A 56,700-nucleotide genomic window follows, 5' to 3' on the forward strand; every position below is an offset into this window, starting at 1 on the left:
GCCTATGACAGCGACGCCCTGCGCGCCACAATCGCGGCAAGGAACGCGCAGGCGGTCATCCCGTCCAATCCATCCCGCGCCAGGAAGCATAGCCTCGACAGGCACCTCTACGCTCAGCGCCACCTGATCGAATGCTGCTTCTCCAAGCTCAAGCAGTTCAGGCGTGTCGCGACCCGCTTCGAGAAGACCGCGCGAAACTACCTCGCCATCGTCACAATCGCTGCCATCGTCCTGTGGATCAGGTAACTGTCCACACCACCTAGCCGCGCTCGGACGCGGGGGCGGCCCAGCGGGTGCGGGCGCGGCCCTCCGGCGTCAGCAGGCCGCAGAAGAACAGGTCGAGCGCCTTCTCGAACGCTTCGCGGGGAGTGGTGCCGGTGCGGGTGAGCAGCGCCGGCTCGTGCACCGCCTTGACCATCTGGAGCCAGTATTCGGTGAGGAAGGCCACGTCGATGTCGGCGCGCACCATGCCTTCCTCCACCCCCATGGCCAGCAGCCGGCCGAACACCAGCGGGATGTTGCGCTCCTTGATGGCGTTGATCTCGGCGAAGACGTGCGGCGCGTGGCGCTCGACGTCGTGCACGAAGGCCGGCGACATGGTGGCGAAATAGGAGGCGATGACGCGGAACACCGCCTCCAGCTTGTCCGCATAGGGCGTCGGCGCGGCCAGCAGCTCCATCACCCGGCGGCGGACGGTGTCGCCGGTGGCGGCCATGATGGCGGAGACGATGGCCTGCTTGGAGGGGAAATGCTGGTAGATGGTCTTCTTGCTCATGCCGAGCGCGAAGGCGAGGCCGTCCATGGTGAGGCCACTGTAGGTCTCCCGCAGCATGATCTCGCGGGCGGTCGCCAGGATGCGCCCGGCCGGGCCGTCGTCGAGGTCGATGGGCGGCAGCGGGTCCGGCACGATGGCGATGGCCTCCTTGCTTGGCGGCCCGGGGCTGGGAAGAACCCCGGCCGGCACGCGCTGGCGCGTGCCGGCCGGAGGACGCGCTCAGGCCGCCGACGCGCCAGGCGCGGGCCGTACCACACGATCCAGGTAGTTGGCGAGCGGGGCGAGGTCGCCGGCGGGGCCGCGCGCGGCGATCACCTGGTCCGGCCGTACCAGCACCCAGCCCGGCTTGGTGATGCGGTAGCGCTCGCGCACCAGCCCTTGCGGATCACTGGCCGGCGGCAGCGAGACGACGCGCAGCGCATCGCCGCAGCCCACCGTCGCCGCGTCCACCGTGAGAGGAGTGGCGGCGTCGGGGAACAGCAGCAGTGTGTGCGCCGTGCCGCCGATCAGCGGCCACAAGGCGGCGCTGGCGCCGGTGGCCGGATCGGAGAAGACGGCATCGAGCGCCCGGGTGCCGACCTCGGTGCGGCTCGGGCTGCGCGGCGGCGCGCCGAGCGCCACCAGCGGGCCGTCGTGATAGGTGACGGCGGTCTCCGACAGCTCGGTCTGGAGCTTCTTCTGCGCGGCCGGGAGATTGCCCATCACGGTCACCGCCAGATCGCGCACCAATTGGGTGATGCGGTTGCCGGCGAAGGCGATGTGCAGCTTCTGCGCCGCGCCCTTCACCACATCGTGGGCGACCGGCCGGCGCTCGGCCTCGTAGCTGTCCAGCAGCACGCTTGCGTCGCCGCGCCCGGCGAGCACGGAGGCGAGCTTCCAGGCGAGGTTGAAGGCGTCCTGCATGCCGGTGTTCATGCCCTGGCCGCCGGCCGGGCTGTGGATATGGGCGGCATCGCCGGCGATGAACACCCGGCCGACGCGGTACTTGGCCGCCAACCGCTCGTTGGTGCGGAAGGCGGACAGCCAGGTGGGATCGCGCAGCTTGCAGCCGGGCGGTCCGTGGCGGTCCATGTAGGCCTGCAATTCCTCCAGCGTGGGCGGGGCCTCGTTGGTGGCGTCCGCCCGCGCGCCGAAGATGCGCCAGGTGTGGGTCTCGAACGGGAAGAGGGCGACGGTGGCGCCGTTGTGCCACCAGATGTAGATGCTGCGATGGTCGAGGGCGCCGCCGTCGATCTTGACGTCGCCCAGCAGGAACATCTGCGGCTCGGTATAGCCGTCGAAGGCGATGTCCAGGGTGCGGCGCACGGTGCTGCGGGCGCCGTCGGTGCCCACCATGTAGGCCGCGCGCACCTCTTCCTCGCGCCCGTCCGCATGGGTGAGGCGGGCGGTGACGCCGTCCGCGTCCTGGGAGAAGGCGGCCAGTTCCACGCCGCGCTCCAGCGTGCCGCCGAGCTCGGCGAGCCGGGCGGTGAGGATCTCCTCGGTGCGGGACTGCGGCAGCAGCAGCGGAAAGGGATAGGGGCTGTCGATGCCCTCGCCCACCGCGAGCGCGGCGAGCGGCTTGGCGCCGTCGCCGACGATCAGCGAGTTGAGCCGCGCGCCGTCGGCCTCGAACTCAGCCACAGCGCCCATGGCGTGCAGCGCCTCCAGGCTGCCGCTCCACACCGCCAGCGCCTTGGAGACGGTCGCCGCCTGCGCGTTGCGGTCGATGACGCGCACATCGACGCCGAACCGCCGCAGCATGATGGCGAGCGACAGGCCGGTCGGCCCGCCGCCGGCAATCAGAACCGGAACATCCACCCTCTGTGCCATGGTCCTCATCCCCCTTGCGTGCGACGGCGGCCCTGACCGGCCTCGCGTTTTTGGAAGCCAAGGAAACCATATCGGTTTCCAAAGTTTCCGCAAGTGAAGTTCCGGTGACGGACTCGTGCCGGCACCGGCGCGCCCCGGCCCGCGCGGCCTGCGCGCAGCTGCCAGCTTGTCTTGGCCGCGGCTTCATGTCAGCACCTGAGGGCACGGAGGCGCAGGATGGTCGAGCAGCAGGGTGGAGCGGGACTGACAGAAACGGCCCGCGGCGACGCCCGCCCGGACGGCGCGGATCTCGGCGAGGGGCGGCTGCTCCTCGCCCATCCGCTCAGGGCCGCCGTGCTGGGCGAACTGCATGCCCGGCCGTTCTTTCCGGTGGAGACGCCGCGCCGCTTCCTCCACGTCGCCTTCCTGACCTCGCCCGCTGAGGCGCAGGCCGAGCGCGCCATGGTGACCGAGCTGTGCACCAGCCGGGGTGCGCCGGGCCCGCTGCCGGGCGCCAAGCACCACCGCGTCTCGTTCGGCGGCGCCACGCTGCGCTGGGAGGCGCATGCGGAATTCTCCACTTATACCTGGGACCTGCCCGCGGTGGAGGCGACCCCCGGCCAGTTGCCGTTCCACCCGCCGGCGGCGACGTTGGCGAGCCCGCTCACCCAATTGCCCCAGCCGGGGCCGCTGCTGGTGGCGGTGGACCTGCATCTCGTCACGGATTCCATGGAGGATATGCAGCTCGAGGGCGTGTTCGACCGGGCGAGCCTGGCGCGCTCCGACGTGAATGACGGCGCCGCCGAGATCGCCACCGACTTCAAGCCGGACCCGGCGGGCTTCGTGCGCATCCTGCTGCGCGACCGGGGCCTGGGCACGGAAGCGGCCGGCGCGCTGGTGCAGCGGCTGCTGGAGATCGAGACCTACCGCACGCTGGCGCTGCTCGGCCTGCCGGAGGCGCAGAAGCTCTCGCCCACCATCTCCAAGATCGAGGCCCGCCTCGCCCAGGCCACCGGCGAGATGACCCATTCCATGGGCCTTGCCGCCAACAACCGCCTGCTGGACGAACTGGTGGCGCTGGCGGCGGAGCTGGAGGCGGGGGCGGCGGCCTCGCTGTTCCGCTTCGGCGCCAGCCGCGCCTATCAGGAGATCGTGCGGCTGCGCCTCATCACCATCCGCGAGACGGTGGTGCCGGGCTTCCCCACCTGGCAGCAGTTCCTGGAGCGGCGGATGGCGCCGGCCATGCGCACCTGCCAGACGGTGGAGGAGCGCCAGTCCAACATCTCCGCCAAGCTGGCGCGCAGCGCCGACCTGCTGCGCACCCGCGTCGACGTGGAGCTGGAGCAGCAGAACCGCGACCTGCTCACCTCCATGAATGAGCGCACCCGGCTGCAACTGCGCCTCCAGCGCACGGTGGAAGGGCTGTCGGTCGCGGCCATCTCCTATTATGTGGCCAGCCTCGTCCATCTGCTGGCGGAAGGCATCCATACCAGCGGGTGGGACGAGCGCTTCGGCCTGCACATCAATCCGGGCGCGGTCACGGCGGTGGCTGTGCCTGTGGCCGTTATCGCCGTATGGTGGGTGGTGCGGCGTATCCGCAACGCTCATGGTGAGCACGACTGAGCCGGCCTGCGCCCTCCGGGGATGCGGGCCAGACGCCCGACCATTCCCGGCCCTTCGCGGAACCGCGCGGGACATCCGGGGCTTGAGCGGGGACGCGGCCGCCCGGCCGCTCCCTGGACGCCGCCGGCCGCCCATCGGCGCGGCCCCCTGACATCCGGCCCGCGCTCCACACGGCCGCGCACCGCTTGGCCAACGCAACGGAGGGACTCCGCTTGGACTACGAAACCGAATATGACAATCGGGCCCGCGTTCCGAACCATCCGGACATCGTCGCCGACTGGATTGCCCGGTCGGCCCGTCTGCGCGGGGACGTGCCCGCCGCCGATCTCGGCATTCCCTACGGCCCCTCGGGTCGGCAGGTGCTCGACATCCTGTGGCCCGACACCCACCGGCAGGCGCCGGTGGTGCTGTTCTTCCACGGCGGCTACTGGCAGCGCCAGCACCCGCGCGAGGTAAGCTTCGTGGCGCAGGGCTGCCTCGCCCACGGCGTCGCCGTGGCGCTGGCGGGCTATGACCTCGCGCCCCACGTGCCGGTGGGCAACATCATCGCCCAGGCGCGCGGCGCGGCCGTGTGCCTGCACCACCGCATCAAGCGCCGCATGGTGGTGAGCGGCCACTCAGCGGGCGGGCACCTGGCCGCCGCATTGACCGCCACCCGCTGGCACGACATCGACGTGCGCGGCGCCGACGACATGGTGACGGCGGGCCTCGGCCTGTCCGGCGTCTATGAACTGGAGCCGCTGGTCTCCACCCGCCTCAACGAGGCGCTGCGGCTGAACGATGCCGAGGCGCGCCGCCTGTCTCCGGCCTTCTGGCCCGTGCCCGCGGGCCGCACCTTCTCGGCCTATGTGGGAGCTGAGGAAAGCGCCGAGTTCCGCCGCCAGAGCCGGGATCTGGCCGCCGCCTGGACGGCCCAGGGCGTCGCGGCGGACAGCGTCGAGGTGCCGGGCGCCAACCATTTCACCATCGTCAACGAACTGGCGGACCCCGCTTCGCCCATGGTGGCGCGCCTGGTGGCCCTCGCCAATGCCGCCGAGGCCGGCGCCACGCTCGCCGCCTGACGGCGTCCTCGGGCGGTATCACGGGGCTTGCCTCGCCGGTCCGGGCTGCTATGGCTCCCGCTCTCACCGGGGCGGGGGCCATGCACATGCCACAGGCAGGGATCGAGGCAGGGCAGGCGGGTGCGCCGGGGCGCGCGGCCGGAAAGGCGTGGTCCGCCGGTCCTGCCCGCGGGGGCGCGGGCCGGGCCTGTACCCTGGCCCTGGCGCTTTTCTCGTCGCTGGGCGCGGGCGGGGCCTGGGCCCAGGCGGGCGATGGCGCCGCCACGGCACCGCAGAGCGCCAGCATTCCCCTGGTGGCCCGCCCGGATCGCTCCGGCTTCACCAATTTCGTCCGCGTCACCGCCGGGGGCGGCTCCGGCGGCACGGTGCTGCTGGACACCGGCTCCACCGGCCTGCGCATCCGCCAGGAGGCATTGGGCCCGGAGGTGACGCTCACCGACATTCCGCTCACCTATTCCTACACCAGCGGCAACGTGCTCACCGGCGTGCTCGGCTATGCGCTCGTCGCCTTCCCCGGCGCATCGCCGGCGGTGGCGACGGCCGAGCCCATCGCCATCCATGTGGTGCAGTCCATCACCTGCAAGCCGGAGGTGCCGAACTGCCCGAAGTGGAAACCGACCGAGGCGGGTGTCATGGGCGTCGCCTACAGCGCGGTGCCGGTGTTCAACCCGCTGGCGCAACTGCCCGGCGCCCTCGCCACCGGCTTCATCGTGGTGGCCAACGACCGCGCCGACCGGGCGCTCGCGCCGCGCATCGAGGTGGGGCTGACGCCTGCGAATACGGCGGGCTTCGCCTTCGCCTCCTTCGCGCCCGAGGACGGCCGCCAGCCGCAGGGCCTGAAGGCCTGGAACACCAAGAGCATCCCCACCTGCTTTTCGGTGGACGATGACCCGCCCGGCTGCGGGGTGACGGTGTTCGACACCGGAGCCGGCTCCGGCAGCTTCGAGACGCCCGGCCTCGATCCAGCCCTGCTGCACACCGGCATCCCGCGCGGGCACACGGTCACCACCAGCGTCGCGGGGGCGATGGCGCTCTCCGTCACCAGCGGCCGCAAGGCGTGGCTGAACCGCTACCGCTACGAGCCGCCGCACGGCAGCGTGAAGGGGTTCAATTCCGGCGGCCTCGTGTTCCGCTACTACAAGGTGCTGTTCGACGGCGTGAACGGCCGCATCGGCTTCTCGCCGGCCGGGCCGGTCACGGCGACGCGGAAGTGAGCGCGCCCGGCGGTTTCCATTCCCGGCCTTTCGTGCTCTGAAGGGCGCATGCCGTCCGGCCGCGCCGCGCGCGCGGCCGATCCCGCCCCGTGGAGATCCCATGCAGCCGATCCAGATCGCCATCGTGCCCGTGACGCCGTTCCAGCAGAACTGCTCCATCCTGTGGTGCACCGCCACCATGAAGGCGGCGGTGATCGATCCGGGCGGCGACCTGCCGCGCATCCAGGAAGCGCTGAAGGAGACCGGCGTCACGGTGGAGAAGATCCTGCTTACCCACGGTCATATGGACCATGCCGCCGGCGCGGCGGAGCTGTCGGAGACGCTGGGCGTCGGCATCGAAGGGCCGAACGCGGCCGACCAGTTCCTGCTGGACGGCCTGGTGGCCGCCGCCGAGCGCTTCGGCATGGCGGGCGCCCGCCCGGTGACGCCGGGGCGCTACCTGAAGGAGGGCGACACGGTGAGCGTCGGCAACCTGCTGCTCGACGTGCTGGACGTGCCCGGCCACACGCCGGGCCATGTGGTGTTCGTGCATAAGGACAGCGGCATCGCCGTGGTCGGCGACACGCTGTTCCGCGGCTCGGTGGGGCGTACCGACTTTCCCTATGGCGACCCCGACCTGCTGATCGCCGGCATCACCGCCAAGCTGCTGCCCCTGGGCGACCAGGTGGTGTGCCTGCCGGGTCACGGCCCGGTCACCAGCATCGGCGATGAGCGCGCCACCAATCCCTTCCTGACCGGCGCGGCCTAGAGCACGTTCCGTATCAAAGTGTTAGGCGGCGCCCGCCGCCTCGCGCGTGGCGAGGGCGACCCGGTTGCGGCCGGAATTCTTGGCCTCATAGAGCCCGAGATCGGCGCGCTCGATCACCTCGTCCACGTCGCGGTCCTGGTCCTCGGCCAGGGCCGCGCCGATGGAAATGGTGACGTCGATGGCGGTGCCCTCGAACACCACCCGCGTCGCGCCGATGGCGCTGCGGATGCGCTCGGCCAGCGCCATCATGGACGCTTCGTCCGTATCCTGGAGCAGGGCGACGAATTCCTCCCCGCCGAAGCGGGCGATGCGGTCGTGTGCCCGCAGGTTGGCGCTGAACGTGCTGGCCACATGCTTGATGACCGCATCGCCGGCGGGGTGGCCGTGGGTGTCGTTCACCAGCTTGAAGTGGTCGATGTCGGCCATCAGGATGCCGAGGCGGCCGAGGCTGTGGGCGCTTTGCAGCGCCACGTCAGCCACCTGGAGGAAGGAGCGGCGGTTGAGCAGGCCGGTCAGGGGATCGGTGTCGGCCAGCTCCTTCAGCGCGGCGATGTCCGCATCGTGCTGGCGGGAGAACAGCTCGAAGCGCAGTTCCGAGGACCCGAGGCGCCGGATCAGGGCGCGCAGCGCGCCGGACAGGCGCATCACCTCCAGGCTGCCGCGCTGGCGGGGCAGCATGGTGACATGGGGGTCGCGGCCGATCTCGTCCGCCGCCTTGGTCAGCGCGTCCAGCGGCCGGGCGATGCGGGCGGCGAGCCAGGCGGACAGGCCGACGCAGACCAGCAGCATGATGCCGCCGAGCCCGATGATGGTGAAGGCAAGGTTATAGGCCGAGGCGAAGGCGATTTCGGTGGACTGCTGGGCGACCACGATCCAGCCGAGGCCGGGATAATCCTGCTCGCCGTCGGCGGCGGCATAGCCGGTGAGCAGCTTCCGGCCGTCCCTGTCCTCGATGAAGGCGCCGGCCTTGGCATGGGCCATCTCGCGGATGCGCTCGGCCGGGAAGGCAGCGGCACCCACATTGGGGCCGAGCAGCACCTTGCCGTCGGCGGACACCACGTAGACGTCGGTGCCGGCGCGGGCCGCCAGCGCGGTCTGCCGCAGGCCTTCCGCCCAGCGCAGCGCGAGATGCGCGCCGAGCACGCCGAGCAGCCGGCCGTCCGGCGCGCGCATGGGGAAGGCGATATCGACGAAGCGGTCGGGCTCGTCGCTCGGCGCCGTCTGCAATAGCTTGGCCAGCAGCACGGCCTCGTGCACGTCGCCCACCATGGGGCCTTCGAGACCCTGCTTGAACCAGGGGCGGGCCGCGACCGAGGCGCCCTCCAGCATGCCCTGGGTGGCGGAAACGACCGTGCCGTCCGGCCGGGCGAAGCCGATCCAGGCGAAATAGCGCATGGAGGACTGGATACGGTCCAGCACGGTGCGCAACTGGGCGGGCGCGCCGTCCGCCGCCCCTTCCAGCGGGCACATGCCGGAGAGGATCTTGATCTCGCGGTAGCGCTCGAACATGTCCATGTCCAGGCGGTCGGCGAGGCCGGAGGCGGTGATGACCATGTCGTGCTTGATGCGTTCGGCCACCTCCGTGCCGCTCAGGCGGGCGGCGGCGAGCGAGACGAGGCCGAGGCCGAGCAGGCAGACGCAGCCCATCAGCAGCGTCATCTGCTGGGCGATGGTGCGGCTGTCCTGGAACTTGCGAAGCTTGTGACGGAGCGCTTCTCGCACGTCTCCTCCCGTCCCGCGCAGGGGCTCGACATTTTAGGACGAGGGGCCGGCTGCGGTCGCGCTCTGCGGCAGCGGCGGCGCATCCAGCGCTTGCGTTCTTGTCCGTCCTTACAACCGCGAGGTCAACCTACGTTGCTGTTCGTCCCCGCAAGCCTGACGTGCGACAGTCGCAGGCTGAAGGGCGCATGCATCGCCCTTGATCATAAGTGATGCTTATAGTAAGAAAGACTTAATATGTCCGAAACACCGCTCGGTTTTGTTCTCTTTGAGGTCGCCCGGCTCTATCGCGCGCGCACGGAGCGCGCGTTCGAGCAGGCGGGCCTTGGCATCACCTCCGGAGAGGCTCGCACGCTGGTCTATGTGAACCAGCATCCGGGCCTGCGCCAGACCGCGCTCGCCGAGAAGATGAACGTCGAACCCATGACATTGGTTGCCTCGCTGGACCGCCTGGAGGCGCACGACCTGGTTCGGCGCGAGCCGGACCCAAGCGACCGGCGGGCCAAGCTCGTGAACCTGACGCCCTCGGCGGCGCCGCTGATGGCGCGCATCACCGCCGTGGCGGCGGAGGCCCGCGCCGAGACGCTCCAGGGCCTGTCCGACGACCAGGTGGCGGCGTTCCGCGCCACCCTCGAACACCTGCGGGCCAATCTGGTGCGGTGCGCCCGCGCGCCGGAGGATGCATGAAGCCAGTCATGAGCGAAACCCGCACCGCGGCCATCGGGGCGATGATCGTGGTGCTCGGCCCCATCAGCATGTCGCTCTATACGCCCGCGCTGCCGGCGCTGGTGGCGGCGTTCCATACGACGCCGGCCATGCTGAAGCTGACGCTCTCGGTCTATTTCTTCGGCTTCGCCTTTTCCCAGCTCGCCTGCGGCCCGCTCTCCGACGCCTTCGGCCGCCGGCCGACCGCGCTCGGCTTCTTTCTCATCTATCTCATCGGCAGCGTGGTGGCCGCCTTCGCGCCCGACATCACCTGGCTGATCATCGGCCGCGGCCTCCAGGGCGTCGGCGTGGCGGCGGGGCCGGCGGTGTCGCGGGCCATCGTGCGCGACCAGTTCACCGGGCAGCCCTCCGCCCGCATCATGAACCTCATCGCCACCATGCTGGCCATCGGCCCGGCCATCGCGCCGACCATCGGCGGGGCCATCCTCTCCACCCTGGGCTGGCAGCCCATCTTCCTGGTGATGGTGATCTACGGCCTCGTGCTGGTGGCCCTGCTGGCGCTGTTCGTGCCGGAGACCAACCGGGCGCCGGACCGTGCCCATGCCCATCCCTGGCGGGTGGTGAAGAACTACCGGACGCTGCTGTCCGATCCGCGCTTCCTGCGGCCGAGCCTCATCATCGGCTTCACGCTCGGCGGCATCTACACCCTCGCCGCCATCCTGCCGTTCGTGCTCATCGACCATATCGGCCTGACGCCGGTGCAGTTCGGGCTGGCGATGATCTGCCAGACCGGCTCGTTCATGACCGGATCGCTGGTGACGGGCCGCCTGCTCAGGCGCTTCAAGGCCGACGCGCTGATCCCCGTGGGGCTCGCCATCGTGCTGGTGGCGGCGGCGGGGATGGCGGTGGCGATCCGCATCTTCCCCGGCTCGGCGGTCGCGGCCATGCTGCCGGTGGCGGTGTGGGCCTTCGGCATCGCCCTGCTGCTGCCGGGCGGCACCACCAGCGCCCTGTCCGGCTTCCCGCACATCGCCGGGGCGGCCTCGGCGGCCATGGGCTTCCTGCAGATCGGCGGCGGCCTGCTGGGCACCACGGTGGCCAGCGCCTTCTCCGAGCCGGCCGAGGCCTTCACCATCGTCATCCCCGGCATGGCGGTAGCCGGGCTTGCCGCCTTCGCCCTGCTGCGGCCGCGCCCGGCGCCGGGCCGGGCGGTGCGGATCTCCGAGCCGGACCTTGAAATCTCCACCGACCCCGCCGGCCTGGTGGGCGCGGCGGGCGACGAGATCGAGGCCAAGGTGTTCCGCAAGACCGCCTGAGCGGTCACTTCAGCGAGACGTTGAGCACCTGGGTGAGGCAGTTGCCCGGCATGCCGTCGGCCAGTTCCAGCGCCCAGCGGTGGGACAGGTTGGGCATGTGCTCCCCATTGACCCGCAGGCTGAGATTGCCGGTGCAGATTGGGCCCGTGCGGGTGTCGATCTGGACGAGGATGATGTTCTCGCCGGCCTTCAGCAGCGGCAGGATGGGGACCCAACGCGTCGGGCGGTTGGCGTCGGCGATCTCCACCACCTGGCCGTTGACGGTCACGCGCATGCTGTCGCGCACCTGGTCGGCCTGGATCTCGGCGGTCCTTATGTTCCGGTAGGTCATCGGGTCCGGCGGGCATAGCAGGCCCGCCCGTCCGCAGGCTTCCGCCGAGATGATGTCGCGGGCCAGGAAGGCGCCGGCCCCCAGCACCACCGTCACCCCCAGCAGGCCGCTGACCCCGATGATGACCGGCTTGAGCCACTTGAGCTTGGGGTTCGCCGGCAGCGGGATCGCCGGCAGCTTCGGCTTCGGCAGCTTGAGCTTGGGGACTTTCAGCTTGGGCAGCTTGAGCCGGGGCAGGCCGAGCCGTGGCAGCCTGAGCCCGGGCAGGCGGAACCGCCGCTTGGCCTGTCCGGCCATCGCCGCCGGTGCGACCACGACCGGGGCGGCGTCATAGTCCTCGTTCGCGGCGGCCGCGATGTCGAAGCCGACGCCGTCGTCGTCCTCATCATCGTCTTCGTCGTCCGCGTCCTCATCGCCGAGTTCCGGGGCGGTGGGCGGAGCGGCCTCGGCCGCAGGAGCGGCGGGAGCCGCCCCGGCAGGCGCGGGCTCGGGCTCGGGTTCGGGGGCAGCCTTTGCGGCGGCCTCCGCTGCCGCGCGCTTGGCCTCGGCGGCGAGGCGGCGCTCGCGATTGGCCTTGGCGAAGTCGAACGGGTCTTCTTCTTCTTCCTCAGCGGCAGATGCGGCGACGGGCTCGGGTTCGGGCTCCGGAGCAGCTTTCGCTGCGGCCTCTGCTGCCGCGCGCTTGGCCTCGGCGGCGAGGCGGCGTTCGCGATTGGCCTTGGCGAAGTCGAACGGGTCTTCTTCCTCCTCGGCGGCGGCTGGGGCGGCGGCAGGCGCGGGCTCCGGTTCCGGGACAGCCTTCGCTGCGGCCTCCGCTGCCGCGCGCTTGGCTTCGGCGGCTAGGCGGCGTTCGCGGTTCGCCTTGGAGAAATCGAACGGGTCTTCTTCCTCCTCGGCGGCGGCCGGGGTGGGTTCAGGCGCGGGTTCGGGCTCCGGCGGGGCCTTTGCGGCGGCCTCGGCGGCGGCACGCTTAGCCTCGGCGGCAAGGCGGCGTTCGCGATTGGCCTTGGCGAAGTCGAACGGGTCTTCTTCTTCCTCGGCGGCGGCTGGGGCGGGTTCAGGCGCGGGCTCGGGTTCCGGGACAGCCTTGGCGGCGGCCTCCGCTGCCGCGCGCTTGGCTTCGGCGGCTAGGCGGCGTTCGCGGTTCGCCTTGGAGAAATCGAACGGGTCTTCTTCCTCCTCGGCGGCGGCCGGGGTGGGTTCAGGCGCGGGTTCGGGCTCCGGCGGGGCCTTTGCGGCGGCCTCGGCGGCGGCACGCTTAGCCTCGGCGGCAAGGCGGCGTTCGCGATTGGCCTTGGCGAAGTCGAACGGGTCTTCTTCTTCCTCGGCGGCGGCTGGGGCGGGTTCAGGCGCGGGCTCGGGTTCCGGGACAGCCTTGGCGGCGGCCTCCGCTGCCGCGCGCTTGGCTTCGGCGGCGAGGCGGCGTTCGCGGTTCGCCTTGGAGAAATCGAAGGGGTCTTCTTCCTCGTCAGCGGCGGCCGGGGCAGATTCCGGCGCGGGCTCGGGTTCCGGCGGTGCCTTTGCGGCGGCCTCTGCGGCGGCACGCTTGGCCTCGGCGGCGAGACGGCGCTCGCGGTTGGCCTTGGAGAAGTCGAACGGGTCTTCTTCCTCCTCGGCGGCGGCCGGGGTGGGTTCCGGCGCGGGTTCGGGTTCCGGCGGGGCCTTTGCGGCGGCCTCCGCTGCGGCGCGCTTGGCTTCGGCGGCGAGGCGGCGTTCGCGGTTGGCCTTGGAGAAGTCGAAGGGGTCTTCTTCTTCCTCGGCGGCGGCCGGGGCGGGTTCTGGCGCGGGTTCGGGCTCCGGCGGGGCCTTCGCTGCGGCTTCGGCTGCGGCGCGCTTGGCCTCGGCGGCAAGGCGGCGTTCGCGGTTGGCCTTGGAGAAATCGAACGGGTCTTCTTCCTCCTCGGCGGCGGCCGGGGCGGGTTCTGGCGCGGGTTCGGGTTCCGGCGGGGCCTTTGCGGCGGCCTCTGCGGCGGCGCGCTTGGCCTCGGCGGCAAGGCGGCGCTCGCGGTTGGCCTTGGCGAAGTCGAACAGATCATCGTCCGCCCCGGCGGCATTCGCCGCGGCGGTGTCGTCCGTGCCAACGCCCTCTTGCGCAGCCTGAGCGGCCTCGTCCAAGGCCTGACCCATGGACCCATCCTCCGTTACAGGGCTACCGCCCGCAGGAGGATGGGTCTACAACTCCAAGCTTTATTGAGCCTTGCGGGCGCGAGCGGCCGTGGTACGCAGGCGCAAGGCGTTGAGCTTGATGAAGCCGGCGGCGTCGCGATGGTCGTAGGCGACGGCGCCTTCCTCGAAGGTCACCAGCTCCTGATTGTAGAGCGAGTAGGGGCTCCGGCGGCCGATCACGGTGACGTTGCCCTTGTAGAGCTTCACGGTGACTTCGCCGGTCACATAATGCTGCGAGTGGTCGATGGCGGCCTGCAGCATCTCGCGCTCGGGCGCGAACCAGAAGCCGTTGTAGATCATCTCCGCATAGCGCGGCATGAGCTCGTCCTTGAGATGCGCCGCGCCGCGGTCGAGCGTGATGCTCTCGATGCCGCGGTGGGCCGCCAGCAGGATGGTGCCGCCGGGGGTCTCGTAGACGCCGCGCGACTTCATGCCGACGAAGCGGTTCTCCACCAGGTCCAGCCGGCCGATGCCGTTGGCCTTGCCCAGCTCGTTGAGCTTGGCGAGCAGGCTGGCCGGGCTCAGCGCCTCGCCATTGATGGCGATCGCGTCGCCCTTCTCGAAGGCGATGGTGATGACGGTCGCGGCGTCAGGGGCCGCCTCCGGCGAGATGGTGCGCTGGTAGACATATTCCGGCGCGTCCTCGGCCGGATCCTCCAGCACCTTCCCCTCGGAAGAGGAGTGCAGCAGGTTGGCGTCCACGGAGAACGGAGCCTCGCCGCGCTTGTCCTTGGCGATCGGGATCTGGTGCGCCTCGGCGAATTCCAGCAGGCGGGTGCGCGAGGTCAGGTCCCACTCGCGCCAGGGCGCGATCACGGTGATCTCCGGCTCCAGCGCGTAATAGGCCAATTCGAACCGCACCTGGTCGTTGCCCTTGCCGGTGGCGCCGTGGGAGACGGCGTCGGCGCCGACCTTGCGGGCGATCTCGATCTGCTTCTTGGCGATCAGCGGGCGGGCGATGGAGGTGCCCAGCAGGTACAGGCCCTCATACACCGCATTGGCGCGGAACATGGGGAAGACGTAGTCGCGCACGAATTCTTCGCGCACGTCCTCGATGAAGATGTTTTCCGGCTTGATGCCGAGCAGTTCCGCCTTCTTGCGCGCCGGCTCCAGCTCCTCGCCCTGGCCGAGGTCGGCGGTGAAGGTCACCACCTCGCACTGGTAGGTGGTCTGGAGCCACTTCAGGATCACCGAGGTGTCCAGCCCGCCCGAATAAGCGAGGACCACCTTCTTCACGTCGCGCGACATACACTTCTCTCGAAGGCTTGAGCGGCTTCGCGTCGGAAGCCGGCTGCGGTTGGGTCGAAACGCCTTGTCCGCCGCCGCGCGGCCGCGGGACGGGGGCAAAAATCCGCGCGGACTATAGGCCCGCGCCGCGCCGTGGCAAGTAGCGCGCGATCAGCGCGGCGATCCACCGCCCCACGAGGCGGGCGCCCCGGGCGATGTACCGCGCGCCCAGCGCCACGAGCCGGTGCAGGGCGCGTCCGGTGCGCGCCACCGCCGCCTCGGCCGCGGCGTCGCTCGGCGCGCCCCGCCGGTCGAACAGTCCCCAGCGCAGCAGCAGGATCAGCAGGATCACCAGCACGCCGGAGAACACCACGTCGGTGAAGAAATGCCCGCCGAAGGCGATGCGCAGCCCGCCCGCCGCCGCGCCGAAGGCCACCGCCGCGCCGAGCGCCACGGGCCGCAGCGGGCCGGGCACGAGGCTCGCCGGCGCCACCATCCAGAAGCCGAGCGCGCCCTCGCCGGAGACGAAGGAACAGTTGCCGGGACAGGTGCCGGCGGTGGAGAACCAGGGGCTGAACGCCTTCTGCCCGCCGAATTCCTCCACATGCACCGGGCGGGGGCGGCCCCATTTCTCCTTCAGGATGCCGTTGACCATCAGGCCGGGGCCAATCGCCATGGACAACGCCAGCAGCAGCGCCGGGCGCGCCGGCATCAGCATGCGACGGCCGGGAAACAGCAGCTTCAGGGCGAGGGCGATGAAGGCGGGGGCGGCGAACACCCAGGGCAGGATGTTGCCCGCCTGGCGCAACGTCTTGCCCCAGGGCGCGGCGGCGAGCTGGAAGCTGCGGCTGCCGGCATCCCAGAACCAGGCGGTGATGGCGAGGTCCCAGGCCGGGAAGACGGTGAACAGGATGGCCACCGCAGCGCCCACGACCAGGGTGAAGAACGCCAGCCACCGCAATGAGATACCCCTTCTCGCCTCGGCCGTCCCGCCGGTCGTTTGCCGCCCCGCTTTTGATCTCGACCCTTGCCGCGGGCCGCGTTCGGCGGGACATTCCGGCCACGATGTACGCGGAGGAGACGGCAATGAGAAGGCCAGCGCTTGATTTCTATTATGAGTTCTCCTCGCCCTATTCCTATCTCTCCGCCGCCCGAATCGGCCCGCTGGCCGAGGCGGCGGGCGTGCAGGTCGCCTGGAGGCCGTTCATGCTCGGGCCGATCTTCGCCGAGCAGGGCTACAATTCCTCGCCCTTCGCCGACCTGCCGCTGAAGGGCGCGCACATGTGGCGCGACGTGGAGCGGCTCGCCGTCCATTACGGCCTGCCGGACATCACCAAGCCCGACCCGTTTCCGGTGAACACGCTGTTCGCCGCGCGGGTGGCGCTGCGCCTCAACGACGCCTCGCGCCCGGCCTTCACCGTCGCGGCGTTCAAGGCGCTGTTCGCCCAGGGGCGGGACATTTCCGACCGGGAGGTGGTGCGCCAGCTGCTGGCCGGGCTCGGCCATTTCTGCGCCGACGTGATGGAGCATGCGGAGACGCCGCAGAACAAGGAGGCGCTGAAGTTCCAGACGGCGCAGGCGCGGGCGGCGGGCGTGTTCGGCGCGCCGAGCTTCGTGACCAGCGACGGCGAGCTGTTCTGGGGCAACGACCGCCTGGAGATGGCCATCGCTCATGCCGCGGCGATCGCCCGGGCCAAGGCCTCCTGAGCCGTCCAGGCCTCAGATGGCCGGGGGAAGCTCGAACGAGGGCGTGCGGAAGCCGGCGTTCCAGCCGGCCACGCCCCAATAGGCGAGGCCGCCGACGAGGCCGGCGGTGAGCATGTGGTCGGGGCTGACGACGGGCAGGCCCGAGGCGAGGCCGAGCGTGTAGAGGTGCGAGGCGAGGAAGCCGGAGGCCGCGCCGTTCGCCGCCTGGAACATCCAGGAGCGCAGGAACAGGACCTCGGTGGCGACGACGCCGATCAGGGCGATCTTCCAGATCGTCACGATCTGCGCCAGGCAGGCCGCCACCAGCACCAGGAACGGCGGGTTGCGGGCGGCAAGGGCGAGGCCGGCGTCGGCGATCCAGATGTCGGAGACCATCGGCAGCGGCGTGACGGAGATGCCGTAGGCCGCCACGAGGCTTCCCGCGAGAATCGCCACCGCGAGCCCGGCGGAAACCACCAGCAGGCGCGTCAGAAGCCAGCCGTACGAATCCACGCGTCTCCCCGCCCGTCATCCTGGAGCCTGGGGCGACCCTAGCAGGGCCGAGCTTGCTCCAGCCTGAACAGATCCGGCTGCCGCGCAGATTTTCGGGGGGGCGAAGCCGCCGCTCACGCCGCCGGCGGCGCGGGCGTCCGGGGCAGGGCCTGTGCCGGGCGCAGGGGCCGCCAGAAGCCGGCGCTCCATCCGGCCACCAGCCAGTAGACGAGGCCGCCGGCGAGGCCCGCCGCGAGGATGTAGAACGGATCGGCGGGCGGGCTCGCCTCGCCGCTGACGGTCGGGAACAACCAGGCGCCGACGAAGGCGGAGACCGCGCCGTTGGCCACGTGGAAGATCCAGGAGCGCACCGCGAAGGTCTCCGCGAACAGCACCCCCACGAGGCCCACCAGCCACATGACGCAGACCAGGAAGGTGACGAGGAAGGTGCCGGTGAACAGCGCCTCCATCACCGCGATCCAGGTCTCGGGCGTGAAATTCTGGTCCGCCAGCGCGCCGATGCGCCATTGGCCGAACAGGATGATGGCGACGCCGGACAGGATGGCGGCGAGCAGGCCGATGGGAATCAGCAGCAGGCGGAGGAGGAGGCGGAAGACGGAATCCACGAGGTCAGACCGGGCTGTGGCAGACGGCTTCGATATTGTGGCCGTCCGGATCGAGGACGAAGGCGGCGTAATAGGAGGGATGGTAGTGCGGCCGCAGGCCCGGCGCGCCGTTGTCCCGCCCGCCCGCCGCCAGAGCGGCGCGGTGGAAGGCGTCCACCGCGTCCCGGTCCGGCGCCGCGAAGGCCACGTGCACGGGGCCGACGGCGCCCGGCGCGGGGCTGATCCAGAACACCGGCTTGCCGCCGGGGCCGAAGCCCGCATGGGCGACGGTGCCGGTCTCCGCCGCGCTCACCTCCATGGCGCAGGCGATGCCGAGCGGGGCCAAAGCGGCGGTGTAGAAGGCCTTGGCGCGGGCGAAATCGCTCACCGCGACGCCGATATGGTCGAGCAGGCCCGCGCCCGCGCTCATTCCGCCGCCGCCGCCATGGCGCGCAGGGCGAGGCGCTCGCGGGCGGAAAGCTTCTCGGTCTCGCTCTTGAGCTGGCCGCAGGCGGCGAGGATGTCGCGCCCGCGCGGCGTGCGCACCGGGCTGGCATAGCCGGCCTGGAACACGATGTCCGAGAACTTCTCGATCGTCTCCCAGTCCGAGCACTCATACTTGGTGCCCGGCCAGGGGTTGAAGGGGATCAGGTTGATCTTGGCCGGCACGCCCTTCAGCAGCCGCACCAGCGCCTTGGCGTCCGCCGGGCTGTCGTTGACCCCCTTCAGCATCACATATTCGAAGGTGATGCGCTTGGCGTTGGAGGCGGCGGGATAGGTGCGGCAGGCCTCCAGCAGCTCGGCCAGCGGATACTTCTTGTTGATCGGCACCAGCACGTCGCGCAATTCGTCGCGCACCGCGTGCAGCGAGATGGCCAGCATGGGGCCGACCTCGCGGCCCAGCCGCTCGATCTCCGGCACCACGCCGGAGGTGGAGACGGTGATGCGCCGCTTGCCGAGGCCGAGGCCGTCGCCGTCGGACAGGATCTCGATCGCCTCGGCCACGGACTCATAGGCATAGAGCGGCTCGCCCATGCCCATGAAGACGATGTTGGTGACGAGGCGCTCGCCTTCCGTGGGCAGGCCGGGGCCGACCGCGCGCTCGCGGCCGGGATAGTCGCCCAGCCGGTCGCGGGCGACCAGCACCTGGGCCACGATCTCGGCGGCGGTGAGGTTGCGCACCAGGCGCTGGGTGCCGGTGTGGCAGAAGGAGCAGTTCAGCGTGCAGCCGACCTGGCTGGAGACGCAGAGCGTGCCGCGGTCCCGCTCGGGGATATAGACCGCCTCCACCTCGTGCGGCCGTTCGCCGGGCGTCTCCGCCGGCAGGCGCAGCAGCCACTTGCGGGTGCCGTCCTGCGACACCTGCTCGACCACGATCTCGGGGCGGGCGAGGCTGTAATGCTCCGCCAGCGTCGCGCGCAAGTGCTTGGAGACGTTGGTCATCTCCGCAAAATCGGTGGCGCCCCGCAGGTAGATCCAGTGCCACAGCTGGTTGACGCGCATCTTCACTTCGCGTTCGCCGACGCCGATGGCGGCCAGGGCGAGCGCGAGCTTCTCCCGGTCGAGACCGGCGAGCGAGGGCAAGGGCGAAGGCGCCGCCAAGGGGGCGGCCGCAGCGTCGGAAGCGGGCATCATGGGCGCATACATAGTGAATTCCGGGCCGTCCGGCTACGGCGATGCCGCATGGCGGGCCTGCCGTGCCGCCACCACGGCGGCCGGACGCGACGGGCCGGCCCCCCGCCGGAGCGGGTCGCCGGCCGCGGCGCGGCCTATTTGCACTCCTGCGCCACGCGGTCGAGCGCCTGGGCGATGCCGTTGAGCGAGTATTTGTCCGTGGTGGCGTTGCCGCGCACCGAGGCGGACACCACGGTCACGTCGCGGCCCTTGCGCAGCGCGTCCACCAGGCGGCCCTCGTCGGCCACGTTGCGCACCCAGGCGCCCTCGGCCTTGGTGTAGAGCTCGAACGCGGTGCTGCCGATGGTCAGCTTGGCCTCGTTCCCCTCCTTGAGGGGGAAGCCCATGGTGAGGCTGACCTCGTTCTTCACATTCTCCGCCGGGCGGGTGCTGATGAAGAAATAGGCCGGGTCCCGCTTCAGGCCGCCGGGCAGGCGGTCCTTAGGCTGGGAAATGGCGTAGCAGACCTTGGGGGCGCTGGTGCTGACATAGACGCTCCAGTCGCCGAACTGGGCGACGGGCTTGGAGCCTGCCTGCCCCTGGGCCGATGCGGAGCCGGCGGCGCAGGCCATCACTGCGGCGGCCATCAGGGTGAGGCGCGCCCGGTTGAAGCTTGCACGATGGTGAGCCATGGCGTCTCCTGAACGAGGTATGCGGTCCGCGGGCATGACGCAAACGGGGTTCGTTGCGGGGTCGAGCGCCTCCCTAACGGGGGAGGCGGTCCAAAAAATGGCACACACAACGTTTCCCTTTTGATTAATGTGACGCCGAACACGGTGCAAATCGGCAATCTTACGGGGTTTTGATGTGGGCAAGCCCGGCCGGGCGCCCCGTCAGCGTCCGGTTTGCGCCCGGTGCGAATCAGGCGGGCGGTCCGCCCAGTGGGAGATGCGGCCACCATGAAGGCTGTGCTGTGCGTGCGTCACGGTCCCCCCGAAGCCCTTGAACTCGCCGACCTGCCGGATCCGGTTCCCGGCCCCGGCGAGGTGGTGGTGGAGGTCTCCGCCATCGGGCTTAATTTCTTCGATACGCTGATCATCCGCGACCTCTACCAGCAGAAGCCCGAGCTGCCTTTCTCTCCCGGCGGGGAGTTCTCCGGCCGCGTGGTGGCGCTGGGCGAGGGCGTGACCTTCCCGAAGCCGGGCGCGCGGGTCTGCGGCTATCTGAGCTACGGCGCCGCTCGCGAGCGCGTGGTGGCGCGGGCCGACCGGCTTGCCGTGGTGCCCGACGATCTGGATCTGGTGCGCGCCGCCGGCCTGATCGTGACCTATGGCACCAGCCTCTATGCCCTGCGCGATCGCGGCGACCTGAAGCCGGGCGAGACGCTCGCCGTGCTCGGTGCGGCGGGGGGCGTGGGCCTCGCGGCGGTGGAGCTGGGCAAGATCCTCGGCGCCCGCGTCATCGCCTGCGCCTCCTCGGCCGACAAGATCGCCTTCGCCCGCGCGCACGGCGCCGACGTCGGGCTCGACTATACGCAGGAGGACCTCAAGGCCCGGCTGAAGGAGCTGGGCGGGGCGGACGGCATCGACGTGGTGTTCGATCCGGTGGGCGGGGAGCAGTCCGAGCAGGCGCTGCGCGCGCTCGGCTGGTGCGGCCGGCTGCTGGTCATCGGCTTTGCCGCCGGCGAGATCCCCAAGCTGCCGCTGAACCTGCTGCTGCTGAAGAATTGCGATGCGCGCGGCGTGGCGTTCGGCACCCAGGCCCGGCGTGACGGCGCCTGGCTCACCGCCGCTATCGCCGAGCTGATGGATTATGCCCGCGCGGGCCGCATCTCGGCTCACGTGGACGCCACCTTCCCGCTGGCCCGCTGCGCGGAGGCGCTGGCCGAGATCGCCGGACGGCGGGTGAAGGGCAAGGTGGTGCTCACGACGGGGCTCTGAGCCGGCTCAGCCTTCGCGCGCCCGGCGCAGGGCGTCTTCCGCCGCCTCGCGGTGGCGCGGTTTGATGTGGCCGGAGAGCAGTTGCAGCGCGCCGAACAGCATGGCCGCGTCGTCGCCGAGGCCGATCAGCGGCACCAGGTCGGGGATGGCGTCGATGGGCAGCACGAAATAGGCCAGCGCGCCGAGCAGCGTGGCGCGCACGCGCAGCGGCGTCTCGCGGTCGAAGGCGGCGTAATAGGCCGCTACCGCATCGGCGGCGAACGGCACCCGCGCCGCCCCGCCCTTCAGCTTGCGCCAGAAGCCCTTGCGGACGCGGGCCTCGTCCTCCGTGGCGCGGCCGCGCTCGGTTTCCGGCAGGTCGCTCCAGTCGGTGGAGTCACCGGACATGTCGCTCGTGTTCATGGCATCGAGATGGGGGCGGGTGCCGGCCGGTTCAAGACGCGTCGGCCGGCTCAATAATCCCACTGCGCGCCGATGCCCACTTCGCCGGAGCCGTCCGCGCCCGCGCCGCCTTGGATGCGGATGTTCTTGGTCACGTCCACGTCGATGGTGGCGCGGCTGGAGCCGGTGGTGGTGCCCTGGCGGACGCCCAGATACACCCGGTCGTTGATGCGCCGGCCGAAGCCCACCTCGCCGCCATTGCCCTCGGAATTGGCGCCCACGTCCAGGCTGTCGAGGCCGAACTGGCGCCGCAACTGGTCGAGACCGGCCCCGCCGCCGGAGAATTGGGCGATGGTCTGGGCCAGCTGGAGCGCCTGCCCGGTGGAGAGCTGGCCGGTGGCCTTGCCGAACAGCAGGCGGGCGATCACCTCGTCCTGCGGCAAGGCCGGGGAGGAGGAGAAGGTGATGTCCGGATGGGAGGCCGGGCCGGTCACCTGCACGCTGGCGGTGACGTCCGAGGCGGTGCTCTCGGCGGCGAAGTCCAGTTCCGGGTCGGTGGAGCCGCGGAAGGTCACCACGCCCCGGCTGAAGTCCAGCCGCCGGCCGAGGATGTCGAAGCGGCCCCGGCGCAATTGGAAGCCGCCGGTGGCGATGGGCTCGGCGCTGGTGCCGCGCAGGTTCAGCTCGCCGCCCAGCTCCGCGTCGATGCCCATGCCGCGCACGAACACCCGGTTGGCGGCGGCGATGGTGAGGTCGAGGCTGGCCACCATCGGCCCCTGGGCGCGCGCCGGCTGGGCGCCGCGGCCCGCCCTCCCGCCGTTGGCCTGGCTGGCGCGCGGCTTGGAGGGGCCGGCGCCGGGCGGCACGTTCACGTGCCGCACGTCGATTTGCGCGCCGGAGGAGGTGAGGCGGTCGGGCACGTTGATGTCGAGATTGCGCACGTCGATGCGCCCGCCCACCGTGGGGCGGGTGGCGAGCGCGCCGCCCAGCGTCACCCGGCCGTCCGCCACCAGGCGCATGAGGTCGTTGGTGACCAGCCCGGCATTCTGCAGCGTCACCTCCGCCTGGCCGGGGAAGCCGGCGGCGGGGTCGAGGTCCACCCGGCCGCGCCCGGTGAGGCTGCCGCCGTTGGGCGTGCGGGCGCTGAAGCTGGAGAGGGTCACCGAGCGGTCGGTGCCGGTCAGGGTGGCGTCGATATTGCTCAGCGTCACGCCGTTCAGCGCGTCGTCATAGCGCCCGCCGGAGATGCGCACGGTGCCGCCGGCGCTGGGGCTGGCGGTGGTGCCGCGCAATGTGGCGTCGATGGCGGCGGTGCCGGTGGCGCGCGCGCCGGAGGCGGCCAGCATGGCATTGGCGATGGCCAGGCTCACCTGCCCGCGCACCGCCAGATCCAGCGCCCCCGCGCCAAGCGGGGCCGAGCCGTTGAGGGTGACGCCCGAGAGCGAGGGACCGGCGAGGGTGGAGCGGATGGTGACCCGCCCGTCCGCGAAGGCGCCTTCGGCGCGGAAGTCCAGCGGCCCGACGCCGGCCCGCTGCAATTCCGGCTGGGAGATGCGGGTGAGCGCGACCGTGTAGCGGCCGGTGGGTGCCGCCACCGGGCCGGAGAGCTGCGCCTGCCCGGTGAAGCTGCCGGTGAGGCCCTGGGTCGGCGCCGCCAGCCCGGCGAGCGCCAGCGGCAGGTTGCGCACGTCCACCGAGAGGTCCAGCCGGTCGCCGGCGCGGCCCTGGATCACCGCCGTGCCCCCGCCGCTCGCCAAGGCGAGGCGGTCCACGGCCAGCGTGCCGTCGGCATAGGAGAGGGTGGCCGGCGCGCTCAGCGTCGCCACCGTGCCGCCGTTGGCGAGGCGCAGTGCATCGAGCCGCAGGGCGGCGCGGCCAGGCTCGGTGGCGAGGCGCCCGCCGGCGGTGACGGCGGTGCCCTGCACCAGGGCGTCCAGCTTCAGGTTGGTGGCGTTCGCCCCGCCCGGGGCGGCGTCGAGCGTGGCCCGCTCCACCCGCAGGCCGTTGCTGTCGAGGCCGGCCAGCGCCGCCCGGCCGGTCAAGGCGGGCGCGCGGGCGGGATCGGTGGCGGTGAGGTCGAAGTCGCCGCGCTCCAGGCTCACGCCCGGCGCGGTCAGGCGGCTGGCATTGGCCTTCAGGGCGATGCGCTGGCGTCCGGCGTCGGCATCGAAGGTCACAGCGGCGGTGACGGCCCCGCCCATCTCCGCCAGCGCCAGAGCGGAGAGATCGGAGACGTCGGGGGCGGCCAGTTGCAGGCGCCCGGCCAGCAGGCCGGAGGGGGCGAGCGTCACGTCGCCGGTAGCGCGGGCGGCGCCGAGCGAGAGGTCGAGGCCGCGCAGGCTGCGCGCGCCGTCCGCCATGCTGGCGAAGCCCGCCATGCCGCGCAGCGGCTTGCCGCCGATGCTGCCGGCGGCGGTGAGCGCGCCGCCGGGCAGGCGGGTGAGGTCGGTGGCGGCGAGGTCCACCGTCAGGTCGCGCACCTCGCGCCCCATGGCGGTGCCGCGCGGCAGCGCAAGGCGGGCCTTCACCGCCAAGGCGTCCAGCGTGCCGGAGAAGGCGGCGGTGCCGTCGAGCCGGCCCGACAGGCGCGTGTCCAGCCGGGCGAGGTCGGCCAGCGCGAGACGGGCGGACAGGTCCGCCACGGCGTGGTCGATGCGGCCGTTGACCGACAGGTCGAGCCCGCCCGCCGCCAGCTTGAGGTCGCGCACGGCAATGGCGCCGTCCGCGCCATAGGAGGCGCCGCCGTCGAACCGCGCCGTACGGCCGACGAGGCCGTTGAGGACCGGGTCGGAGGCGTCGAAATCCTTGGCTTCGCCGGAGATCTGCGCCGCGAACCCGCCGCCGGCCGGGGTGCTGACCTGCCCGTCGAGCCGCACGGTGCCGGCGAGGGGCCGGCCGGCGAGCGGCGAGAGCGCGGCAAGGTCCAGCCGTTCGACGGCGAGCGTGCCGGTCACGTCGGCGGTGCTGGCGCGGCCGGTGAAGCTGAGATTGAGCGGCGACAGGGCGACCTGGGCCCGGGTCAGGGCCGGTGCCCCGCCCTTCGGTAAGGTGCCGATGGCGCTGAACGTGCCCCAATCCCCCAGCGCCGCCGCGACGCGGCGGTCCTGCGCGCCGAGGCGGTCCAGCGTGCCGTCCAATTCGAAGGTCAGGTTGCCGGCGGCATCCGGCAACAGGGTCGCCTGGGTGGTGGCGGCGCCGACGCTGTAGCCGGCCGCCGACAGGTCCGTGCCGGTGAGGGTCGCCACCACGCGCGGCGTGGCCAGGCTGCCGTCCAGCGTGCCGGCCATCTCCACGGCCTTGAAGCCGACGCCGGGAAGCAAGGCGGCGGCGCGTGGGGCGTCGGTGAGGCCGGCGTTGAACGTCAGGACGACATGGCCGTTGCGGGCATCGATCAACCCGTTCGAGCGCAGGGTTCCGGCGGCGGCCTGGAGCGACAGGCGGCCGAGATTGACCTGGAGGTCGGCGCCGACCCGCGCCTCGCCGGACAGGCTGGTCCTGCCCTCCAGCAAGGGCGCGTAGGGGGCCGGCACGGCCTTCGAGACGTCGCCGTCCAGGGCGAAGGTCAGCCGGTAGCTTGAGCCCTCCGCCATGATCCATGCATTGGCCTGCACGTTCAGCACGCTGCCGGCGGACAGCTTGAGGCTGCCCTGCCATCCATCCAGCGGGCCGATGCCGCGCAGTTCCGCATCGACCGCCGGCAGGCCTTCCAGCCGGGCCAGCCGGGCGAAGAGCCCGCCGGCGGGCTCGTGCGCCTCCATGTCCACGTCCAGGCTCCGGCTGTCCGGCACGTAGCGCACATTGCCGCTGAGGCTACCGGGCGTGTCCGTGCGGGTCAGCCGGAAGGCGAGGGAGATGCCCTGGGCGGGCTCCATCAGGGTGGCGGAAGCCTCCGCCGACAATTGCGCCGCCTGTCCGAGCACGGGCTCGGCGAGGCGGATGTCGGCCATCTGGAGCTTGTCGAGCACCAGCCGGATGGCGGGAACGCCTCCGCTGCGCCCGCCGGTGGCGGGCGGCAGTTCGGGCCGGCGCAGCACCTCGACCACGCCGGCGTCCAGCTGCCGGATGCGGGCGATGCCGGACAGCAGCGAAGAGGGCGACCAGGCGAGGCGCAGATTCTCCACCCGCGCGAACGTGCCCTGCGGATCGGCCAGCGTGATCTCGCCCGCCGTCATGTCCCACGGCACCGCCCCGCCGAGGTCGGAGATGGTCACCTGAAGCCCGTTGCCGGAGGCGAGCGAACCGCCGAGCCGGGCGAGCAGCGCCTTGCCGGGCGGCGTCTGCGCGAAGCCGAACACCAGCAGCGTCACCAGCAGCAGGCCGAGCACGGTGCGGAACAGGGTGCGGACGAAGAGATCGAGCGCGCGCATCAGAAGGCCTGGCCGAGGCTGAGATAGACGCCGTATTTCGAGCCGCCCGCGACCGGATTCAGCGGAATGGCGAAGTCCAGGCGGACCGGACCGACAGCGGTATAGTATCGCAATCCCAGGCCCACGGAATAATACATCGCGCTGAAGTCCGGAACCTCGTCGGCGAATGCCGCGCCCATGTCGAAGAACGGCACGATGCCGATGGTGTCGGTGATCCTGACACGCAATTCGGCCGAGGCGGTGAAATAGCTCAGGCCGCCGATGATGATGCCATAGGCGTTGTGCGGGCTGGCGGACTGGTAGTCGAAGCCGCGCAGCGTGCCGCCGCCGCCCACGTAGAAGCGGCGCTGGGCCGGCACGTCCAGCAGTTCCGGCCCGATGATGGAGCCGGCGCCCACCCGCCCGGCCAGGATCCAGCGCTTGTCCTCGTCGAAAGCGTGGTAGGCGGACAGCTGCGCCTTGACCATCACCGGCCCGGCGCCGCTGTCGCCGAAGGCCACGAAGGGCTCCACCGTGGCGCTGAACTTGTAGCCCTTGGAGGCGTCGAGCACGTTGTCGGTGGTGTCGCCGGTGACGCTGACCGGAATGCCGGCGATGAACGGATCGGTGGTGCCGTAGGTATCCTGCACCGTGGACTGTTCGAGATCGACGCCGACCTGGGCGTTCCAGTCGTCGTCGAAGCGGTGGCGGATGCTGCCGAGGAAGGTGGCGCCCTCGCGCACATAGGCGTTGGTCACCTCACGCAGGGCGGCGGCTTCAGCCACCAGATCCTCATTGGCGGTGAAGATGCCCGGCTTGGTGAAGCTGGCCGAGACGCGATAGCCGAACGGGTCGGCGGTCGGCACCGCGTCGGAGCCTTCCGCATACCAGGTCAGCTGGGATTCCAGGCGCAGCGTCTCGCCATTGCCGAACAGGTTGCGGTGGCCCCAATAGGCGGTGGCGGAGGAGCCGTCGGTATTGGAATATTTGGCGCCGAAGCCCACGTAGCGCGGTTCGCGCTCGCTGACCTCCACCACGATGGGCAACTGGCCCTGCGCGTTCAGCCGATCGGCCTCGCGGAACCGCACCGAGCCGATGATCTCGAACGCGGTGAGGCGCTTGCGCAGATCCTCCAGGCGCTGCGGCGAATAGGGCTCGCCGGGGCGGATGTCGATGCGCGCGGTGACGAAGCCGGGGTCCAGCGTCTTGGTGCCGGACACGGTGAACGGGCCGAACGTCGCCACCGGGCCGGGCGTCGCGTGGAAGGTGACGTCCAGCGTGTGCGTGGCATGGTCGGCGACCACGTCCTTGCCGTCCACCCGCGCGAACGGGTGGGCCTGGTCGCGCAGGGCGGTGACGATGATGCGTTCGGCGGCGGTGACGGCGGTGGCCCGCGCCGGCTGGCCGGGCACGAGGCGCATCTCGCGCGGGCTCGGCGCCCCGGCGAGCGGGCGGCCGGAGGGATCCTCGACGCGGATAGTGCCGAAACTGAACAGCGGGCCGGGGTCCACCTTGACCACCACCGGAACGCTGCCGGCGCGGCGCGCGGCCTCCACCGCATCGAACGCCGCCGGCGCATCCGCCGGCACGCCGGCGACCGTGATGGTGATGCGGCCGCCGTAATAGCCCTCCGTATAGAGGGCGGCGATGATGCGCTCCCGGTCGGCCAGCGCCCGGCGCACCAGCCCGGCGGCGCCGGAGGGGGCGGTGTGCTTCAGGCGGTCGAGGTTGGAGGCGTCGGTGACGGCGGTGCGCGCGGCGCTGTCGCCGCTGACATCGATGGTGACGCTGTAGGGCACCGCGTCGGTGACCGGGGTATTGTCCTTGGCGCGGCTGGGATCGAACCAGGCCATGGCCTTGTCGAAGAAGCTCGGCTCCTGGGCCGCGGGCTGCGCCGGGGTGGTTGTCTGCGTGGCGGTGCTCTGCGTGCCGGATGCGGCTTGCGGAGCGGCCGTCTGCTGGGCGTGGGCGGGCGCCCCGCCGGCGCAGCCGAGGGCGGAGAAGGCCAGGGCGGCGAGCACAAGGGGGCCGGGCGACCGTGCGCCGAGCCCGAGCAGACCGCGCGGCCGTTTCTGAACCTGCGACCGCCGCCGCTTCACGCTGTGCCGCAAACCAACCCCATCACTCGTGAGCCGCCCCAGTATGGAGCGAAACGCCTGTAAACATAACCCCTAAGCCCGCCCGGCGGGCCGCCGGCCTGCCGCGCCGCCGCGCGCAAGCCGCCGCGCCTTGAGCCATAAGGCCATGGCGCGCGTTTTGATCCCGTAAACGAGCGCGCCGGCGAATCAAGGTTAAGGCCCTGCGTTTTCCGGTCCCCGGGCCTGCGTTTCACGCATCCGACGGTGAACAGGCCGCCGGCTCCATGCTAGACAGCCTCCGGCCCGAGTCCTGTCCGGCTCGCGCTCCCGCCTTTGCCGCCGCGCGGCTTGCCTCGCCGCCGATCTTCCAGGAGTTGTCCATGCGTGCCGTCTTCGTGGATGCCAACCCGACCCTCGCCAGCGTGGCCGAGAAGCTGCATCGCGCCGATGACATCGCGCTCGCCATCCACCGCAATCCTGACGTGACGCCGGCCGAGCTTCCCGGCGTGCTGGGCGATGCGCAGATCGCCATCGTCGACCATACCGCTTTGCCCACGGACATCGCCCGCGCCTGCGCCGGGCTGAAGCATGTGGTGTTCCTGGGCACCGGCGCGCGCAGCTACATGAACCCGGAGGAACTGGCCGAACTCGGCATCGAGGTGCATATCATCAAGGGCTATGGCGACACCGCCGTGGCCGAATGCGCCTTCGCCCTGATGTGGGCGGGGGCCAAGGGCTTCGCCTACATGGATCGCGGCGTGCGCGCCGGCAAATGACTGCGCACCGACGGCGTGGAACTGACTGGCAAGACGCTGGGCCTCATCGGCTATGGCGGCATCGGCGCGGAAATGGCCCGCCTGGCCCGAGGCGCGGGCATGAAGGTTTTGACCTGGAACCGCACGGCCCGGCAGGCGGAGGGCATCGATTTCGTGCCGCTGGAGACGCTGCTGGCACAGAGCCACGTGGTCTCGCTGCATCTCCTGCTCAATGACGAGACGCGCGGCTTCCTCTCGCGCGAGCGCATCGCAGCGCTCCGGCCCGGCGTCATCCTCGTGAACACCGCGCGCGGCGCGCTGATCGACGAGGATGCGCTGGTCGAGGCGCTCAAGTCCGGCCATGTGCGCCATGCCGGGCTCGACGTCTTCGTCACCGAGCCGCTGCCGGCCGGCCACCCCTTCACCACGTTGGACAACGTGACGCTCTCCGCCCATTCCGCCTTCCGCACGCCGGAAGCCAGCGACAACCTGATCGAGGCGGCGCTGACCCACTGCCGGCGGATTTCCGGGCAGGGGTGATAGGGGGGAAGGGTTCAGGCGGCCTTCTGCGCATCGAAGCCCGCGCAGGCGAGACGGACGGTCTTCGGCAGGAGGTGGGTTCCGGCCTCGTAATAGCGCCACATGCGGGGGCTGACGCCGAGCGCCCCGGCGGCTTCGGCCTGGGTCAGGCCATGAGCGTCGCGCCATGCGCGCAGCCATGTGCTGCCCTGTGCGAGGGCGAGCCGCCAAAGGGTGTCAGAGGAGATTTCCATGTCCTCCGACCAGTGGGCGCACCAGCCCCATTCGCCGACGGCGACTTGCCGGAAGGCGGCGTCATTCCGGCGCAGCGGCGCGAAGATGGCGAAGCGGGCGAGATGGGACGCGACGTCCACGGGACTTTCCGCACCGCCTTTCCATGTGACCACGAGGGTGCGGCCGGCATCGGCGCGGACGGCGCGGATGCCGGGAGCCGCCGGACCGGACATCAGCGCCTCCGGTTGAGGCGTGTCCACTCGGTTCGCAGCAGTTCGACGTTCTGAGCGGCCCATTCCATCGCCTCCTTCGCGCGCCGGACGTCGCCCGCGCGCACCGTCATCGTCTCGATCTCCACGATGGCGCGAAAGCCGCGTCCCTCGATGTGAAAGTGCGGCGGGATGTGGTCGTCCGCATAAATCGCGACCTTGCACGTCGAAAACCGCTGAATGGTGGGCATCCGCGCATCCATCTGGCGAAAAGAATAGGCAATGATTGCCTATCCCGCAAGGCTCAGGCCTCATGCTAGCTGCTGCGGCCGGGCGGTAAAGATGGTTCAGGCGTGAGAACCGGTGGCCGGGCCCCGCGCGCCGGGGCGCGGGGCGGCGATGCCGAGCGACTTGAGGCGGGAGGCCAGCGTGGTGGGCTTCAGCCCCAGCCGCTCGGCGGCGCCGCCGGGGCCGGAGACCTTGCCGCCCGCTGCCTCCAGCGCCGCGAGGATGCTGGCGCGCAGGCGGGCGCGGCGCTCGGTCTCGGTCTCAAGGCCCGCCGCCGGCGCGGCCGGACGGGCCGCGGGGGCCTCGCTCCCCGGCTGCTGGCCCTGCGGCAGGTCGATGTGCAGGCGGCCGTTGCGGGCGAGGATGATGCCGCGCTCGATGACGTTCTGGAGTTCGCGCACGTTGCCGGGCCAGGGATAGGCGGTCAGGCGCCGCACGTCGCCCTCGCTGAGCTGGAGCTGCGCGCCCGCCGGCTTGCGCCGCGCGCCGTCAAGGAAATGCGCGGCGAGCAGCGGGATGTCTTCCCGCCGGTCGCGCAGCGGCACGGATTCGATCGGCATCACGTCGAGCCGGTAGAACAGGTCCTCGCGGAAGCGGCCGGCGCGCACGGCGGCCTTCAGGTCGCGATTGGTGGCGGCGATGATGCGCACGTCCACCTGCCGCGTGCGCTCCTCGCCGATGCGCTCGAACTGGCCCTCCTGCAAGACGCGCAGCAGCTTCGACTGGAGTTCCAAGGGGATCTCGCCCACCTCGTCGAGGAACAGCGTGCCCCGGTCCGCCAGCTCGAACCGGCCGATGCGGTCGCGCAGGGCGCCGGTGAAGGCGCCGCGCACATGGCCGAAGAACTCGCTCTCGAACAATTCGCGCGGGATGGCGGCGCAATTGACGCGGATGAGCGGGCGCTCACGCCGCTCGCTGGCGTCATGGATGGCGCGGGCGATCAGCTCCTTGCCGGTGCCGCTCTCGCCGGTGATGAGCACGGTGGCGTCGGTGGGGGCGACCAGTTCCACCTGCCGCAGCACCTTCTTGATGGCGTCCGAGCGGCCGATAATGCCGCGATGGCTGCTCTCGGCGCGGATCTCCTCCTGGAGATAGGCATTCTCCATCTCCAGCCGCTCGCGCAGCCGGTCCACCTCGGCGAGCGCGGCGTGGAGCTGCTCGTTGGCCTCGCGCTTCTGCGTCACGTCGCGGAACACCACCACCGCGCCGATCAGCCGGCCGCGGTCGCGCAGCGGGGTGGATGTGTATTCCACCCACACCGGCTTGCCGGAGCGGTGCCAGAAGACCTCGTTCTCCACATGGTGCACGGCGCCGTCGCGGAAGGCGGCGTAGATCGGGCAGGTATTGTTGGGGTAGAGCGCGCCGTCGGGATGGTGGTGGTGGACCATGGCGTGCATGTCGCGGCCGATCATCTCCTCGGCGGTCCAGCCGAGGATCTGCTCGGCGGCGGGATTGACGAAGGTGGTCTTGCCCTCCGCATTCACGCCGTAGATGCCTTCGCCCACGGCGCGCAGGATCAGCCGGTTCTCGCGCTCGATATCCTCGAAGAAGCGGTCGGCCCGCTGCCATTCGGCGAGGCCCTCGCGCATGAAGCGCTCGGCGTCCGCGTCGAGGTCGCGGCGGTGGCGGGCGTCGAGGTCGCTGAGGGTGATGAGGAGCACGCGGCCCTGAGGCGTCGGCGCCGGGGTGCCGGCATATTCCAGCGCCAGGGCCCGTCCGTCCGCATGGCGCGCGGCAAGCGCGCGGCTCCAGTAGCTTCCCCTCTCCAGCACCGCCTGGCTGAACACGATGACCTCGCCATCCTGCCCCGGATGCAGGTCGAACACCGTCATGCCCTGGAGGGCGAGGCGCCAGTGGCCGAGCAGCCGGCAGGCGGCCGCATTGGCATCGAGGATGCGCGCGCTTTCCAGGTCGACGGCCAGCGCCGCCTCCGCCCCGTGGGTGAAGGCGGGGCCGAACGGCTCGGCCGGCTGGGCATCCCGGGCGGCGGGAAGGGAAAGGGGCATGGTTACGACATTTCGCAAGTTGATCGCGAAAGATCGTAACTCACGAAAATCCGTAAATCCAGCAGGCCGACACACAGCCTTGCCGGCCAAGGAGAAGCCGCCGCGCCGGAGGCTGGCACATGGCTTGCTTAACGTCAGGGAGCACCCCGAAGGATCATCCTTCCATCGAGCGAGGCGGTTCATGGCGAGCAAAGACACCTTCCGGCGATTCTCCCGGCTGTTCTCCGGCTGCGCCTGCGGCCGTCACCGCTCCCACGCCGAGCACGACATGGCCGCCGCCCGGCCGGCGCAGGACGATGCGGCCCGCTATGCCGGCGCGGTCGAGACCGCCGTGGTGCAGGCCCTGTTTCCGCAGGCCGCCCATCGCCGCGCCTTCCTGAAGGCCATCGGCGGCACCGGCATCGCCGCCGCGCTCGCCCCCTTCCTGCCCCTGGGCGCGGTGACGGACGCCTTCGCGCAGGGCACCGGCGCCATCGAGAAGAAGGACCTGAAGATCGGCTTCATCCCGATCACCTGCGCCACGCCGATCATCATGGCCCATCCGCTCGGCTTCTATTCCAAGCACGGGCTCAATGTGGAGGTGGTGAAGACGGCGGGCTGGGCGGTGGTCCGCGACAAGACCATCAACAAGGAATACGACGCCGCGCACATGCTCTCGCCCATGCCCATCGCCATCTCCATGGGGCTGGGCTCCAACCCCATTCCCTTCTCCGTCCCGGCGATCGAGAACATCAACGGCCAGGCGATCACGCTGGCCATGAAGCACAAGGACAAGCGGAACCCGAAGGACTGGAAGGGCTTCAAGCTCGCCATTCCGTTCGACTATTCCATGCACAACTACCTGCTGCGCTACTATCTGGCGGAGCATGGCGTCGATCCCGACGCCGACGTCCAGCTGCGCTCCGTGCCGCCGCCGGAGATGGTCGCCAACCTGCGCGCCGACAATATCGACGGCTTCCTCGCCCCGGACAACATCTGCCAGCGCGCGGTCTATGACGGCGTCGGCTTCATCCATATCCTGTCCAAGGAGATCTGGGACGGCCACCCCTGCTGCTCCTTCACCGCCAGCCAGGAATTCGTCACCGCCAACCCCAACACCTATGCCGCGCTGCTGCGCGCCATCATCGACGCCAGCGCCTATGCCCAGAAGCCGGAGAACCGCAAGGGCATCGCCGAGGCGATCGCCCCGGCCAACTATCTCAACGCCCCGCCCGTCGTGCTTGAGCAGGTGCTCACCGGAACCTATGCGGATGGGCTCGGCAACATCAAGAAGGACCCGGACCGGGTGAGCTTCGAGCCGTTCCCCTACGAGAGCTTCGCGGTGTGGATCCTCACCCAGATGAAGCGCTGGGGGCAGGTGAAGGGCGAAGTGGACTATCAGGGCATCGCCAAGAAGGTGTTTCTCGCCACCGAGGCGCAGAAGGTGATGAAGGAGATGGGCCTTAACCCACCGGCCGCCACCAGCAAGAGCTTCTCGGTGATGGGCAAGCCGTTCGACCCGGCCAAGCCGGAAGAGTATGTGGCGAGCTTCGCCATCAAGCGGGCCTGAGGCGATGGTGCTGCCCCTGCGCCTGCGCGCGGCGCTGCTGTCGGTGCTGATCCTGGTGGTGTTCCTGCTGGCCTGGCAGGGCGCCACCGCGGGCTTCGGCGGCGGCGGTGGCGGTCCCGCCACCGGCATGGACCCGGAATATGCCAAGCTGATGGGCCTCACCGCCACCACCGGAAAGTCGGCCATGCCGAGCCCGGTGGAGGTCGGCCGGCAGCTCTGGGCGGTCCTGTCCGATCCGTTCTACGACAAGGGGCCGAACGACAAGGGCCTGGGCATCCAGCTGGCCTTCTCCCTGGCGCGCGTGCTCATCGGCTACGGCATCGCGGTGGCGGTGGCGATCCCGCTCGGCTTCGTCATCGGCATGTCGCCCCTGATGAGCCGCGCGCTCGATCCCTTCATCCAGGTGCTGAAGCCGATCTCGCCGCTCGCCTGGATGCCGCTGGCGCTCTACACCATCAAGGATTCCGGCATCTCGGCAGTGTTCGTCATCTTCATCTGCTCGGTCTGGCCGATGCTGCTCAACACCGCCTTCGGCGTCGCCAGCGTGCGCAAGGAATGGCTGAACGTCGCCCGCACGCTGGAGGTGGGGCCGCTGAAGCGCGCCTTCACCATCATCCTGCCGGCGGCGGCCCCTACCATCCTCACCGGCATGCGCATCTCCATCGGCATCGCCTGGCTGGTGATCGTGGCGGCGGAGATGCTGGTGGGCGGCACCGGCATCGGCTATTTCGTCTGGAACGAGTGGAATAATCTGTCGATCACCAACGTCATCATCGCCATCCTGGTGATCGGCGTGATGGGGATGATGCTCGACCAGATCCTCGCCACGGTCGCCCGTCTCGTGACCTTTCCGGAGTGAGGCGATGACGCAATCCTATCTCTCCATCGAAGGCATCGCCCGCCGCTTCCAGGCGCCGGGCGGCAAGGGCTCCACGGTGTTCGAGGACCTGTGGTTCTCCATGAACAAGGGCGATTTCGCCGCCATCATCGGCCATTCCGGCTGCGGCAAGACCACGGTGCTGAACATCCTCGCCGGGCTCGACGCGCCGGACGAGGGCGCGGTGGTGATGGACGGCAAGGCCATCGAGGGCCCGTCGCTGGACCGCGCGGTGATCTTCCAGAGCCACGCTTTGCTGCCCTGGAAGAGCGTGCTGGGCAATGTGGCCTATGCGGTGGCCTCGCGCCACCGCGACTGGTCGCGCGACCGGGTGCGGGCCCATGCCGAGCGCTTCATCGAGGTGGTGGGGCTGAAGGGCGCCGAGCACAAGAAGCCGGCGGAGCTGTCCGGCGGCATGAAGCAGCGCGTCGGCATCGCCCGCGCCTTGTCCATCGAGCCGAAGATGCTGCTGATGGACGAGCCCTTCTCCGCGCTCGACGCGCTCACCCGCGGCACCTTGCAGGACGAGGTGCGGCGCATCTGCCTGGAGACCGGGCAGACGGTGTTCATGATCACCCACGACGTGGACGAGGCGATCTATCTGGCCGACCGCATCGTGCTGATGACCAACGGCCCTCAGGCCTGCGTGGCCGAGATCGTGGACAACCCGCTACCGCGCGACCGGCGCCGGCTCGACCTGCACAAGCAGCCGGACTTCTACGCCGTGCGCAACCACCTGATCGACTTCCTGGTGGAGCGCTCGCGCACCTTCAAGGATGGGCTTCCGCCCGACTACGACCGCCGCCGCCCCCCGGTGGTGCGCCCCGCCCATCTGCCGCCCACGCCGCCGGACGGCGTGCGGGCGGCGTGACCTGAACCGGACAGACCACAGGAGAGACGCACATGAAACGCGAAGAACTCACCGAGAAGATCCTCGACATCAAGCGCGAGAAGGGCTGGACCTGGAAGCACATCACCAACGAGATCGGCGGCATGTCGCCGGTGCTCGTGGTCGGCGCGCTGCTCGGCCAGATGAAGCTGGTGAAGCCGCTGGCCAAGGCGGCGGCGGAGCTGTTCGGCCTCAGCGAGGTGGAGGAGCGCATGCTCAACGAGGTGCCCTATCGCGGCGCGCCCATGCCGCCCACCGATCCGCTGATCTACCGCTTCTACGAGATGGTGATGGTGAACGGCCCGGCCTGGAAGGCGCTGATCGAGGAGGAGTTCGGCGACGGCATCATGTCGGCCATCGACTTCGACATCGACATCGGCCGGCTGGAGAATCCGAAGGGCGACCGGGTGAAGATCACCATGTCCGGCAAGTTCCTGCCCTATAAATATTACGGTGCCGAGCAGGGCACCCCCGAATACGGCTTCAAGGAAGCCTGATCCATTCCCCGCGCCGCGCCCGCGGGGGAACCGAACCGAGGGTGTGGAAGCACGGGCTTCCGCACCCTTTTTGCTAATCGGCGGCGGGCGGCCCGTCCTGGGCGCCTAGGCGGGCCGACAAGGCGGCGGCGACGCGGTGCAGCCCGTCGCCCAGCTCCGCCATGCGTGCCGCTGTCGCCTCGTGCTCCAGCAGGCTGATGGCGATGCCGGCCACCGCCTGGCCGGAATAGTCCCGCACCGCCGTGCCGATGCACACCATGCCCTCGCGGATCTGCCCGTCGTCGATGGAGAAGCCGCGCTTGCGGGTGGCCGCCAGTTCCGCCTGGAGCGCGGGCAGGGACTTGGTGCTGTGCGCGGTGAGCGGCTTCGGCCAGTCGGCGGCGAGCAGCGCCTTCACCTTCTCGGGTTCAAGCGTGCTCAGGATGGCCTTGCCGGTGGCGGTGAAGGGGGCGGGCAGGCGCATGCCGATGCGGAAGGTGAAGCCGAGCGGGGCGGAACTGTTGCGGCAGGCGAGATAGACCACCTCCGCGCCTTCCAGCACCGTGAGGGTGATGGTGTAGCCCTCCAGATGCGAGGTCTGCGCGAAGACGTTCTGGAACTCCCCCACCAGATCGAACTGCCCGAGGAAGCTGCTGGCCCAGCTCATGAGGTGCGGCCCAAGGCGGAAGGTGCCCTCCGGGGAGCGCGCCAGGAGGTCCAGTTCCACCAGGGTGGCGATCAGCCCGTGCGCCGTGCTCTTGGGCAGGTCGATGGCGCGCGCGATGTCCGCCGCCGTGGGCGGCGTGCCGAGCCCGCCGACGAAATCGAGCACGCGCACCGCCCGCCGCAGCGCCGGCACGCTCTCGCCCAAAGATTTTGAAACATCCGCAGCCACCATGGACGAGAGTCTTGACGAAGCCGCGACTTGAGGCAATAGTTCAATACAACGAATAGAGTTCAGCTAATTGAACTACGGAAAGCCTCAAGGAGAGTGCTCTTGCTGCATCTGAGCCACCCCGCTTTGCTCCGCGACGCCTGCCTCGTGAACGGCACCTGGCGCACCGCGGCCGATTCGGCCCGCATCGCCGTCCACAACCCGGCCGACGGCGCCATCGTCGGCCACGTGCCGCAGCTCTCGGCGGCGGAGACGCAGGCGGCGGTGGACGCGGCGGCGGCCGCCTTCGGCCCCTGGGCGAAGAAGCCGGCCCGCGAGCGCACCGCCATCCTGCGGCGCTGGTTCGACCTCATCGTGCAGCATGCCGACGATCTGGCGGCGCTGATGACCGCCGAGCAGGGCAAGCCCCTGGCCGAGGCCAAGGGCGAGGTGATGTATGCCGCCTCCTTCGTGGAATGGTTCGCCGAGGAGGCCAAGCGGGTCTATGGCGACGTCATTCCCGCGCCGACCGGCGACAAGCGCCTCATCGTTATCAAGCAGCCGGTGGGCGTCACCGCGGCCATCACGCCGTGGAACTTCCCGGCGGCGATGATCACCCGCAAGGCGGCCCCCGCGCTGGCGGCCGGCTGCGTGATGATCGTCAAGCCCGCCGAGCAGACCCCGCTCACCGCCTTGGCCCTGGGCGTCCTCGCCGAGGAGGCCGGCATTCCGGCCGGCGTGCTTCAGGTCATCACCGGCGAGGCGCGGGAGGTCGGCGGCGTGCTGACCTCCAGCGATACGGTGCGCAAGCTCTCCTTCACCGGCTCCACCGAGGTCGGCCGCATCCTGATGGCGCAGTGCGCCCCCACCATCAAGCGCCTGTCGCTGGAGCTGGGCGGCAACGCCCCCTTCATCGTGTTCGACGATGCGGATCTGGACGCCGCGGTGGAAGGCGCCATCGCCTCGAAATACCGCAACGCCGGCCAGACCTGCGTGTGCGCCAACCGCTTCTATGTGCAGGCCGGCGTCTATGACGCCTTCGCCGCCAAGCTGACCGAGCGGGTGAAGCAGCTGCCCGTGGGCGTGGGCACCGAGCCCGGCGTGCTGATCGGCCCGCTGATCGACGAGGATGCCGTCGCCAAGGTGAAGAGCCATGTGGCGGACGCCCTCTCCAAGGGCGCCAGCCTGGCGCTGGGCGGCAAGCCGCATGCGCGTGGCGCGCTGTTCTTCGAGCCGACGGTGCTCACCGGCGTGACCTCCGCCATGAAGGTGGCGCGCGAGGAAACCTTCGGCCCGGTGGCGCCGCTGTTCCGCTTCGAGACCGAGGCGGAGGCGGTGGCCATGGCCAACGACACCGAGTTCGGCCTCGCCGCCTATTTCTTCACCGAGAACGCCCGTCGCGCCTGGCGCGTGGCGGAGGCGCTGGAATACGGGATGGTGGGCCACAACACCGGCCTCATCTCCAACGAGGTGGCGCCGTTCGGCGGCGTCAAGCAGTCCGGCATCGGCCGCGAGGGTTCGAAGTACGGCATCGAGGAATATCTCGAAATCAAGTATCTGTGCTCGGCGGTGGGCTGAGCACCAGGTCATCAGGCTTCATCGGCGGCCCCCGGCGCGGGGTCGCCTGACGCTTCCGCCCGTGCGAGCCGGCGCCGCGCGCCGCGCCCGCACGCGCTCCCCCCTTCGACACCCCCTTCAGCCCATCCGCCGCGCCTTTGGCGCGCGGCGCGCCGTGCCCTGCCGGCCGGCGCGCGCATTCCCCTGCCACACCCTCGGGAGGACCCAACCGTGAGCAACGGCCTCAATCCCTTTGAATTCCGCACCGTCCCCGCCATCCAGCTGGAATGGTCCGGCGCCAGGCGCCTGGGCGAGATCGTCGCCGCGCGCTTTCCCGCCCGCAAGGCGCTGCTCGTCACCGACGGCGGGCTGGTGAAGGCGGGCGTCATCGCCCCCATTGCCGCCAGCCTGGAGGCGGCGGGCTTTGCCGTCACCCTGTTCGACGAGGTGGTGGCCGATCCGCCGGAGCATGTGCTGCTGGCCTGCGTCGCCAAGGCCAAGGCGGCGGGCGTCGACATCGTCATCGGCCTCGGCGGCGGCTCCTCGCTGGACGTGGCGAAGCTGGCGGCGGTGCTGCTGGTCTCCGAGCAGCCGCTCGCCGAACTGTACGGCATCGGCAAGGTGCAGGGCTCGCGCCTGCCGCTGGTCCAGGTGCCGACCACCTCCGGCACCGGCTCGGAGGTGACCAACATCACCATCCTGACCACCGGCGAGACCACCAAGATGGGCGTCGTCTCGCCCCAGCTCTATGCCGACTTCGTGCTGCTGGACGGTGAGCTGACCGTGGGCCTGCCGGCGGTGCACACCGCCGCCACCGGCATCGACGCCATGGTCCATGCCATCGAGGCCTATACCAGCGCCCACAAGAAGAACCCGGTGTCCGACGCGCTGGCCCGCGAGGCGCTGCGCCTGCTCTCGGCCAACCTGATCGCCGCCTGCAAGGACGGCACCGACCGCAAGGCGCGCGAATCCATGCTGCTGGGCGCCATGCTGGCGGGGCAGGCGTTCGCCAACTCGCCGGTGGCGGCGGTGCATGCGCTGGCCTATCCGCTGGGCGGCCACTACCACGTGCCGCACGGCCTCTCCAACGCGCTGATGCTCGGCCCGGTGCTGCGCTTCAACGCCAAGGCCGCCGCCCCGCTCTATGCGGAACTGGCTGACGTGGTGGCCGGGCCCGGCCCCGGCGGCGTGGAGGCGCGCGCCGACGTGTTCGTCGCCACCCTGCAGAAGCTGATGGACGAGAGCGGCGCCCCCCGTCGCCTGCGCGACGTGGGCGTGACCGACAACAGCCTCGCCATGCTGGCCTCCGACGCCATGAAGCAGACCCGCCTCCTGGTGAACAACCCGGTGGAGGTCACCGAGGCGGACGCGCTGGCGCTCTATCGCGAAGCCTTCTGATCACAAGAATATTTGGAGGATGTCATGACGGATATTCGGCTCTATATGCTTCAGTCGGGCTCGCTGAAGTGCAAGGTCCACAACATCAAGATGAACCAGGGCAATGGCGCGGACTATGAGATCCCCGTGCCCTTCTTCCTCATCACCCACCCCAAGGGTCACACCATCATCGACGGCGGCAACGCGGTCGAGGTGGCGACCGATGCGCGCGGCTACTGGGGCGGCATCTGCGACGTCTACCAGCCGGTGATGCGCGAGGACGAGGGCTGCGTGGCGCAGGTCAAGGCGCTCGGCATCGACCCGGCGGACGTGAAGTATGTGGTGCAGTCGCACCTGCATCTCGACCACACCGGCGCCATCGGCCGCTTCCCGAACGCCACCCACGTGGTGCAGCGCCGGGAATACGAATATGCCTTCACCCCGGACTGGTTCGCCGGCGGCGGCTACATCCGCAAGGATTTCGACCGGCCGGGCCTGCGCTGGCAGTTCCTCAACGGCGAGCTGGACGACCATTACGATCTCTATGGCGACGGCACGCTGACCACGGTGTTCTCGCCGGGCCACGCGCCGGGCCACCAGTCCTTCCTGGTGCGCCTGCCCAAGTCCGGCCCGCTGCTGCTGACCATCGACGCGGCCTATACGCTCGACCATTGGAACGAGCAGGCGCTGCCCGGCTTCCTCGCCTCCACCGTGGACACGGTGCGCTCGGTGCAGAAGCTGCGCACTTTGGCCGAGCGCAGCGGCGCGCAGGTGGTGACCGGGCATGACCCGGACGCCTGGCCCGCGTTCAAGAAGGCGCCCGGCTACTACGACTGATCGGCTCCGCGCCCGGGGGGGGGACGGAAAGGGCCGGCGGCGTTCGCGCCGCCGGCCTTTTTGCGCGTGGCCTCAGTAGCCCAGCGCCATGCCGTCCTTGCGCGGTTCGGAGCCGGCGGCGAGCACGCCGCGGGCGTGGTCGATCCAGATCATCTGCGCGCCGCCCAGCGGGTCCGCCGCCCACTTGGCCGCATGGCCGCGCGCCCGCATGGCGTCCAGCATCGCCGGGGGATATTCCGGCTCCAGCTCCAGCGCGCCGTTATAGGCGAAGCTGCGCGGCGCCTCCATCGCCTGCTGCACGTCCATGCCGCGGTCGATGATGTTGGTCAGCAGCTCCACATGGCCCATGGTCTGGTACTGCCCGCCCATCACGCCGAACGGCGCCACCGTCCTGCCGTCCTTCATCAGCATGCCGGGGATGATGGTGTGCAGCGGCCGCTTGGACGGGCCGATGGCGTTGGGGTGGCCCTTGATCAGGCGGAACTGCGCGCCGCGATTGTGCAGCAGATAGCCGCTCCTGGGCGGGGTGATGCAGCTGCCGAACTGGTGGAAGATGGAGTTGATGAAAGAGATGGCGTTGCCGTCCTTGTCCACCACGCACAGATAGATGGTGTCGGTGTGCGCCACCTTCGGCCATACCGAGGGCGTGCCGGCCTTGGCCATGTCCACGTTGGCGCGGGCCTGGGCGGCCCATTCCGGCGACAGCAGCTCGGCCACCGGCACCGAGGCGTGCATGGGGTCCGCGAACAGGTGGTCGCGGTGGTGGTAGACCTGCTTGTTGATCTCGGCGAACAGATGGACGCGGTCCGCCTCGTCCAGCGCGCCGGGGGAGAGGTCGTAGCCCTCCAGCGCGTTCAGCATCATCAGCACGCCGAGGCCCTGGCCGTTGGGCGGGCATTCATAGACGTCATAGCCGCGATACTTGGTGGTGACGGGCGTCACGTATTCGGCCTCGGCGCTGGCGAAGTCCTCCAGCGTGTGCAGGCCGCCCAATTCGCGCAGGCGGTCCACCGCGTCCTGCGCCATCTCGCCGGTGTAGAAGGCATCGCGCCCGCCCGCCGCGATCTTGCGCAGGGTGGCGGCGAGCTTGGGCTGGCGGTGCAGGTCGCCTTGCTGCGGCGCCGCGCCGCCGGGCAGGAAGATCTCCACGCTCACCGGGTCGCGTTGCAGGCGGTGGGCATATTGCGCCCAGTCGCGGGCGACGCGCGGCTGCACCCGGTAGCCCTCTTCCGCCAGGCGGATGGCGGGCTGGAGCACGTCGCCCAGCGAGCGGGTGCCATGGTCCTTGAGCAGCAGGCTCCAGGCGGCGATGGCGCCGGGGATGGTCACCGCATGGGGCGAATCGAGCGGGATCTCGCTCATGCCCTGGGCGATGTACCAGTCCACGTCCGCCGCCGCCGGCGCCTTGCCAGAGCCGTTGAGCGCGATGGGAGCGGCGGCGCCCTTCGGCGTATAGAGCGCGAAGCAGTCGCCGCCGATGCCGGTCATGTGCGGGTCGGCCACCGCCTGAACGGCGACGGCGGTGATGGCGGCGTCCACCGCATTGCCGCCCGCGCGCAGCATGTCGAGCGCGGCGAGGCTGGCGAGGGGATGGGAGGTGGCCACCGCCGCCGTGCCGGCATAGACGGTGGAACGGCCGGTCTTGAAGAAATTACGCACCGAATTGTCCTCTGAAGGAAGCGGTCAGCGAGAGCCGTCAGACGGTCTCTAACAAGATACGAGCACGGGATCCGGCGCTAAAGCGCGCCCCGTGCAACATAATGGCCCGGCTCCGCCTCGACGAGGTCGTGGCTGTCCGGGTCGTCGGGAAGGCCCGCCACCTGCGGCAGGCGCGTGCGCGCCCGCTCGATGGCGGGATCGGGCACCGGCACGGCGGAGAGCAGCCGGCGCGTGTAGGGGTGGAGCGGATTGCCGTAGAGCAATTCGCTCGGCGCCAGCTCGACGATGCGCCCCTTCCAGATCACCGCCACCCGGTGGCAGAGATAGCGCACCATGCGCAGGTCGTGGGAGATGAACAGGTAGGCGAGCCCCAGTTCCTCCTGGAGATCCTGCAACAGGTTCACCACCTGGGCCTGGATGGAGACGTCGAGCGCGGCGATGGGCTCGTCCGCCACGATGAAGGAGGGCTTCACCGCGATCGCCCGCGCGATGCAGATGCGCTGGCGCTGGCCGCCGGAGAACTGGTGCGGGAAGCGCGCCATGTAGCGCGGCTCCAGCCCCACCTTGGCGAACAGCCCGGCCACCAGCTCACGCCGCTCCGCCGCGCTGGCGCACAGATCGTGGATGACCAGCGGCTCGGCCACGTAGTCGCCCACCGTCATGCGCGGGTTGAGGGCCGAATAGGGGTCCTGGAACACCATCTGCATGCGCTTGCGCATGCGGCGCATCTCATGGGCGTTCTGCTCGGCGAGGTCCACGCCCTCGAAGGCGACGACCCCGGAGGTGGGCGGGTTGAGCATGGTGACGGCGCGGCCGATGGTGCTCTTGCCCGAGCCGCTCTCGCCCACGAGGCCCAGGGTCTCGTTGGGCATGATGTTGAAGGACACGTCCTCCACCGCCTTGAACATGGTGGTCTTGAAGCCCCAGCCCGAGCGCAGCGGATAGTGCTTGCACAGGTTGCGCACCGAGATGAGCGGATAGCTGCCGGGCGCATGGGCGGGGGCTGTGGTTTCCGGCGCGGTCGTTTCGGAGGGGGTCATGGCGTCGTCTCCGCGGCGATCAGGGCCGGCAGGTCATACCAGGCGGCCGCCAGGTGGCCGGGCGCGGCGCCCGGCGGCTGGACCAGCGGCGGCTGCTCGGTGAAGCAGCGCGGCGTGGCGTAGCGGTTGCGCGGGGCGAACGGATCGCCCGGCGGGGGCGCGCGCATGTCCGGCGGCGCGCCGTCGATCTGGGTCAGGCGGCGGCGCTGGCCGATGGGGGCGGAGAGGTCCGGCAGCGAGCGCAGCAGGCCGAGCGTATAGGCGCTGCGCGGATCGCGGAACACATCGTCCACCGGCCCGCGCTCCATCACCCGGCCGGCATACATCACCTGCACCGTGTCGGCGATGCCGGCCACCACGCCGAGGTCATGGGTGATCCAGATCACCGCCATGCCGATCTCGCGCTTCAGCTCCTTCACCAGCTCGATCACGTCCGCCTGCACGGTCACGTCCAGCGCCGTGGTGGCCTCGTCGGCGATCAGGAGCTTGGGCCGGCAGGACAGGCCCATGGCGATCATGATGCGCTGGCGCTGCCCGCCGGAGAATTCGTGCGGGAACTGGTCGATGCGCCGCGCCGCGTCGGGCAGGCGCACCATGTCCATCAGCTCGACGGCGCGCTTGCGGGCGGCGTCCGCGCCCATGCCCAGATGCAGCTGAAGCGGCTCCATGATCTGCCGCCCCACCGTCATGGAGGGGTTGAGCGAGCTCATGGGGTCCTGGAACACGAAGCCGATTGAGCCGCCGCGCACCTTGCGCAGCTCGGCGTCGGACAAAGTGAGCAGGTCGCGGCCCTCGAACAGCACCTGCCCGCCGGCGAGCCGGCCGGGCGGCATGGGGATGAGGCGCAACATGGCGAGCACATGCACGCTCTTGCCGGAGCCGCTCTCGCCCACGATGCCCAGGGTCTCGCCCTCGTTCAGCGTGTAGGAGACGCCGTTGACCGCGTGCACCACGCTGTCGGCATCGGCGAACTCCACCTTCAGGTCGCGCACCTCCAGCAGGGGCGGCTTGCCGGTGGGGGAGGGGGCGGGGGAGGAGGGGGAGGATAGGTCGCTCATCGGCCGCTCCTCAATTGCGGTGGCGCGGGTCGAGCGCGTCGCGCAGCCCGTCGCCCAGGAGGTTGAAGGAGAGCACGGCGAGGAAGATGGACAGGCCGGGCCAGATGGCCATCCACGGCGCCTGCGAGAGGAAGTTCTTCGCCGTATTCAGCATGGAGCCCCAGGACGGGTCCGGCGGCTGCTGGCCGAGCCCGAGGAAGGAGAGGCTGGCTTCCGCGATGATGGCGGCGGCGATGGTCAGCGTCGCCTGCACCAGGATGGCCGGCATGATGTTGGGCAGGATGTGCCGCAGCACGATGCGCAGCGGGGTCGCCCCGGCGGCGCGCGCCGCCTCCACGAACTCCTCCACCTTGGTGGACTGCACCTGCGCCCGCGTCAGCCGGATGAAGATCGTCGTGGCCGAGAGGCCGATGGCGATCATGGCGTTGGTGAGCGTCGGCCCGAGGAAGGCGGAGAGGGCGATGGCGAGGATGAGGAAGGGGATGGCCAGCATGGCATCGGTGAGGCGCATCAGCGCCGCCTCGACGAGGCCGCCCGCATAACCCGCGATCATGCCCACCGGCAGGCCGATGGCCACCGCGAGCGCCACCGAGACGAGGCCGGCGGAGAGCGAGGCGCGGGCGCCGAAGATGACGCGCGAGAGCACGTCGCGGCCGACCTCGTCGGTGCCGAAGGGATGCTCCCAGGTGGGCGGCTTGCGCACCGCCAGCCAGCTGGTGGCGGTGGGGTCGTAGGGCGCGATATGAGGCGCGAACACCGCCACCACGATGAACAGCACCACCACGGCGAGGCCGAGCATGGCGCCGCGCCGGCGCACGAGGCGGCGCAGCGCCTCTTCGAGCGGCGAGCGCTCGCGGGCGGCCGCGGCAAGGGGCGCGGCAAGGGGCGCGGTAGGGGGCGCGGGTGTGGAGGAGAGGACGCTCATGACCGGCGCAGCTTCGGGTTGACGAGGAAATAGGCGAGGTCGGCGATGAGGTTCAGCAGGATGTAGGTGGTGGCGGTGCACAGCACCACGCCCTGCACCACCGCATAGTCGCGGTTGAACACCGCATCCACCATCAGCTTGCCGAAGCCGGGGATGGAGAACACCTGCTCGGTGAGCAGCGCGCCCGAGAGCAGCGCGCCGAACTCCAGCGCGCCCAGCGTGATCACCGGCACCGAGGCGTTGCGCAGGCAGTGGCGGACGATGACCGCGCGGGGCGATAGGCCCTTGGCCCGCGCCGTGCGCACATAATCCGAGGACAGCACCTGGAGCATGGCGGCGCGGGTGTGGCGCATCATCACCGCGGCGATGGAATTGCCCAGCACGAAGGCGGGCAGGATCATCGCCCGCAGGTTCTCCCACAGGTTCTCCGTGGGCGGCACGTAGCCGGAGGCCGGCAGCCAGCCGAGCTGCACCGAGAACAGCAGGATGAGCATGATGCCCAGCCAGAAGTTCGGCGTGGAGAGGCCCCACAAGGCGATGACGTTGGCCGTGTAGTCCATGGCCTTGCCGTTATAGACCGCCGAGAGCACGCCCATGGGCACGCCGATGAGGACGGCGATGGCCATGGCCATGACGGCGAGCTGCAAGGTCACCGGGAACTTGGCGACGATGAGCTGCGCCACCGGCTGCTGCAGGCGGATGCTCTCGCCCATGTCCCCGTGCAGCACGCCGCCGATCCAGTAGGCGTACCGCACGGGGAGCGGGTCGTTGAGGTGGTACTTCTCGCGGATGAAGGCGACGACCTCCGGGTCCTTCTCCTCGCCGCTGAGCGCGATGGCCGGGTCGCCCGGCAGCAACTGCTGCAAGGCGAAGATGATCATGGAGGCCAGGATCACCGTGGGGATGATCGTGGCCAGCCGTTTCAGGAAAAACCGCAGCATCGGGTCGGATCGTCCGATCAGTCGAGCTTGAGGCCGGTGAACCGCACCAGGCCGTCGGGATAATTGGCTTCGGTGAAGCCGCTGAGCTTGGGGGTGTAGGCCCACAGCAGCTTGCGATGGTAGAGGTAGAGCATCGGGTTCTCCTCGAACACCACCTCAGCCAGGTGCTGCCACGAGGTGGCGCGCCCGCGCGGGCTGGTGGCGAGCCGCTGCCCGTCCAGCGCCGCCTGGGCCTTGGTGTCGCAGAACCGGGTGTAGTTGATCGCCGCCTTGCAGCCGAGGAAGTTGTAGGTGTTGCCGTCCGGGTCCGGCCGGCCGCTCCAGGCCCAGAGGAAGGCCTCGAAATTGCCCTGGTCGCCATAGGAGAGGGCGGTGCCGATGTCGGTGGCCTGGAGCTTCACGTCGAAGCCGGCCTCCTTGGTCATGGCCTGCACCACCTGGCCCACCTGCTGGCCCTCGTTGGTGGTGTAGACCATCAGCGTCACCGGCACGGGCAGGGTGACGCCGGCCTCCTTCAGCAGCGCCTTGGCCTTGGCGACATCCCGCTTCGGCAGCGGGAACTCCTTCACGTAATTGGGGTTCTGCGGGCTCACCCACTGGTTGCCGGGCAGGTTTTCGCCGTTGAACACCACCTGGTTCAGCGCCTCGCGGTCGATGGCGAGGTCGAAGGCCTGGCGCACCCGGGCATCCTTGCCGATGACCGAGCCTTCCTTAGCGGTGTTGAACAGGATGGCCTGGTAGCCGAGCTCATAGGTGGAGCCCACCCTCAGCTTGCCCTGCGCCTTCACCTCCGGCAGGTCGGTGGCGGCGAGGCGCTCCATCAGCTCCAGCTGGCCCGAGCGCAGGTTGGTGAGGCGCACCGTGCTGTCGGGAATGGTGCGGAAGTCGATGCGCTTGAGGAAGATGTTGTCCTTGTTCCAGTAGGCGGCGTACTTCTCGACCGTGATGCGGTCCTGCGCCACGCGCTCGACGAACTTGAACGGGCCGGCGCACACCGGCGCAGTGGCGAACTTGTCGCCCAGCGCCTCGGCCGCCTTGGGCGAGACCATCATGCCGGCGCGGTCGGTGAGCTGGGCCATGAACGGCGCCGAGGGCGCCTTCAGATTCAGCTTCACGGTGAGCGGGTCCACCACCTCCACGCTGTCGAGCGCGGCGATCTCCGAGCGGCGCTGGCTGCCGGGCATCTTCTGGTAGCGTTCGAGATTGTACTTCACCGCGGCGGCGTCGAACGTCTCGCCGTCATGGAAGGTGACGCCGGGGCGCAACTTCATGGTGATGGTCTTGCGGTCCTGCGACAGCTCCCATTCGGTGGCGAGCTGGGGCACGATGTTCAGCTTGGCGTCGATGTCCACCAGCTTGTCGCACAGGGCCGCGAACACCATGCGCGTGGTGTAGCCGCGCGACAGCGCGGGATCGAGCGCGTCGGGATCGTCCAGCAGGCCGAAGCGCAAGGTCTGCGCCTGCGTCGCGGGGGCAAGGGGGGCGGCGAAGGCGCAGCCGAGAAGAAGGGCCGCCAGAGTATGCTTCCACATGACGCAGATCCTCACAAAGAACAGCAGAAACAAAAGGAGGCCCGCCCCGCAAGCCGGGGCGGGCGGCAGGCGACGGATCAGTTCAGCTTCAGGCCGGTGAAGCGCACGAGGCCGTCCGGATACTCGCCGAAGCCGGTGAGCCTGGTGGAATAGGCCCACAGCAATTTGCGGTGGTAGAGATAGATCAGCGGCCGGTCGGTGAGCACCTGCGCCGCCAGATCCTTCCAGGCCGCCTTGCGGGCCTCGGGATCATTGGTCTGGCGCTCGGCCTTGAGGGCGGCATCCGCCTTCTCGCTGGCATAGCGCGGATAGTTGAGCGGGGCCTTGGAGGCGAGGAAGTTGTAGGTGTTGCCGTCCGGGTCCGGCCGGCCGCTCCAGTTGTAGAGCATCAGGTCGTAATTGCCCTGGTCGGCGAGGTTGAGGGCGGTGCCGAAGTCGGTGGACTGGATCTTCAGGTCGAAGCCGGCCTCCTTGGCCATGGCCTGGATCACCTGCGCCGACTGCTGGGACAGGTTGTCCGAGAACACCGTCATGTTCACCTGCACCGGGCCGGTGATGCCCGCCTCCTTCAGCAGCGCCTTGGCCTTGGCCACGTCGCGCTTGGGGATGGGGAAGGCGGCGACATAGTTCGGGTTCTTCGGGCTCACCCACTGGTTGCCGGGCAGGAACTCGCCGTTGAACACCACTTGGTTGATGGCGTCGCGGTCGAGCGACAGCTCCAGCGCCTCGCGCACCTTGGGGTTCTTGGCCAGCGCGCTGTCCTTCGACAGGTTGATCAGCAGGGTCTGGTAGCCGAGCTCATAGGTGGAGCCCACCTTGAGCTTGCTGTCGGCCTGGACCTGCGACAGGTCGGTGGGGGCAAGGCGCTCCAGGAGGTCGAGCTGGCCCGAGCGCAGGTTGGTGAGCCGCACCGTGGTGTCGGGGATCACCTTGAACTCGATGCGGTTCAGGAAGATCGCGTCCTTGTTCCAGTATTGGTCGAACTTCTCGACCACGATGCGGTCCTGCGCCACCCGCTCGACGAACTTGAACGGGCCGGCGCACACCGGGGCCGAGGCGAACTTGTCGCCCAGCGCGGTCGCGGCCTTGGGCGAGACCATCATGCCGGCGCGGTCGGTGAACTGGGCCAGCAGCGGGGCGAACGGCGTCTTCAGGTTGATGCGGACGGTGAGCGGGTCCACCACCTCGACGCTGTCGATGGCGGAGATCTCGCCGCGGCGCTGCGAGCCCTGCGCCCTCAGGTGGCGCTCCAGGTTGAACTTCACCGCCTCCGCGTCCAGCTTCTCGCCGTCCTGGAACTTGACGCCGTCGCGGATCTTCATGGTCAGGGTCTTCTGGTCGGGAGACCAGGACCATTCGGTGGCGAGCTGCGGCACGATGTTCAGCTTGGCGTCGATGTCCACCAGCTTGTCGCACAAGGCGGCGAACACCATGCGGCCGCTGAAGGTGCGGGCGAAGGTGGGATCGAGCGCGTCAGGGTCTTCCATCAGGCCGAAGCGCAGCGTCTGGGCGTTGGCGCTCGCGGCGAGGCCGGTGGCCAGCAGCAATGTGGCCAGTGTCCGCTTCCACATGGGTCCTGTCCTTCTTGGGGCTGCCGGCCGGGGCGGCCGGGTCGCGGGGTCGGATGCGGCGCACGGCGCGCCCATGGGCCGCGCGCTCGGGGAATATTGTATGCAATCCAGGTGCCAGTTCAGCGTGGCCGTGGGCCCGCTGGCGCCGCAATGCTCATTTGCAAGCAAACAGTGCGGCCCTGTGCTAATTCTTGCGCCATGCCGCCGCCCGTGGGAGCATACGCGCAGAGGGCGCCGCTTCAGGCCGGCGCCGCAAGGATTGGCTGCCATGCCGCTTCTCGTCCGCTTCCTCATGCGCCATGCCGCCATCGGCTTCGGCATCGCCATCCTGTTCGTCGGCGCGCTGCTGGCGCTCGACGCCCAGGGCCTGCGCTCGCTGCTGGTGGCGGCGCCGGACGGCTGGCTTGCGGCCGGCGTGCTCACCTTCGCCATGGGCCTCACCTTTTCCAGCGTGCAGATGGGCGCGGCGGTGATGCTGCTGACGACGCGCGACAACGGGCCGGGCGGCGGACGCCGCATCCGGCTCCGCGCGCCGGGCCATCTCGTTCCCGCCCCGGTGCGCATCCGCCCCTCACGCTGAGCGCGTCGCGCCCGGCGGTGCCGCCGGACGGCGAGGGAGCGCGCGCCAGCGGAAGACCGCGCCGCGGCGGCGGGAGATCGCGCTGCGCCAACGGAAGACCACGCCGCGCTAAAGGTATCGCCTGCCGTTCCGGCAGCCCGCATCGGGCCAGTTTTTGCCGGTCTGGGTCAGCCGCCCTGACCTATGTTCACGGTGCGGCATCTGTTACATCCCTACCGTGCCTTTGGTGACCGGGGGGATGTCCATGAAGAGGGTTGGAATGGTGCTCGCGGCCGGGCTTTTCGCCCTGGCGGCGGCGGGCGCGGCGACGGGCGCGCAGGCGCAGACCATGAGCTACCAGCAGGCCGGCGCGCTGCTGGCCAAGAGCTGCGGCCCCGACATCACGAAATACTGCGCCAACGTCAATCTGGGCGGCGGCAAGCTGCTCGGCTGCCTCGATGCGAACGCCTCGAAGGTCGCCAGCAAGTGCAAGGCCGACTTCGTGGCGGTGAAGGCGTCCATCACCAAGCGGGTGATGGCGCAGCAGGCGATCTTCAAGGTCTGCAATGCGGATGCGGCCCGCCTCTGCCAGGGCATCGTGCCCGGCGACGGCAACCTCATCAGCTGCCTCGTGGAGGCCACCAAGGTGGTCAGCAAGGCATGCAACCAGACCATCACCGACGCCGGCTGGCGTTGAGCCCCCGCACCCGAACAGGAAGGACGACACCCATGACGTCGTTGATGCTCCGTGGCGGGCTCGTTGCCGCTCTCGCCATGTCCCTCGCCGCCATCGCCGTGCCGGCGGCGGCGCAGACCGATCTGTCCAATGCGCAGATCGTCCAGGGCCTGCAGAACCTCACCCAGGACGCACCGGTGGTCACCGCCGCCAGCCTGCGCCAGGCGGCGCTGGACCATGCCACCATGTATTCCGGCCCGGCCGCCCAGCGTCCGCCGCTGGCCATCCAGCTGGACAAGCTGGCGCAGATCAACGTGCAGATCCAGTTCAAGCTGAACTCGGCGATCATCCTGCCGGACAGCTATGCCACCATCGGCTCCATCGCCGATGCGCTGCATAATCCGGTGCTCCAGGGCTACAAGTTCATCATCACCGGCAACACCGACACCACCGGCACGCGCGAGATCAATCTCAAGCTCAGCCAGGAGCGGGCGGACGCGGTGATGGAAGCCCTGACCACCACCTTCAACGTGAACCCGGCGCGCCTGGAGGCCGTGGGCCTCGGCGAGGAAGCGCTCCAGGACACCAAGAATCCGGAATCGCCGGTCAACCGGCGCGTGCAGATTTTCAACGTCGGCCCGCTCAAGCGGTGAAACCAAACCACCGCGCCGGCGTTATCCACGTGTGACCTCACTTCGCGCCGCCCCCCAAAGGGCGGCGTTTTTCTTGCGCGGTGGCGGCCCCGGGGGCGGCTCCGCGCCGGCGGCGGCGGTCGCCTCCCCCTTCCAACCTCGATCTGTCACAGGGCTGTTGCACGACCCCTTTAGGAAGCGCCGTGAAAACGGTTTCACAGCGCCCCGGAAGACCCCGTGCCACGCCCCGTCACCATCCGCACCGTCGCCGAGCGCGCCGGCTGCTCCATCGCCACCGTGAGCCGCGTGCTCAACGGCACGGCGCGGGCCAGCGCGGACGTGGAGGCGCGGGTGCGGGCCGCGGTCGCCGCGCTGGACTTCCGCCCGAGCGAGATCGGCCGCTCGCTGAAGACGCTGCGCACCCGCACCCTCGGCGTGGTCATCCCCAGCCTCACCAACCCGGTGTTCGCCGGCTCCGTGGCCGGCATGGAGGCGGAGGCGCGCGGGCGCGGCCACACCTTGCTGCTGACCGCCAGCGACTATGACGCCGCGCGCGAGCAGGACCTGGTGGCCACTCTGGTGGCCCAGAGCGTCGCCGGCCTCGTGCTCACGGTGGCCGATCCCGACGCCAACCCGACCCTCGACCTGCTGGACGGGCAGGGCATTCCCTATGTGCTGGTCTATAACGAGCCGCAGCGGCCGGGCCGCGCCGCCGTCACCGTGGACAATGCCGCCGCCAGCCGGGCGCTGACTGGCGCCTTCCTCGCTGCCGGCCACCGCCGCATCCTGTTTATCGCCGGGCGCTTCTCCACCTCGGACCGCTCGCGCCTGCGCCACCAGGGCTATCTGGCCGCCATGGCGGCGGCGGGGCTCGCCGCCGAGCCGGTGCTGGAACTGGACTATCTCGCCGACACCGCCGCCCATCGCAGCGCGCTGGCGGGGCTGCTGGGCGGGCCGGAGCGGCCCACCGGCATCATCTGCTCCAACGATCTGCTCGCCCTCTCCGTGGTGGCGGCGGTGCGCGAAATGGGCCTCGCTGTGCCCGGCGACATCTCGGTGGCCGGGTTCGACGGCATCGCCATCGGCCGCCTCGTCTCCCCGCCGCTCGCCACCGTGGACCAGCCCACCCGCCGCATGGGCGCGCGGGCGGTGGAGCGCCTGTTCGACCTGATGGGCGGCGACGCCGCGCGCACGGTGGAACTGCTGCCCTTCGAGCTGCGCCCCGGCGGCACGCTCTCTCCCGTTTCCCCGCCCGTGGCGTCCGCGCCCCGGGCCAGTGCCACACCCCAACCCCCCTCACCGAAGTCCCCCTCACGGAAATCCGCCGCACGAAAGGCTCCGCGATGAAGTCCCTGTTCACCTCCGCTCTGCTCGCTTCCGGGCTGCTGCTCGGCCTGGCGCCGGCCGCCTCGGCCGCCGACGCCATCTGCTACAACTGCCCGACCGAATGGGCCGACTGGGGCGCCATGCTGAAGGCCATCAAGGTCGACACCGGCGTCGACGTGCCCCCGGACAACAAGAACAGCGGCCAGTCCATGGCCCAGATCATCGCCGAGAAGGCGAGCCCGGTGGCGGACGTGACCTATGTGGGCGTCACCTTCGGCATCAAGCTGAAGGATGCCGGCCTGACCCAGGCCTACAAGCCCAAGGGCTTCGACCAGGTGGCCGCCGGCCTGAAGGACCCCGACGGCCACTGGACCTCGATCCACTCCGGCACGCTCGGCCTGTTCGTGAACAAGGATGCGCTGGGCGGCGCGCCGGTGCCGGCCTGCTGGTCGGACCTGCTGAAGCCGGAATACAAGGGCATGGTGGGCTATCTCGACCCCTCCAGCGCCTTCGTGGGCTATGTGGGCGCGGTGGGCGTGAACAACGCGCTCGGCGGCTCGCTGGACGATTTCACCCCGGCGCTGAATTACTTCAAGAAGCTCCAGGCCAATCAGCCCATCGTGCCGAAGCAGACCTCCTATGCCCGCGTGGTCTCCGGCGAGATCCCGATCCTGTTCGACTACGACTTCAACGCCTATCGGGCGAAGTATAGCGAAAAGGGCAATTTCGCCTTCGTGATCCCCTGCGAGGGCTCCATCGTGGTGCCTTACGTGATGAGCATGGTGAAGAACGACCCGCACCCCGAGGCGGCCAAGACCGTGCTCGACTACGTGCTCTCCGACAAGGGCCAGGCCATGTGGGCCAAGGCCTACCTGCGCCCCGTCCGCGACGTGGCGCTGCCCAAGGAAGTGGCGGACCGCTTCCTGCCCGCCGCCGACTACGCCCGCGCCAAGGCGGTGGACTATGCCAAGATGGAAGCCGTGCAGAAGGGCTTCTCCGACAAGTACCTCGCCGACGTGAAGTGAGGCGAGGGGGCCGCGCGGGTGCGCGGCCCCAGCCCCTCCCGCATGCGGTAAAGCCCTCTCCCGCTTGCGGGGGAGGGAGCCTGTCGCGCGGGTGGAGAGGTTGGCCCCATGACCGGGCCATCCGCCCCACCTGATCGCTCGCTCATCAATACCACCCACTCCCAACCGTTCCTTCCCCCTGCCGAAGCGAAAGCCATGCCCAGCGCCGACCGTCTGGCCCGATTGTTCCTGCTGCCCCTGGGCCTGTTCGTGCTCGCCTTCTTTCTGCTGCCCATGGTGCGCCTCGTCGCCGTGGCGGGGGCGGGGCCGAACGGGGCGTGGGAATATCTCGCGCTCATCACCAATGCCCGCCATTTCGGCACGCTGATCGCCACCCTCGTCCTCTCGGCGGCCACCACGGCGGTGACGCTGGCCATCGGCGTGGTGGTGGCGCTGTTCCTCGGCCGCAACCGCTTTCCCGGCCAGTCCGCGCTGGTGGCGATGCTGACCCTGCCGCTGGCCTTTCCCGGCGTGGTGGTGGGCTTCATGGTCATCCTGCTGGCCGGGCGGCAGGGGCTGATCGGCGGCCTCACCCAGCAGATGGGCATGGGGCGGCTGGTGTTCGCCTATTCCATGGCCGGGCTGCTGGCGGGCTATGTCTATTTCTCGCTGCCGCGCGTGCTGGTGACGCTGCTCGCCGCCGTGGAGAAGCTCGACCCGGCGCTGGAGGAGGCGGCCCGCTCGCTGGGCGCCAGCCGGGCGCAGGTGCTGCGCGACGTCATTCTGCCCGGCATCGCGCCCTCGCTGATGGCTTCCGGCGCCATCGCCTTCGCCACCGCCATGGGCGCGTTCGGCACCGCCTTCACGCTCGCCACGCGCATCGACGTGCTGGCCATGACCATCTATACGGAGTTCACATTGAACGCGAATTTCGCCAGCGCGGCGGCCCTGTCCATCGCGCTCGGCCTGATCACCTGGGGCGTGCTGGCGGCGACGCGGAACCTCTCCGGCGACCGCGTGGCAGCGGCGGGCTGACCCCATGCAGCGCTCCCCGCTCGTCTTCGCCCTGCAACTGCTCGTCACGCTGCTGGCCGCCGCCTTCCTGGTGGTGCCGGCGCTGACCTCGATCCTCGCCGGCCTGACGGTGAACTATTTCCAGGGCGTGCGCTCCGGCCTGACGCTGGACTGGGTGGCGCAGGTGTGGGGGCTCTATGCGCCCACCATCCTGCGCTCCATCGTCCTCGCCCTCGGCACGCTGGCGGTGACCCTCGTCATCGGCGTGCCCGCCGCCTGGGCGCTGGCGCGCAAGCCGGGGCGCATGTCGCGCCTGGTGGAGGAGGTGGTGACGCTGCCCGTCGCCATCCCCGGCCTCGCGCTGGCCCTGGCGCTGATCCTCGCCTATGGCGGCATCCGCGAGTTCCGCGCCAGCATCCTGTTCATCCTGGTGGGCCACGTGCTCTACACTTTGCCCTTCATGCTGCGCTCGGTGATGGCGGTGCTCGCCGCCGTGGACGTGCGCACGCTGGAGGAGGGGGCGGCGAGCCTCGGCGCCTCGCCCTGGCAGCGCTTCATCCAGGTGGTGGTGCCCAATGCCCGGCCGGGCATTCTGGCCGGGGCGCTGATGGTGGTGACGCTGTCCATCGGCGAGTTCAACCTCACCTGGATGCTGCACACCCCGCTGACCCAGACCCTGCCGGTGGGCCTCGCCGACAGCTACGCCTCCATGCGGCTGGAGATTGCCAGCGCCTACACCCTGGTGTTCTTCATCATGATCGTGCCCCTGCTGATCGCCATCCAGATGATGGGCGGCGAGCGGGCGGCCAAGACGCGGAAATGACCCCGTGAGCAACAATCACACGCCCGGCGCCGCCATCACTTTGGTCGGCTGCGCCAAGACCTTCGCCGACGGCACCCGCGCGCTGGAGCCGCTGGACCTCGCCATCGCCCCCGGCGAGACGCTGGTGCTGCTCGGCCCCTCCGGCTGCGGCAAGACCACGACCCTGCGCATCATCGCCGGGCTGGAAAGCCCGGACGCCGGCGGCAAGGTGCTGTTCGACGGCGCCGACGTCACCCGCCTGCCGATCGAGAAGCGCAACGTGGGCATGGTGTTCCAGTCCTATGCTCTGTTCCCCAACATGAGCGTGGTCGAGAACGTGGCCTATGGCCTCAGGGTGCGCGGCGTGGCCAAGGCCGAACGCCTCGCCCGCGCCGGCGAGGTGCTGGAGATGATGCGCATCGACGCCCTGGCCGACCGGCGCATCGACCAGCTCTCCGGCGGCCAGCGCCAGCGGGTGGCGCTCGCCCGGGCGCTCGCCGTGCGCCCGCGCGTCATCCTCCTGGACGAGCCGCTGACCGCGCTCGACGCCGCGCTGCGCGAGCACCTGCGGGCCGAGATCGACGGCCTGCTGCGCCGCCTCGCCATCACCGCCATCTATGTGACGCACGACCAGGCGGAGGCGCTGGCGCTGGGCGACCGCATCGTGGTGATGCGCCACGGCGCCATCGCCCAGATCGGCACCCCGCGCGAGATCTACTTCCGGCCGGCGGACGATTTCGTCGCCGGCTTCGTCGGCGTCACCAATCGCCTGGAGGGCGCGGTGCGCGGCGGGCGGTTCGAGACCGCGGCGGGCGCGCTGGCGGTGGAGGCCGCCGACCGCGCGGCGGCTACCCTGGCGTTCCGGCCCGAGACGGCGCAATTGTGCGTGGCGGCCGGGAGCGGCCTGCGCTTCCGCGTCGATCAGGTGCATTTCCAGGGCGCGCGCCAGCGTGTCCTCTTGTCCGCCGCCGACGGCAGCCGCATCGTCCTTGAGGCGGCGGCCGAGGTGGTGCTGTCCGCGGGCGACGAGGTGGGCATCGCGCTCGACCCGTCCCGCATTGCCTTGGTGTGAGCGTTCATGCTGATTGCCCAACTGACCGATACCCACGTCCGCCTGCCCGGTCGCCTCGCCTATGGCGTGGTGGATACCGGTGCCTATCTGGAGCGGGCGGCGGCGCGCCTGCGCGCGCTCAGCCCCCGGCCGGACGTGGTGCTCGTCACCGGCGACCTGACCGATTTCGACAAGCCGGAGGAATACGGCCGCTTCCGCAGCCTCACCGCGCAATTGCCCATGCCGATCTATCCGGTGCCGGGCAATCACGACAGTTCCACCGGCCTGCGCGCCGCCTTTCCCGAGATCGCCGCGCGGGCGTCCGGCGGGCCGGACAGCAAGGTCAATTACGTGGTGGAGGAGCATGCGGTCCGCCTTGTCATGCTGGACAGCTCGGTGCGCGGCAAGCCGCATGGTGAGCTGGGGCGCCGGGCGCTCGCCTGGCTCGACGGGCAGCTCGCGGTGGCGCCGGAGCGGCCGACGCTGATCGCCCTGCACCACCCGCCCTTCCTCACCGGCATCCGCCACATGGACGTGCAGAACCTGGCCGACGCTGCCGCGCTGGAGGAGGTGGTGGCGAAGCACCCGCAGGTGCTGGGCCTGGTGTGCGGCCATGTCCACCGCGCCGTCACCACCAGCTTCGCCGGCCGGCCGGCCACCATCGGCCCGGCTCCGGCCCATGCG

At 70.3% G+C, this 56,700-nt stretch carries 50 protein-coding genes and 1 pseudogene (1 of these 51 only partly in view); 26 read left to right on the forward strand and 25 right to left on the reverse strand.

Features of this window, described 5'->3' with window-relative positions:
• A partial coding sequence (locus tag YU1_RS0114600; RefSeq protein ID WP_029004703.1) for an IS5/IS1182 family transposase occupies nt 1-246 on the forward strand: 246 nt, incomplete at its 5' end.
• 13 nt (nt 247-259) lie between these two features.
• Here YU1_RS0114600 and YU1_RS0114605 read toward each other — a convergent pair.
• Entirely contained in the window at nt 260-907 is a 648-nt protein-coding gene (locus YU1_RS0114605; RefSeq protein ID WP_156922150.1) for a TetR/AcrR family transcriptional regulator, read from the reverse strand.
• An 87-nt stretch (nt 908-994) separates the two neighbouring features.
• Nucleotides 995-2,587, reverse strand: a complete 1,593-nt coding sequence (locus tag YU1_RS0114610; protein ID WP_029004705.1) for an FAD-dependent monooxygenase — start codon at nt 2,585-2,587, stop codon at nt 995-997.
• 216 nt (nt 2,588-2,803) lie between these two features.
• Between YU1_RS0114610 and YU1_RS0114615 the strand changes: the two genes are divergently transcribed.
• From YU1_RS0114615 to YU1_RS0114630, 4 genes are all read left to right on the forward strand, one after another.
• Entirely contained in the window at nt 2,804-4,189 is a 1,386-nt protein-coding gene (locus YU1_RS0114615) for a DUF3422 family protein (protein ID WP_084539885.1), read from the forward strand.
• Nucleotides 4,190-4,401: 212 nt separating this feature from the next.
• Nucleotides 4,402-5,250 carry an alpha/beta hydrolase gene (locus YU1_RS0114620; protein ID WP_051356882.1) on the forward strand — a complete coding sequence of 283 codons (849 nt, stop codon included), beginning with the start codon at nt 4,402-4,404 and terminating at the stop codon, nt 5,248-5,250.
• 86 nt (nt 5,251-5,336) lie between these two features.
• Nucleotides 5,337-6,464, forward strand: coding sequence for a hypothetical protein (locus YU1_RS0114625; protein WP_156922152.1), 1,128 nt, complete (start codon nt 5,337-5,339; stop codon nt 6,462-6,464).
• Between the two features lie 100 nt (nt 6,465-6,564).
• A complete protein-coding gene (locus tag YU1_RS0114630; protein ID WP_029004709.1) occupies nt 6,565-7,212 on the forward strand; it encodes an MBL fold metallo-hydrolase in 648 nt (215 codons plus the stop codon).
• Nucleotides 7,213-7,233: 21 nt separating this feature from the next.
• Here YU1_RS0114630 and YU1_RS0114635 read toward each other — a convergent pair whose 3' ends face one another.
• Nucleotides 7,234-8,934, reverse strand: coding sequence for a sensor domain-containing diguanylate cyclase (locus tag YU1_RS0114635; protein WP_029004710.1), 1,701 nt, complete (start codon nt 8,932-8,934; stop codon nt 7,234-7,236).
• A 234-nt stretch (nt 8,935-9,168) separates the two neighbouring features.
• Between YU1_RS0114635 and YU1_RS29570 the strand changes: the two genes are divergently transcribed.
• Both YU1_RS29570 and YU1_RS0114645 read left to right on the forward strand, forming a co-directional pair.
• Complete coding sequence (locus YU1_RS29570; RefSeq protein ID WP_035715452.1) at nt 9,169-9,618, forward strand: MarR family winged helix-turn-helix transcriptional regulator; 450 nt, start codon at nt 9,169-9,171, stop codon at nt 9,616-9,618.
• An 8-nt stretch (nt 9,619-9,626) separates the two neighbouring features.
• Nucleotides 9,627-10,913, forward strand: coding sequence for a multidrug effflux MFS transporter (locus tag YU1_RS0114645; RefSeq protein ID WP_245263338.1), 1,287 nt, complete (start codon nt 9,627-9,629; stop codon nt 10,911-10,913).
• Nucleotides 10,914-10,917: 4 nt separating this feature from the next.
• Here the strand turns inward: YU1_RS0114645 and YU1_RS29575 are convergent, their stop codons facing one another.
• From YU1_RS29575 to YU1_RS29580, 3 genes are all read right to left on the reverse strand, one after another.
• Nucleotides 10,918-13,371 (reverse strand): hypothetical protein, encoded by a 2,454-nt coding sequence (locus tag YU1_RS29575; RefSeq protein WP_035715455.1) that lies wholly within the window; start codon nt 13,369-13,371, stop codon nt 10,918-10,920.
• A 60-nt stretch (nt 13,372-13,431) separates the two neighbouring features.
• Nucleotides 13,432-14,658 (reverse strand): argininosuccinate synthase, encoded by a 1,227-nt coding sequence (locus YU1_RS0114660; RefSeq protein ID WP_029004712.1) that lies wholly within the window; start codon nt 14,656-14,658, stop codon nt 13,432-13,434.
• A gap of 112 nt (nt 14,659-14,770) precedes the next feature.
• Nucleotides 14,771-15,598: a phosphatase PAP2 family protein gene (locus tag YU1_RS29580; RefSeq protein ID WP_051356883.1), complete on the reverse strand. Its 828-nt coding sequence runs from the start codon at nt 15,596-15,598 to the stop codon at nt 14,771-14,773.
• A 125-nt stretch (nt 15,599-15,723) separates the two neighbouring features.
• Here YU1_RS29580 and YU1_RS0114670 point away from each other — a divergent pair, with 125 nt between their 5' ends.
• Nucleotides 15,724-16,344, forward strand: coding sequence for a 2-hydroxychromene-2-carboxylate isomerase (locus YU1_RS0114670; protein ID WP_029004713.1), 621 nt, complete (start codon nt 15,724-15,726; stop codon nt 16,342-16,344).
• Between the two features lie 12 nt (nt 16,345-16,356).
• Here the strand turns inward: YU1_RS0114670 and YU1_RS32030 are convergent, their stop codons facing one another.
• The 5 genes from YU1_RS32030 to YU1_RS0114695 all read right to left on the reverse strand — a co-directional run bounded on the left by YU1_RS32030 (nt 16,357) and on the right by YU1_RS0114695 (nt 19,726).
• Complete coding sequence (locus YU1_RS32030; protein ID WP_029004714.1) at nt 16,357-16,836, reverse strand: hypothetical protein; 480 nt, start codon at nt 16,834-16,836, stop codon at nt 16,357-16,359.
• Nucleotides 16,837-16,949: 113 nt separating this feature from the next.
• On the reverse strand, nt 16,950-17,441 hold the full coding sequence (locus YU1_RS29590) for a hypothetical protein (RefSeq protein ID WP_051356884.1): 492 nt from the start codon (nt 17,439-17,441) through the stop codon (nt 16,950-16,952).
• Nucleotides 17,442-17,445: 4 nt separating this feature from the next.
• Nucleotides 17,446-17,832, reverse strand: a complete 387-nt coding sequence (locus YU1_RS0114685) for a VOC family protein (protein WP_029004715.1) — start codon at nt 17,830-17,832, stop codon at nt 17,446-17,448.
• 14 nt (nt 17,833-17,846) lie between these two features.
• Nucleotides 17,847-19,067: a dual-specificity RNA methyltransferase RlmN gene (gene rlmN, locus YU1_RS0114690; RefSeq protein ID WP_029004716.1), complete on the reverse strand. Its 1,221-nt coding sequence runs from the start codon at nt 19,065-19,067 to the stop codon at nt 17,847-17,849.
• Nucleotides 19,068-19,189: 122 nt separating this feature from the next.
• Complete coding sequence (locus YU1_RS0114695) at nt 19,190-19,726, reverse strand: invasion associated locus B family protein (protein ID WP_035715457.1); 537 nt, start codon at nt 19,724-19,726, stop codon at nt 19,190-19,192.
• 267 nt (nt 19,727-19,993) lie between these two features.
• Between YU1_RS0114695 and YU1_RS0114700 the strand changes: the two genes are divergently transcribed.
• Nucleotides 19,994-20,974, forward strand: coding sequence for an NADPH:quinone oxidoreductase family protein (locus YU1_RS0114700; protein ID WP_029004718.1), 981 nt, complete (start codon nt 19,994-19,996; stop codon nt 20,972-20,974).
• Nucleotides 20,975-20,980: 6 nt separating this feature from the next.
• Here the strand turns inward: YU1_RS0114700 and YU1_RS0114705 are convergent, their stop codons facing one another.
• The 3 genes from YU1_RS0114705 to YU1_RS0114715 form a co-directional block, all read right to left on the reverse strand.
• Nucleotides 20,981-21,361: a YkvA family protein gene (locus YU1_RS0114705; protein ID WP_029004719.1), complete on the reverse strand. Its 381-nt coding sequence runs from the start codon at nt 21,359-21,361 to the stop codon at nt 20,981-20,983.
• Nucleotides 21,362-21,426: 65 nt separating this feature from the next.
• On the reverse strand, nt 21,427-25,722 hold the full coding sequence (locus tag YU1_RS0114710; protein ID WP_051356885.1) for a translocation/assembly module TamB domain-containing protein: 4,296 nt from the start codon (nt 25,720-25,722) through the stop codon (nt 21,427-21,429).
• On the reverse strand, nt 25,722-27,722 hold the full coding sequence (locus tag YU1_RS0114715) for an autotransporter assembly complex protein TamA (RefSeq protein ID WP_029004721.1): 2,001 nt from the start codon (nt 27,720-27,722) through the stop codon (nt 25,722-25,724). Before YU1_RS0114715 ends, YU1_RS0114710 begins: the two co-directional genes overlap by 1 nt.
• 437 nt (nt 27,723-28,159) lie before the next feature.
• On the opposite strand from YU1_RS0114715, the pseudogene YU1_RS29595 reads away from it, so the two are divergent.
• Nucleotides 28,160-29,074: pseudogene (locus tag YU1_RS29595) on the forward strand (NAD(P)-dependent oxidoreductase).
• Nucleotides 29,075-29,088: 14 nt separating this feature from the next.
• On the opposite strand, the gene YU1_RS29600 reads toward YU1_RS29595, so the two are convergent.
• The 3 genes from YU1_RS29600 to YU1_RS0114735 all read right to left on the reverse strand — a co-directional run bounded on the left by YU1_RS29600 (nt 29,089) and on the right by YU1_RS0114735 (nt 31,790).
• Nucleotides 29,089-29,520 carry a DUF2442 domain-containing protein gene (locus YU1_RS29600; protein WP_035715458.1) on the reverse strand — a complete coding sequence of 144 codons (432 nt, stop codon included), beginning with the start codon at nt 29,518-29,520 and terminating at the stop codon, nt 29,089-29,091.
• Nucleotides 29,520-29,747: a DUF4160 domain-containing protein gene (locus YU1_RS0114730; protein WP_029004722.1), complete on the reverse strand. Its 228-nt coding sequence runs from the start codon at nt 29,745-29,747 to the stop codon at nt 29,520-29,522. The genes YU1_RS29600 and YU1_RS0114730 overlap by 1 nt, the downstream gene beginning before the upstream one ends.
• A 96-nt stretch (nt 29,748-29,843) precedes the next feature.
• Nucleotides 29,844-31,790 (reverse strand): sigma 54-interacting transcriptional regulator, encoded by a 1,947-nt coding sequence (locus YU1_RS0114735; RefSeq protein WP_029004723.1) that lies wholly within the window; start codon nt 31,788-31,790, stop codon nt 29,844-29,846.
• A gap of 181 nt (nt 31,791-31,971) precedes the next feature.
• Between YU1_RS0114735 and YU1_RS0114740 the strand changes: the two genes are divergently transcribed.
• Genes YU1_RS0114740 through cynS form a run of 4 tightly spaced genes read left to right on the forward strand, consistent with a single transcriptional unit; the run spans nt 31,972 to nt 35,602 of the window.
• Nucleotides 31,972-33,339 (forward strand): CmpA/NrtA family ABC transporter substrate-binding protein, encoded by a 1,368-nt coding sequence (locus YU1_RS0114740; protein ID WP_029004724.1) that lies wholly within the window; start codon nt 31,972-31,974, stop codon nt 33,337-33,339.
• A gap of 4 nt (nt 33,340-33,343) precedes the next feature.
• Nucleotides 33,344-34,198 (forward strand): nitrate ABC transporter permease, encoded by an 855-nt coding sequence (ntrB, locus tag YU1_RS0114745; RefSeq protein ID WP_029004725.1) that lies wholly within the window; start codon nt 33,344-33,346, stop codon nt 34,196-34,198.
• A 4-nt stretch (nt 34,199-34,202) separates the two neighbouring features.
• A complete protein-coding gene (locus tag YU1_RS0114750) occupies nt 34,203-35,087 on the forward strand; it encodes an ABC transporter ATP-binding protein (RefSeq protein ID WP_029004726.1) in 885 nt (294 codons plus the stop codon).
• A 32-nt stretch (nt 35,088-35,119) separates the two neighbouring features.
• On the forward strand, nt 35,120-35,602 hold the full coding sequence (gene cynS, locus YU1_RS29605) for a cyanase (protein WP_051356886.1): 483 nt from the start codon (nt 35,120-35,122) through the stop codon (nt 35,600-35,602).
• Nucleotides 35,603-35,675: 73 nt separating this feature from the next.
• On the opposite strand, the gene YU1_RS0114760 is transcribed toward cynS, so the two are convergent.
• The gene (locus YU1_RS0114760) at nt 35,676-36,479 is read right to left on the reverse strand and encodes an IclR family transcriptional regulator (RefSeq protein WP_029004727.1); all 804 of its coding nucleotides are present in this window, start codon (nt 36,477-36,479) and stop codon (nt 35,676-35,678) included.
• 99 nt (nt 36,480-36,578) lie between these two features.
• On the opposite strand from YU1_RS0114760, the gene YU1_RS0114765 reads away from it, so the two are divergent.
• The 3 genes from YU1_RS0114765 (at nt 36,579) to attM (ending at nt 40,226) form a co-directional block, all read left to right on the forward strand.
• The gene (locus YU1_RS0114765; RefSeq protein WP_029004728.1) at nt 36,579-38,033 is read left to right on the forward strand and encodes an NAD-dependent succinate-semialdehyde dehydrogenase; all 1,455 of its coding nucleotides are present in this window, start codon (nt 36,579-36,581) and stop codon (nt 38,031-38,033) included.
• Between the two features lie 210 nt (nt 38,034-38,243).
• On the forward strand, nt 38,244-39,410 hold the full coding sequence (locus YU1_RS0114770) for an iron-containing alcohol dehydrogenase (protein ID WP_029004729.1): 1,167 nt from the start codon (nt 38,244-38,246) through the stop codon (nt 39,408-39,410).
• A 24-nt stretch (nt 39,411-39,434) separates the two neighbouring features.
• Nucleotides 39,435-40,226 (forward strand): AttM family quorum-quenching N-acyl homoserine lactonase, encoded by a 792-nt coding sequence (gene attM / locus YU1_RS0114775; RefSeq protein WP_029004730.1) that lies wholly within the window; start codon nt 39,435-39,437, stop codon nt 40,224-40,226.
• A gap of 72 nt (nt 40,227-40,298) precedes the next feature.
• Here attM and ggt read toward each other — a convergent pair whose 3' ends face one another.
• The 7 genes from ggt to YU1_RS0114810 form a co-directional block, all read right to left on the reverse strand.
• Entirely contained in the window at nt 40,299-41,885 is a 1,587-nt protein-coding gene (ggt, locus tag YU1_RS0114780) for a gamma-glutamyltransferase (protein ID WP_029004731.1), read from the reverse strand.
• Between the two features lie 77 nt (nt 41,886-41,962).
• Nucleotides 41,963-42,925 (reverse strand): ABC transporter ATP-binding protein, encoded by a 963-nt coding sequence (locus tag YU1_RS0114785; protein WP_051356887.1) that lies wholly within the window; start codon nt 42,923-42,925, stop codon nt 41,963-41,965.
• Nucleotides 42,922-43,983 carry an ABC transporter ATP-binding protein gene (locus YU1_RS0114790; RefSeq protein WP_051356888.1) on the reverse strand — a complete coding sequence of 354 codons (1,062 nt, stop codon included), beginning with the start codon at nt 43,981-43,983 and terminating at the stop codon, nt 42,922-42,924. The genes YU1_RS0114785 and YU1_RS0114790 overlap by 4 nt, the downstream gene beginning before the upstream one ends.
• 10 nt (nt 43,984-43,993) lie before the next feature.
• Nucleotides 43,994-44,908, reverse strand: coding sequence for an ABC transporter permease (locus YU1_RS0114795; protein ID WP_051356889.1), 915 nt, complete (start codon nt 44,906-44,908; stop codon nt 43,994-43,996).
• Entirely contained in the window at nt 44,905-45,849 is a 945-nt protein-coding gene (locus tag YU1_RS0114800) for an ABC transporter permease (protein ID WP_029004735.1), read from the reverse strand. Before YU1_RS0114800 ends, YU1_RS0114795 begins: the two co-directional genes overlap by 4 nt.
• Before the next feature lie 17 nt (nt 45,850-45,866).
• The gene (locus tag YU1_RS0114805) at nt 45,867-47,381 is read right to left on the reverse strand and encodes an ABC transporter substrate-binding protein (RefSeq protein WP_029004736.1); all 1,515 of its coding nucleotides are present in this window, start codon (nt 47,379-47,381) and stop codon (nt 45,867-45,869) included.
• Between the two features lie 77 nt (nt 47,382-47,458).
• The gene (locus YU1_RS0114810) at nt 47,459-48,952 is read right to left on the reverse strand and encodes an ABC transporter substrate-binding protein (protein WP_051356890.1); all 1,494 of its coding nucleotides are present in this window, start codon (nt 48,950-48,952) and stop codon (nt 47,459-47,461) included.
• Nucleotides 48,953-49,220: 268 nt separating this feature from the next.
• Between YU1_RS0114810 and YU1_RS0114815 the strand changes: the two genes are divergently transcribed.
• The 9 genes from YU1_RS0114815 to YU1_RS0114855 all read left to right on the forward strand — a co-directional run.
• Nucleotides 49,221-49,532, forward strand: coding sequence for a hypothetical protein (locus YU1_RS0114815; protein WP_029004738.1), 312 nt, complete (start codon nt 49,221-49,223; stop codon nt 49,530-49,532).
• A gap of 259 nt (nt 49,533-49,791) precedes the next feature.
• Nucleotides 49,792-50,208, forward strand: coding sequence for a hypothetical protein (locus tag YU1_RS0114820; protein ID WP_051356891.1), 417 nt, complete (start codon nt 49,792-49,794; stop codon nt 50,206-50,208).
• A gap of 32 nt (nt 50,209-50,240) precedes the next feature.
• Entirely contained in the window at nt 50,241-50,840 is a 600-nt protein-coding gene (locus YU1_RS0114825) for an OmpA family protein (RefSeq protein WP_029004740.1), read from the forward strand.
• A 216-nt stretch (nt 50,841-51,056) separates the two neighbouring features.
• Complete coding sequence (locus YU1_RS29610; protein WP_084539888.1) at nt 51,057-52,166, forward strand: substrate-binding domain-containing protein; 1,110 nt, start codon at nt 51,057-51,059, stop codon at nt 52,164-52,166.
• Nucleotides 52,163-53,170: an ABC transporter substrate-binding protein gene (locus YU1_RS0114835; protein ID WP_029004741.1), complete on the forward strand. Its 1,008-nt coding sequence runs from the start codon at nt 52,163-52,165 to the stop codon at nt 53,168-53,170. Before YU1_RS29610 ends, YU1_RS0114835 begins: the two co-directional genes overlap by 4 nt.
• Nucleotides 53,171-53,365: 195 nt before the next feature.
• Nucleotides 53,366-54,184: an ABC transporter permease gene (locus tag YU1_RS0114840; protein ID WP_029004742.1), complete on the forward strand. Its 819-nt coding sequence runs from the start codon at nt 53,366-53,368 to the stop codon at nt 54,182-54,184.
• Between the two features lie 4 nt (nt 54,185-54,188).
• Entirely contained in the window at nt 54,189-54,986 is a 798-nt protein-coding gene (locus tag YU1_RS0114845) for an ABC transporter permease (protein WP_029004743.1), read from the forward strand.
• 4 nt (nt 54,987-54,990) lie between these two features.
• A complete protein-coding gene (locus tag YU1_RS0114850) occupies nt 54,991-56,037 on the forward strand; it encodes an ABC transporter ATP-binding protein (RefSeq protein WP_029004744.1) in 1,047 nt (348 codons plus the stop codon).
• A 6-nt stretch (nt 56,038-56,043) separates the two neighbouring features.
• Nucleotides 56,044-56,700: the 5' portion of a phosphodiesterase gene (locus YU1_RS0114855; RefSeq protein WP_029004745.1), read on the forward strand. It continues 174 nt past the right edge of the window; 657 of the gene's 831 nt are visible here — the first part of the coding sequence; it begins with the start codon at nt 56,044-56,046; the stop codon falls past the right edge of the window.

Source organism: Azorhizobium doebereinerae UFLA1-100, from assembly GCF_000473085.1.
GTDB classification, from domain to species: domain Bacteria; phylum Pseudomonadota; class Alphaproteobacteria; order Rhizobiales; family Xanthobacteraceae; genus Azorhizobium; species Azorhizobium doebereinerae.

What these genes read in the sequence shown, in the direction of transcription:
- YU1_RS0114610 (WP_029004705.1), bottom strand. Translation starts at nt 2,587, where the DNA reads ATGGCACAGAGGGTGGATGTTCCGGTTCTGATTGCCGGCGGCGGGCCG.
- YU1_RS0114615 (WP_084539885.1), top strand. Translation starts at nt 2,804, where the DNA reads ATGGTCGAGCAGCAGGGTGGAGCGGGACTGACAGAAACGGCCCGCGGC.
- YU1_RS0114625 (WP_156922152.1), top strand. Translation starts at nt 5,337, where the DNA reads ATGCCACAGGCAGGGATCGAGGCAGGGCAGGCGGGTGCGCCGGGGCGC.
- YU1_RS0114630 (WP_029004709.1), top strand. Translation starts at nt 6,565, where the DNA reads ATGCAGCCGATCCAGATCGCCATCGTGCCCGTGACGCCGTTCCAGCAG.
- YU1_RS29570 (WP_035715452.1), top strand. Translation starts at nt 9,169, where the DNA reads ATGTCCGAAACACCGCTCGGTTTTGTTCTCTTTGAGGTCGCCCGGCTC.
- YU1_RS0114645 (WP_245263338.1), top strand. Translation starts at nt 9,627, where the DNA reads ATGAGCGAAACCCGCACCGCGGCCATCGGGGCGATGATCGTGGTGCTC.
- YU1_RS29575 (WP_035715455.1), bottom strand. Translation starts at nt 13,371, where the DNA reads ATGGGTCAGGCCTTGGACGAGGCCGCTCAGGCTGCGCAAGAGGGCGTT.
- YU1_RS0114660 (WP_029004712.1), bottom strand. Translation starts at nt 14,658, where the DNA reads ATGTCGCGCGACGTGAAGAAGGTGGTCCTCGCTTATTCGGGCGGGCTG.
- YU1_RS0114670 (WP_029004713.1), top strand. Translation starts at nt 15,724, where the DNA reads ATGAGAAGGCCAGCGCTTGATTTCTATTATGAGTTCTCCTCGCCCTAT.
- rlmN (WP_029004716.1), bottom strand. Translation starts at nt 19,067, where the DNA reads ATGTATGCGCCCATGATGCCCGCTTCCGACGCTGCGGCCGCCCCCTTG.
- YU1_RS0114695 (WP_035715457.1), bottom strand. Translation starts at nt 19,726, where the DNA reads ATGGCTCACCATCGTGCAAGCTTCAACCGGGCGCGCCTCACCCTGATG.
- YU1_RS0114700 (WP_029004718.1), top strand. Translation starts at nt 19,994, where the DNA reads ATGAAGGCTGTGCTGTGCGTGCGTCACGGTCCCCCCGAAGCCCTTGAA.
- YU1_RS0114705 (WP_029004719.1), bottom strand. Translation starts at nt 21,361, where the DNA reads ATGTCCGGTGACTCCACCGACTGGAGCGACCTGCCGGAAACCGAGCGC.
- YU1_RS0114710 (WP_051356885.1), bottom strand. Translation starts at nt 25,722, where the DNA reads ATGCGCGCGCTCGATCTCTTCGTCCGCACCCTGTTCCGCACCGTGCTC.
- YU1_RS29600 (WP_035715458.1), bottom strand. Translation starts at nt 29,520, where the DNA reads ATGTCCGGTCCGGCGGCTCCCGGCATCCGCGCCGTCCGCGCCGATGCC.
- YU1_RS0114730 (WP_029004722.1), bottom strand. Translation starts at nt 29,747, where the DNA reads ATGCCCACCATTCAGCGGTTTTCGACGTGCAAGGTCGCGATTTATGCG.
- YU1_RS0114735 (WP_029004723.1), bottom strand. Translation starts at nt 31,790, where the DNA reads ATGCCCCTTTCCCTTCCCGCCGCCCGGGATGCCCAGCCGGCCGAGCCG.
- YU1_RS0114740 (WP_029004724.1), top strand. Translation starts at nt 31,972, where the DNA reads ATGGCGAGCAAAGACACCTTCCGGCGATTCTCCCGGCTGTTCTCCGGC.
- ntrB (WP_029004725.1), top strand. Translation starts at nt 33,344, where the DNA reads ATGGTGCTGCCCCTGCGCCTGCGCGCGGCGCTGCTGTCGGTGCTGATC.
- YU1_RS0114750 (WP_029004726.1), top strand. Translation starts at nt 34,203, where the DNA reads ATGACGCAATCCTATCTCTCCATCGAAGGCATCGCCCGCCGCTTCCAG.
- cynS (WP_051356886.1), top strand. Translation starts at nt 35,120, where the DNA reads ATGAAACGCGAAGAACTCACCGAGAAGATCCTCGACATCAAGCGCGAG.
- YU1_RS0114760 (WP_029004727.1), bottom strand. Translation starts at nt 36,479, where the DNA reads ATGGTGGCTGCGGATGTTTCAAAATCTTTGGGCGAGAGCGTGCCGGCG.
- attM (WP_029004730.1), top strand. Translation starts at nt 39,435, where the DNA reads ATGACGGATATTCGGCTCTATATGCTTCAGTCGGGCTCGCTGAAGTGC.
- YU1_RS0114785 (WP_051356887.1), bottom strand. Translation starts at nt 42,925, where the DNA reads ATGACCCCCTCCGAAACGACCGCGCCGGAAACCACAGCCCCCGCCCAT.
- YU1_RS0114790 (WP_051356888.1), bottom strand. Translation starts at nt 43,983, where the DNA reads ATGAGCGACCTATCCTCCCCCTCCTCCCCCGCCCCCTCCCCCACCGGC.
- YU1_RS0114795 (WP_051356889.1), bottom strand. Translation starts at nt 44,908, where the DNA reads ATGAGCGTCCTCTCCTCCACACCCGCGCCCCCTACCGCGCCCCTTGCC.
- YU1_RS0114800 (WP_029004735.1), bottom strand. Translation starts at nt 45,849, where the DNA reads ATGCTGCGGTTTTTCCTGAAACGGCTGGCCACGATCATCCCCACGGTG.
- YU1_RS0114805 (WP_029004736.1), bottom strand. Translation starts at nt 47,381, where the DNA reads ATGTGGAAGCATACTCTGGCGGCCCTTCTTCTCGGCTGCGCCTTCGCC.
- YU1_RS0114810 (WP_051356890.1), bottom strand. Translation starts at nt 48,952, where the DNA reads ATGTGGAAGCGGACACTGGCCACATTGCTGCTGGCCACCGGCCTCGCC.
- YU1_RS0114815 (WP_029004738.1), top strand. Translation starts at nt 49,221, where the DNA reads ATGCCGCTTCTCGTCCGCTTCCTCATGCGCCATGCCGCCATCGGCTTC.
- YU1_RS0114820 (WP_051356891.1), top strand. Translation starts at nt 49,792, where the DNA reads ATGGTGCTCGCGGCCGGGCTTTTCGCCCTGGCGGCGGCGGGCGCGGCG.
- YU1_RS0114825 (WP_029004740.1), top strand. Translation starts at nt 50,241, where the DNA reads ATGACGTCGTTGATGCTCCGTGGCGGGCTCGTTGCCGCTCTCGCCATG.
- YU1_RS0114835 (WP_029004741.1), top strand. Translation starts at nt 52,163, where the DNA reads ATGAAGTCCCTGTTCACCTCCGCTCTGCTCGCTTCCGGGCTGCTGCTC.
- YU1_RS0114840 (WP_029004742.1), top strand. Translation starts at nt 53,366, where the DNA reads ATGCCCAGCGCCGACCGTCTGGCCCGATTGTTCCTGCTGCCCCTGGGC.
- YU1_RS0114845 (WP_029004743.1), top strand. Translation starts at nt 54,189, where the DNA reads ATGCAGCGCTCCCCGCTCGTCTTCGCCCTGCAACTGCTCGTCACGCTG.